A 48,993-nucleotide genomic window follows, 5' to 3' on the forward strand; every position below is an offset into this window, starting at 1 on the left:
AAAGCGTCGTGTTCGGCAAATCGACGACCACCGCGTCGCTCGGCGCCTGCACCTTCCCCTCGGGCCCCGCCAGCTCGATACGATTGCCGCGCACGAGGACCACCCATCCCTCGTGCGGGCGCGCGGTATCGCCATCGAAGACGCGCGCCGGCTTGAGCAGATAGAGGCCTTTTCCCGCGGTCCCCGTGAACGTGGGCACGGGGAGGGGAGCGGGGACGGAGGCCGGCGCCGAGCCTCCCTGCGCGGAAATCGACGCCACCGCAGGGGCAGCGCTCGTGGCCGCCGGGGCGGCGTTCGCCGGGGAGGCGCGCGGCGGCTCGCTGGGTACGGTCCCGGCCGCTCCGCTGCAGCCTGAAAGGAACATCATTGCGGTCAGCAAGGCCCCGACGACACCGACGTTTTTCATGGGCGACGCGGTCCCTACCACACCACGGGTGCGCGCGTCGAGGACGTCTTGCCCGACCTCATTCGAGGTTTTCGTGGAACTCCGACGCGCCCTTCTTCCAGTAGGCGGCGATCCGCGCGGCCTCGCGGGGATGCCCTTTGTCCACCAGCAGGATCTGACGCAGGCGCGACATCTCCGACGCTTCGCCGGCGCACCAGACAAACCCGTCGCCCGGGGGCAGCGGCAGGTCCCCCACGAACGTGACGAGATCTTCCGCGCGGTTCACCCAATGGACGTCGAGCTTCGCGGCGCTCGCGAGCGCGCGGCGGTCCTTTGGGTCCGCGACGTGCGCGATCACGAGGGCCCGCGTGCCCGCTGGCAGTTCTTCGAGGCGCCGGTGGATCGCGGGCAGGGCGGAGGCGTCGCCCACGAGAAGGTGCCACGCGTAATCGAGCGGGATGATCATCGACCCGCGCGGCCCGCCGATCGTCGCCCGCTGGCCGGGGGCGGCCTTTCGTGCCCAGTCGGAGGCAGGGCCCTCGTCGTGCAAGGCGAACTCGAGGGTCAGCTCACGCTTTTCGGGATCAAAACGCCGAGGCGTGTAGTCCCGGCGGATGAGCTCGCCGTCCGCGCCGGGGAACATGAACTTGACGTGGTCGTCGAACGAAAGCGAAACGAAGTCGGCGAGCGCGTCGCCGGAGAACGTGACCGCGACGAAGCTCGGGCCGAGGCGCTCCACCCGGGCGACCTCGACGTCGCGCCGGCGGAGCTCGTGGCGCACGCGCTGCACGCGGCGCGCGGGAAGCGATGGTGTCATTGCAACCTCCGTGGGTTGGTTGATAATGTCACCCATCATGGGCAGAACAGTTGACAATGTCAACCATGATCCGCGGGACGCCGACGTGCTGGAGTCCATCCACGCGATCATGCACCTATTTCGTGCGCGCCGGCACGAAGCGATGCGCGAGGAGCATCACGACCTGAGCCACATGGAAGGGAAGGTGCTGGGCTTTTTCACGCGCCAGCCGGGCTCGACCCTGAGCGACCTGGTGGCGCACACGGGCCGGGACAAGGGGCAGCTCGCGCGCCTGGTCGCCGGTCTCAAGGAGCGTGGCTTGCTGGAGGCACGGACGGACGAGGCCGACCGGCGCAGCGTCAGGCTCGAGCCCACGGCCGAAGCGCAGGCCATCCACCAGACGATGCTGCGCCATGCGCGCCGGCTGTCCGAAGTGGCGGTGTCAGGGCTGAGTGCGGACGAGCGGCGTCAGCTCGTTTCGCTGCTGGAGAAGGTTCGGACGAACCTCGAAGCCCCTGGCTGCTGAGCATGGGTCTCTACTTGGGGCCGCCGCGCCGGGGCGCTGCCCCGGGCCCCGCGGGGGCTGTTCGCCCCTCGACCCGAACCAGGGCAAGCCCTGGACTCGGGGTGGAACAACTGCGCGATGCGCAGTTCTTCCACCAAGCCGGGTGGCAAGACCAGAGACAGCGTTGCCAATCGAAATGGCAGCGCGGTTGTCTCGATTGACAGGGTCGCTGCTGGTCTTGACGCGGCCTGTGCGATGAACTGCGCATCGCGCAATTCATCGTCCCGAGTCCAGCGCTTGCGCTGGTCCGGGTCCCGGGGCGGATAGCCCCGGGTGGGGCCTGGGGCAACGCCCCAGCGAAGCGCCGCCCGAACAGGGACGTCGCGGTGCGCTACGGCGCGATGTTCTTGTTCAACCGAAAGAAATTCGTCGGGTCGTAGGCACGCTTGAGGGCGGCGAGCCGCTTCATCTTGGCCTCGCCGTAGGTCTCTTGCACCCGCGCGGCAGGTTCGCCGGCGTCGATGAAATTCACATAAACGCCTTCGGCGGCAAACGGCTTCATGGCTTGCCAGGCGTCCTGCGTCCAGCGGATGTGGCGCTCGGCGTCGGCCGGGTCCTGAAAGCTCGATTGGAACATCGAGAAGAACGGGGTTTTCCGCCGCGGGAACGCGGTCTCGTCCTCGCCGACACGCGCGATCGCGCCCTCCAGGTGAGCGATCTCGAAGAGGCAAAGCGGTGACGGGGCCGCGCGAAGCTGCGCGGCGATGGCCTCGATGCCGTCGTCCCCGAGCGTGGAGACGTAATGCCCGCGGATGCATTGGCCATAACCGTAGGCGCCCGCCGGCGCTGTATCGAACATGCTCTGGAGGACGGTATAGGGCATCGGGCTCACGAGCTCCGCGGCCGGCGGGCCGAACGCGCGCAGCGGTGCGAAGGCCGCCTCCGCATCCGCGCTCGGGCCGTTGTAACAGGCCGCGAGAATCACCCCGGGCACGCCGTGCATGCGCGCGGGGAGCGTGGGCATGGGCGGGAGCGCGATCTGGATCAGGGTGCTGCTCATGCGCTCCGGCTCGGTCCGGGCGAACGTCTGGTAGAAGCGCAGCACATCCGCGAAGCGCTCGACCGGGTGAAACAGCATCGCTACCATCACCTGCTCGACGGGGTGCAGGCGCAATTCGAGCTCGGTGACGATTCCGAAATTGCCGCCGCCGCCGCGGAGTCCCCAGAAGAGGTCCGCGTTTTCGTCGGCGCTCGCCGTGACGAGCCGGCCGTCGGCGGTCACGAGATCCACCGAGAGGAGGTTGTCGATCGTGAGGCCATGCTGGCGCATGAGCCAACCGATCCCTCCGCCCAGCGTGACCCCGGCGATCCCGGTGGCGGAGCACTGGCCCCCGGTCGTCGCGAGGCCAAACGCCTGCGTCTCGTGATCGAGCTCGCGCCAGGTGAGCCCCGCCTGGGCGCGGACGGTGCGCCGCGCAGGATCGACGCGGACGCCCTTCATGGGAGACAGGTCGATCACGATCCCGCCGTCGCATACGCCGTTGCCCGCAATGTCGTGTCCGCCGCCCCGCACCGCGACGCGGGCGTCGTGCTCCCGCGCGAACCGCACGGCGGCGAGGACGTCCGCGACCCCGGCGCAGCGCGCGATGAGCGCCGGCCTCTTGTCGATGCGGGCATTCCAGACGACGCGGGCCGCGTCGTAACGCCCGTGGTCGGGGTCGATGAGCTCGCCGCGGAAGCTCGTTCGAAGCGAGTCGAGGGCAGCCTGGGGGAAGCGGGCTCGGTCTTGATGCATCGTGAAAGGCCTCCTGATGCCGTATCGGCGTGATGATGAGTCGATGCGCCCCGACGCGCGTCGTCAAGAAGATTGGCGCGGCGGGTTTATCGCGCGCTGGAGGCGGGTACGGGCGCAGCGGCGCGGCCGGGGAGGAGGAAGGCGCAGCCTATCGTCAGGAGCAGCGACGCGCAGAAGATGGTCATGGCCGTGGTGTGTTCGTGCCTCACGACGTCGCCGGCCGGACGATCCGTGAGGACGAGGCCGAGCACGGTGAGGCCGACGATTCCCCCGATGTAACGCATCGTCGAGGTGAGGCCCGCGGCCATTCCGCTTTTTTCCCGAGGGACGTCGCTCATCGCCGCGGACTGCGAAGGCGCGGACGAGAGGCCGAGGCCGGCGCCGAGGATCACGAGCGCCGGGACCGCGTCCGTGATCGCGCCCAGAGGTCGCGCCGCGAGCAAGAACATGCCGGCGATGGCGAGCGAGCAGCCGAAAAGCGAAACCACGCGCGCCCCGAAGCGATCCGAGCTGCGACCCGCGAACGGCGCGACGATCACCATCGTGCCCATCATCGAAAGCAGCGTAGGGCCGACGTCCCGCGGCGCGACGCCGAAGAGCCTTCCCGCCACCTGCGGCAATTCGAAGATCGTCGCGTACATGGCGAAGTTCTGGACGGCGATGATCAGGCTGCCTCCCACGAAGGCGCGCCGCTTGAACAGAGAGAAGTCGATGATGGGGTCCACGGCGCGACGCTCCCAGAGCACGAAGGGCACGAGGCCCAGCGCGCCAAGCACGGCCGCCCATCGGAGTTGAGCGGACTCGAGGCCGAGGACAAGCCCCACGAGCGAGGCCCCGAGCAGCACCGAGCCGAGGAGGTCGAAACGCGCGCGCGGCCCGGCAGGCGTCAGGGCCGCGGGTCGCGCCGGCACACCGAGGTGCGCAAGCGCCGCGGAGAGGAGGAGGACCGGGACGTTCGCGAGGAAGATCGAGGTCCAGCCGAAGCGCCCGACGAGAAGCGCCCCGACCATCGGTCCGGTGCCCGCCGCGATCCCCATCACCGCGCCAAACGCGCCAAACGCACGCCCACGTACCTCGGGCGGCAGCTCCGTGCGGAGGAGGGCCGTCGCGCTCGGGACCACGATCGCGCCGCCCGCGGCCATCACGACGCGCGACACCGCGAGCACCGGGAGCACGGGCCAGACGTACGCGAGCGCGGCGCCGACCGCCAAAAGGAGCTGACCGAGCCCGAGCGCGCGCCGGTGGCCGAGGCGGTCGCCGAGTTTTCCCCCGGGGCTTTGCAGGACGATGTTCGTGAGCAAATAACTCGTCACGAGCGCCTGCCGGAGCGCGCCGGAGTCGGCCGGGAGCGTGCGCGACATCTCCGGCAGCGCCACGGCGACCATCGTGGAATTGAGCGGCGCGAGCGCCGCCGACAGGGCGATGGCGACGAGGAGCCGCACCGGCAGGCGGGACGAGGGCTCAGGCAAAGGCGACCTCGCCCGTGACGCCCAGGCGCAACAGGAGCACGCGGCCTTCCGTGCCGTCCACGAGGATCTCCTGGCCATCCGTGATGCGTGTCGTCGCCCCGGCGGCCCCCAGCACCGCGGGGATGCCGTACTCGCGCGCGACGATGGCCGCGTGCGAGGCCGCGCCGCCGGTGTCCGTCACGACGCCCGCGGCGAGGGTGAAGAGCGGTGTCCACGCGGGGTTCGTGTACCGGCAGACGAGGATCTCGCCGGGCTTCAGGCGCCCGAACTCGCGTTCGTCGCGCACGATGCGCGCCCTGCCGCGGACCACCCCGGACGAGGCTCCGGTGCCGCGGAGCTCGTCGCTGCCCGCGGCGCCTTCCGCGCCCGCTCCGAACGCCCTCTTCTGCCACTTCCCGTTGACCACGCCGTACGTCGCGCGCCTGCGCTGCACGAGCCTCTTCACTTCCGAAAGCGGCGGCACGCCCTCGCCGAGCCATGCCCGGACCTCGGCCTCCGTCAGGTAGAAAATATCGTCGGGGCTCGGCAGGTGGCCACGCTCGTGGAGGCGACGCGCGATTTCGCCCACGATCGCCTGCTGCGCCGAGAACACGCGGGCCAGATCGTAATGCGAGCGCTCCCGGAAGACGATCGCCCTCCGCAACTGCAAAAGGGTGTTGCGGAACGTATCGGACAGCCCCGGCACGAAACGAAGCGCGTGGGTGACCTCGTCGAGCGCCGCTTGATATCGCTTTTGCCCGGCCTCCTCGGACGGGGGCTCGGTGGTGTCGAGCAGGCTGCGCAAGAGCCCCCACATGGGCGCGGGATCTTGCCGCCAGGTCGGCGCAGAGAGGTACAAGCCCGTGCTTTCCCGATGCCCATGCTCGTCGAGGAATGCTTCCACCTCGGCGAGGTAGGCACGGCCCTCGTCCGATCCGCGGAGGTCCTCGGGGCGCCCCTCGCGAATCGAACGAAACACCTCGGGCCCCGCGCTCACGGCTTTGCGCGCGAGGTGGAACAGCGCGAGGTTGACCTCGGAGGTCCGGGTGTGCAGGCCCGAGACGAGGTCGCCCATGACGGCCTCGGCCCGCTTCCTGCCCACGGCGGCGGTGACCGGAATCCGCAAGGCGATCGCGGCCATCTGGCTGAGGATCCCCTCGAACCGCTTGAACAGGATCTCTCGCGTCGTCTCCTCGATCCGATCGGCACGGAGGAGGAGCGCGGCGTCGGGAAGCGCGCGGAGATCGACCGGCGCGCAGACCTCCAGGATCCTCACGAATGCCTCAGTCTCCCACCACGCCATCCAATCGTTGCGAAGGACCGTCGCGACCCTTTGGGGCAAACCCAGCAGCCGGAAGGTGGGGCGCGGCGACGGCAGAACGAAAAACTCCCGCCACACCTCGGCCATCGTCGCGCGCTCGTCGGCCTCGTCGATGTCGAGCCCCACGAGGCGCATCGCGTTGACGAGCGCGGGGATCACCATCCGGAAGCCCCATTGATCGAGCGGCTTGGGGGCGACGGGGAATCGGTCGTTGTCGTTCGCCTCGAGCATCTTCCGCTGCAAGCGGCTGAGCTCCGGGGGCGGAGGGAGAGGCTCGATGTCGGTCCCGCCGAGGGTGGTGATGGGGCGAGACTGGAGGAGGTAGATGGAGCGTCCCTCGAAGGCGAACTCCACGTCCTGCGGGCAGCCGAAATGGGCCTCCAGGTCGAGCGCGAGGCGGCCGAGCTGGAGCACGAGGGTGTCGCTCGGCGCTTCGCGCCCTGCCACGCGGTGATCCCGGTCGTCGATCGCCAGGGGCTCGCGCCGCAGACGGTAGACGTCGCCGGTCGTGTGTCCCGAGACCACGGCTTCGCCGAGCCCCGGCGCGACCTCGAGGAGCATGCGGTCGGCACGCTGGGCCACCGGGTCGACCGTGAAGAGGACCCCGGCAAAATCGGCCGACACCATGCGCTGCACCACGACCGCGATGTCGACCCCCAGATGATCCACGCCGCGCGCCGCCCGGTACTGGAGGGCCCGCGCGCTCCAGAGCGACGCCCAGCACCGCCGCAGCGCGACGAGGAGCTCGTCCTCGCCCGCGACGTTCAGGTAGGTCTCGTGCTGGCCCGCGAACGAGGCGTCTGCGAGGTCTTCGGCCGTCGCCGAGGATCGCACCGCGACGAGCGGCGCGCCGAGCTCACGATGCGCTTCACGAACCGCGCGCTCGAGCGTGGGCAAGAGCGCGCCCCTCTCGAAGAGCTCCGCCGCCTCCGCGGCCGCCGCGTCCCAGCTCTCCGTGGCGAGGTGCGGCGCGAGGCGCTCGGCGAGCCCCCACGCGCGCGCATGCTCTGCGTACGCGCCGGCGCTCACGACGAACCCGGGCGGCACGGCGAGCCCGAGCCGCGTGAGCTCTCCGAGGTTTGCGCCTTTGCCGCCGGCCGTGGGGAGATCGGCGCGAGACAACTCGTTCAAGCGATGGATCGTCATGGTGCGTCTCTTGGGGTGCATCACGCCCTTGCCTTGCTCCGACCCGGTTTACAAGTGGCGAGCAGGAATGCCCGCGCAGGTCGAATCGAGGAAGACGAAGCGATGCGTGGTGGTGTGGTAAGCTCCGCTCCATGGCTCGCAAGGCGGAGAGGCCCGGCCCGAGCGTGCCGTCGTGCGCGCTCTTCGTGGCCACGCTCGTCGGGACGCTGACGGGGTGTGGTCCGCAGGAGTGTCACAGCACGCTGCTCGAGGTAGAGCCCTGGGCAGAGGGTGTTCCGAGCCCGGCGATCGCGCCCGGTGCGACCACCGAGCTGCATCTGCGGGGGCTGCGTCGCCTCGGCTGCGACGGGTCGCTGAGCTCGAGCGAGTACTTCCCGCTGCAGGTGCGGAGTGAGGATCCCGCGACGCTCGAGGTCGTCGAGCAGCGCCCCGGTCGGCTTCTGGTGCACGGCCACGCAGCCGGCACCACGACGCTGGTCGTCCATGGCCACGGCGAGCACGCGCGTATCTCCGTGGTCGTCGCGCCCGCCGTCCGCGCGGAGCTCCTGCCCCCTCTCGCCGGCGCGACCGCGGCGGCGCCCGTCGTGCTTCTGGTCGGCGTCGACGTACGGCTGCCGGTGCGCGTCCGCGATGCCGAGGGGCGGGACGTGGTCGGCGATCGGGCCCTCGAGACGACACGCGCCGAGGGTGCGGTGGCATTGCTTCCGGGCACGGACGGGGAGCTTCACGTCCGCGCCGAACGCGCGGGCGAGGGCAAACTCGCGCTGCTCGGCACGACGATCCAAACGGAGTCGGTCGATCCGAGCGCGGTCGCGGGGATTGACCTCGACCTGCAGGCGGACGATACCAACATCGGATACGGCTGCATTCCACCGGCGCCGCCCTTCGACCAGCCGGTGAGCCACCTGCACAGAGGCGAGCGGCGATTTCTTTTCGTGCGGCTGCGCGCGGGTGACGGTCGCGCGATCGTTGGTCTCCCGGAAGCGCCGCGCTCGGCCACGCCGGAGGTCTGCACGCTAGCGCCCGCGCCGCAGCCGGAGCGCGCGCGGGAGGTGCTCGAATTCCACCTTCCTCGCTCGCGTGATTATCAGCGTTCGGCGTGGGAGCTTCGCGCGGTCGAGCGCGGCACCTGCCGTGTCGAGGCGCGTGTCGGCGAGATCGTCGCGCAGACCGTCGTCGAGATCGACTGAGCTCTGGCGCTCGGCCGTGCCTGGGACGGGCGGATTCTGGGCATGACATTAAAGATCCGCGGCGGAGAGCCCCGGATGCAGCCTGGCGAACTCGTCGCGCATCGTTTTTTGATCGAGGGTCTGGCGGGATCCGGCGGGATGGGCTCGGTCTTCCGGGCGCGTGATCTACAAGAGGGCGCGCCGGCGGCGATCAAGGTCGTCCGTACCCGAGGGCCGCGCGACCTCGCGCGGTTCGACGTGGAGGCCCGCCTCCTCGCCGAGCTCCACCATCCGGGCATCGTCCGGTACATCGCCCACGGATTCACCGCGGCGGGCGATCCCTTCCTCGCCATGGAATGGCTCGACGGCGAGGACCTTTCTGCGCGCCTTGCCCGCGGCAGGCTCGGGGTCGAGGAGAGCGTCGCGCTGCTCCTCGCGGTCGCTGAAGCGCTCGCGATCGCGCACGCGCGCGGCGTGGTGCACCGGGACATCAAGCCGGGCAACGTCTTCCTCGTGGGCCGGTCCCTCGATCGCGTCCGATTGCTCGATTTCGGCATTGCCCGCCCAGGCCTCATGTCGCCGCGACTCACGGAGACGGGCGCCGTGCTCGGGACGCCCGGGTACATGGCGCCGGAGCAGGCGCGCGGCGCGGCGGAGGTGGACGCGCGCGCCGATGTCTTCGCGCTCGGTGCCGTGCTGTTCGAGTGCCTGACAGGAAAGCCCGCGTTCGTGGGCCAGCACGTCATGGCCGTGCTGGCGAAGGTCATGTTCGAGGACCCACCGCTCGTGCGCGAGCTGCGGCGCGAGGTGCCAGCGATGCTCGAGGCGATCGTCGCGTGCATGCTGGCGAAGGAGCCGGCGGATCGGCCCGCCAACGCGGCGGAGGTCGCGGAGGCGCTCGCCTCCCTCGAGCGGAGAGAGGTCGTGCCGCGAGCTCCGGTCCTGACGCGGGGCGAGCAGCGGGTGCTGAGCATCATTGCCGTCGGCGCGGAGGCCGGGAGCGGCGCGCCGCTGGAGGATACCCTCGTCCTGGACGCGCAGCAAAAGGCGCTCGAAACCGCGGTGGCGCCCTTCGGCGCGCGTATCGAGCATCTCGCGGACGGCTCGGCGCTGGCGATTCTCATGAGCACCGGGAGCGCCGCGGATCAGGCGGCGCGGGCCGCGCGGTGTGCGCTGCGGCTCGCGGAGCGAGCGCCCGAGGCGTCCATTGTCATCGTGACGGGGCTCGGCGAGCTCGAAGAGCGAATCCCGGTCGGTCAGGTCATCGATCGGGCTGCCGCGCTCCTGGGGGCGGCGCCTCCGCGCGGAGTGCTGCTCGACGAGGTGACGGCGCAGCTGCTCGATACCCGTTTTCAGGTGACGGCGGGACCGGCCGGGCTCATGTTGTCCGGGGAGAGCGACATCGTCGAGGCCCCGCGCCCTCTGCTCGGCAAGCCGAGTCCCTGCGTCGGCCGCGACAGGGAGCTCCGCGTGCTCCTCGATCTACTCGATGAATCCGTGCGCGAGAGCGTCGCGCGCGTAGTGCTCGTGACGGGGCCACCGGGCATCGGGAAATCGCGCCTGCGTCAGGAGTTTGTCCTCGAGGTCCGCCGGCAGCGCCCCGGGGTCGACATGTGGATCGGTCGCGCGGACGCGATGAGCGCGGGCTCGGCGTTCGCGCTGGTGGGCTCGGCGGTACGGCGCTCGGCTGGTATCAGCGGCGGCGAGCCCATCGACGAGCGACAGCGCAAGCTCGTCGATCGCGTCGCGCGCCACGTGGCGGAAAAGGACGTCCGCCGCGTGGCCGAGTTTCTCGGCGAGATGACGGGCACGCCGTTCTCCGACGCCGAGAGCGTGAAACTCCGGTCAGCGCGCCAGGAGGCGCGCATCATGGCCGATCAGATCGGTCTTGCCTGGGAGACCTTCCTCGCCGCCGCGTGCAGAGCCCAGTCGCTCCTCCTGGTCCTCGAGGATCTGCACTGGGGCGATTTCATCTCGGTCAAGCTCGTCGACTCCGCGCTGCGGGATCTCAAGGGCAGGCCGCTCCTCGTGGCGGCGTTTGGCCGGCCCGAGGTGCACGAGCGTTTCCCGCGGTTATGGACCGAGCGGGGGCTCTCCGAGCTCCGCCTCGGGGAGCTGACCCCGCGGGCCGCCGAGGAGCTCGCCCGGCACGCCCTCGGAGATGCGGCCCTGCCCCAGACGATCGCGCGGGTGGTCGAGCGCTCCGCCGGTCATCCCTTCTTCCTCGAGGAGCTCATCCGGGCCGTGGCCGAGGGCCGCGGCGACGCATTGCCGGAGACCGTGCTGGCGATGGTCGAGGCGCGCCTGTCCGCCCTCCCGCCCGAGGCTCGCTGCGTACTGCGTGCGGCAAGCGTTTTCGGGGAGGTTTTCTGGCGCGGCGGCGTAGTCTCTCTCCTGGATCCTCTGGACGAGGCGCCTCGCATGGACGAGTGGCTCGCCCTGCTGGTCGAGCGCGAGGTCGTGCAACGCAGCACGACGAGCTGGTTCCCCGAGGAGGAGCAGTATTCATTCCGGCATTCCCTGTTGCGGGAGGGAGCTTATGCAACGCTGCGGGGAGCCGATCGCGTCCTCGGGCACAGGCTCGCGGCGGAGTGGCTGGAGCGGTCCAGGGCGAGCGACGCGGTGAGCCTCGCCGAACATTTCGAGCGAGGCGGGGCACCGGAGCGCGCGGTGAAATGGTACCTCGAAGCGGCCAAGCAGATGCTCGCGGGCAATGATCTGCGCGGAGCGATTGCCTACGCCGAGCACGGGCTCCGCAACGGAGCGGCAGGGGAGCCTCGCGGGGAGCTCCTCCTCGTGCTCATGGTGGCCCGCGTGTGGAGCGCAGACTGGGCCGCATTCGACGTTGCCGCCAACCAGGTTCTGCGCGAAGCAATGCCAGGCGATCCGCACTGGTGCGCAGCAATCCTGGGGAAGGTCGTGATGATCTTGTTCCTCGGGAAGCCCGACGAGGTCGTCGACGCCCTCCGGACTGTCTGCAACGTGGAGCCAAGCCCGGAGAGAGTGTGGATGATGGTGGACCTCCTCGGAAACGTCCATGGCCTTCTGCTGCACCTTGGCAGGCTCGATGTCGCCGCGCTCTGTGCTGCGCGGATGAAGCAGCTCGGGAACGACGTCGCGGCGTATGATCCGTTGATCCGGGCGAAGCTGCAAAGAATGCAGAGCATGACGCTCGTGGCCGAAGGTGATTTCTGGGCGAGCCTGAAGGCGGCACAAGAGGCCTACGCGACCTTCGAGGAGGCAGGCTATCGGATCCATGCGCTCGTGGTGCGTATATCGATTGCGCAAGGATACAGGCAGCTCGGGGCGCACGCGCAGGCGGAGCAAGCGCTGCGGAGCGTGCTGCACGCTGAGAGCGACGCGTTTGGCATCGTCCGGATGGGGGCAAGTCAGCTCTTGGCCATCGTGCTCGCGGAACGAGGAGCGCTGGAGGAGGCTCGCAAGCTCTTGGCTTCCCTGGTCAACGCCGAGCAAGTGCGGAGCACCCCATACTATGAAGGCCGCATCCGCTGGACGCTGTCCTACGTCTTCTGGCGCCTCGGAGAACACGGCAAAGCCGAGCGGGAAGCCCGTATCGCCATCGGGTATCTGGCCCCGACCTCTCCGATGCGCGCCGCGGCGCTGGCGACGCTCGCGGAGGCACTCCTCGGGCTGGGGCGTGCGCCCGAAGCGCTCGGCATCGCCAAGGAGGCCATTGCAGTTCGGGGGGGGCTGGGTGCGTTTGGTCTTTACGATGCATTCGTGCACCTCACGTACGCCAAGGCCCTGCGCGCGACCGGGGACCTTGCCCGCGCGCGGACGGTGCTCTTCGAGGCCCGCGCGCGTCTGCTCTCCCAGGCAACGAAAATCGGGGATCCGGAGCTCCGGAAAAGCTTCCTCGAAAACGTCCCGGAAAACGCCGAGATCTTCGCCCTCGCCGACGCAACCTGAGAGGACTCCCACGAACCATCTGCGCGGTCCCCACCGACCGCCCCGAACTCATCCGGCGTCGCGCGCGCGGACCGGATCCCCCATGACCACGAGCCCCCGGCGTTGTCCCGCGTAGGGCGACCACCCGTGCGCGACGAGCATGTTGCGAGGTCCTCTCGCAGACCGTCGTCGAGATCGACTGAGCTCTGGCGCTCGGCGGCGCCTGGGGCGACCGAATCCAGGACACGACATTAAAGATCCACGGGGGTCGCCGATGCAGCAAGGCGAGCTGGTCGGGGGGCGGTTCGTGGTCGAGGCGCTGGTCGGCTCAGGGGGAATGGGCTCGGTCTTCCGGGCACGCGACCTGCAGGAGGGTGGACCGGCCGCGATCAAGGTCGTCCATGCCAGAGAGCCGCGCGCGATCGCACGATTCGACGTGGAGGCCCGGCTCCTCGCCGAGCTCGATCATCCGGGCATCGTCCGTTATCTCACGCACGGGTTCACCGCGGCGGGTGAGCCCTTCCTCGCCATGGAATGGCTCGACGGCGAAGACCTCGCCGCGCGGCTCTCCCGGGGAAGGCTCGGGATCGAGGAGAGCGTCGTGCTGGTCCTCTCGGTCGCCGAGGCGCTTTCGAAGGCGCACGCGCGCGGCGTGGTGCACCGCGATATCAAGCCGAGCAATCTCTTCCTCGTGGACGGCGCCCTCGATCGCGTCAAGGTGCTCGATTTCGGCATTGCGCGCCTTGGACCCATGTCGTCGCGGCTCACGGAGCCGGGCGTCATTCTCGGGACGCCTGGGTACATGGCCCCGGAGCAGGCGCGCGGCGCGGCGGAGGCCTCCGCGCGCGCCGATGTCTTCGCGCTCGGCGCCGTGCTGTTCGAGTGCCTGACCGGGCAGCCAGCATTCATGGGCCAGCACGCCATGGCCGTGCTCGCGAAGGTCCTGCTCGAGGACCCTCCGCCACTGCGTGCTCTGCGACGCGAGGTGCCGGTGATGCTCGAGGCGATCGTCACGTGCATGCTCGCCAAGGATCCGGCCGATCGGCTCGCCGACGCGGCGGAGGTCGCGGAGGCGCTCGCCTCCCTCGAGGCCGAGGAGGCATCGCCGTGGTGGGACGCCGCCGCGTCGCGCCTTCCGGCGTTGACGAGGGGCGAGCTGCGCCTGCTCAGCATCGTCGCCGTCGGCGTGAGCGGCGGAGGCGGAGGCGGCGCGCCGCGGGAAAGTACGCTCACGATGGAGCAGACCGGGTCGCGGCGAAAGGCACTGGAGGCCGTCGCGGCGCCGTTCGGCGTGCGTGTCGAGGGGCTCGCGGATGGCTCGGTGCTGGCGATCCTCATGGGCACCGGTAGCGCCGCGGACCAGGCGGCGCGTGCCGCGCGGTGCGCTCTGCGTTTCGCGGAGCACGAGCCGGAGGCGCCCATTGCGATCGCGACGGGGCTCAGTGAGCTCGAGGAGCGGATCCCGGTCGGTCAGGTGATCGATCGGGCAGCCGCGCTCTCGCGCGCTGCGCCCCCGCGTGTGGTGCTGCTCGACGAGGTGACGGCGGGGCTGCTCGATATCCGCTTCCAGGTGACCGTGGGACCGGCCGGGCTCACACTGCGCGGAGAGAGCGAGCTCGTCGAGGCGTCGCGCCCTCTGCTCGGGAAACCGAGCCCCTGCGTCGGCCGCGACCGGGAGCTCCGCGTGCTCCTCGATCTGCTCGACGAATCCGTGCGCGAGAGCGTCGCGCGCGTGGTGCTCGTGACGGGGCCGCCGGGCATCGGCAAATCGCGCTTGCGCCAGGAGTTTGTCCGCCAGGTACGCCGCCTGCGCCCCGGCGTCGACGTGTGGGTTGGTCGCGGCGACCCGATGAGCGTGGGCTCTGCGTTCGCCCTGGCGGGCTCTGCGATCCGGCACGCGGCGGCCGTGGTTGGGGGCGAGCCTGTCGACGAGCGACGCAGAAAGCTCGTCGATCGCGTCGCGCGTCACGTGGCCGAGGGCGACGTCCGTCGGGTGGCGGAGTTCCTCGGCGAGATGACGGGTACGCCGTTCCCCGACGCCGAGAGCGTGAAGCTACGGGTCGCGCGGCGGGAAGCGCGGATCATGGGCGAGCAGATCCGTGACGCCTGGGAGACATTTCTCGCCGCCGCATGCGGAGCCCAGCCGCTCCTGCTCGTCCTGGAGGATCTGCACTGGGGTGACCTCGCCTCGGTCAAGCTCGTCGACGCCGCGCTGCGGGAGCTCAAGGGCAGGCCGCTCCTCGTGGCGGCGTTTGGCCGGCCCGAGGTGCACGAGCGTTTCCCCCGGGTTTGGGCCGAGCGGGGGCTCTCCGAGCTCCGCCTCGGGGAGCTGACACCGCGGGCGGCCGAGGAGCTCGCCCGGCACGCCCTCGGGGATTCCGCCGGGCCGCAGACGCTCACGCGGGTCGTCGAGCGCTCCGCCGGCCATCCGTTTTTCCTCGAGGAGCTCATCCGTGCCGTGGCCGAGGGCCGCGGCGATGCATTGCCGGAGACCGTGCTCGCGATGGTCGAGGCGCGCCTGTCCGCCCTCCCGCCCGAGGCGCGCCGCGTCTTGCGCGCGGCCAGCGTCTTCGGGGAGGTTTTCTGGCGGGGCGGCGTGGAATCGCTCCTGGATCCTCTGGACGAGGCGTCCGGCGTCGATGAATGGCTCGCCCTGCTGGTCGAGCGCGAGGTCGTGCAGCGCAGCGCGACGAGCCGGTTTGCCGAGGAGGAGCAGTATTCGTTCCGGCATTCCCTGCTACGCGAGGGGGCCTATGCCACGCTGCGGGACGCCGATCGCGCCCTTGGGCACAAGCTCGCGGCGGAATGGTTGGAGCAAACCGGGGCGAGCGACGCGATGAGCCTTGTCGAGCATTTCGAGCGCGGCGGGGCGCCGGAGCGCGCAGTGAAATGGTACCTCGAAGGTTCCAGGCAAATGCTCCTTGGAAATGATTTGCCCGCGGCAATCGCCTTCGCCGAGCGCGGGCTTCGCAGCGGAGTGGCGGGGGAGCTGCGCGAGGAGCTCTTCGTCGTCCTCATGATGGCCCACGGATGGAGCGGGGACGGCGCTTCGCTCGATGCAGTCATCGATGAGCTTTTGCGCGAGATCAAGGTCGGGGGTACGACCTGGGCCTTGGCCATGACGGGCAAGCTGGTGGCTTCCGTGTTTCTCGGGATGCAGGAAGTGCCCCTCGACTTCGTCCAGGCCATCTGCACGGTGGAGCCAAGCCCGGAGAACGTGGGTCGAATCGTCGAGGCCCTCGGATACACCTATTCCGTCCTGATGATGTTCGGCATGCGTGACCTCGCCGAGGTCTGCGCGACGCGGATGGAGCACGTGGGAGGCAGGGCTCGGGAGCGCGATCCCACGGTCCGGGCCAGGCTCCAGAGGACGCAGACCAGTGCGCGCGCATTCGAGGGGAATCTCTGGGCGAGCTTGAAGGCGTCGCAAGAGGCACGGCTTTCCTTCGACGAGGCGGGCGACCGGCTCCAGGTCGACGACATGCGCGTATGGGGCGCGTCGTTGCTCCGCCATCTTGGGGGATACGCGCGTGCAGAAGAAGAGGTGCGCAGCGTGCTGCGCTCCCACGGCAATATGCTGGGCCCAGTCTCCGTCTGGGCAAACAACGTGCTCATCGAGGTGCTCGTGGCCCGCGGCGCGCTGGAAGAAGCGCGCGCAATGGCCTCCTCCTTCGTGGACCGGGAGCACGCGCGGGGCGCCCGGTTTTATGAGGGCTGGGCCCGCAGGGAGCTGTCCCACGTCCTCTGGCGCAGCGGGGCCTATCAAGAAGCCGAACGCGAGGCGCGAGAGGCCATCGAGCAACTGGCCGCGACCCCCAGTGAGCGCTCGGTCGCAATGGCGACGCTCGCATGCATCCTCCTCCAGCAAGGCCGTGCGGCCGAAGCGCGGAGCCTCACCGAAGAAGCGGTCGCGAAGCGCAAAGAGATCGGTACAACCGGCCTTTTTGAGACATTCGTGCAACTCACCCACGCCGAGGCCCTGCGCGCGACCGGGGACCTTGCCCGCGCGCGGACAGTGCTCTCGGAGGCCCGCGCGCGTCTGCTCGCACAGGCCGCGAAGATCGAGGATCCCGAGCTCCGGCGGAGCTTCCTCGAAAACGTCCCCGAAAACGCGCAGATCTTCGCCCTCGCCGACGCAGCGTGAGAAGGCTCCCGCGAGCCGTCCGCGCGGTCCCCCCACATGACCCGCCGCGCCAAAACGCCTGTGCGAGGCCCCCGGGCAGCTCCTGCAAAAGTCGTTCGTCGCGACGAACCGCCGAAGGCCGCGCTCACCGCGCGCGGGCGAGCGCGTTCTGGGCCCGCGCGAGCAGCTCGCGGTTCCCTGCGCGCTTCTCGAGCAGGGTCTCCGCGCGCTCGAGGTGCACGATGGCCTTTTTTCCCTCGTGCAGCAAAAGGAGCGCCTCGCCCATCCCCACGAGCGCGTCCGCGTTGTCGATGAAATCGGGCCCGTTCGCCTTCTCCCACAACTCGAGCGCCCGCGTGAAGCGCCCGAGCGCCTCTTTCGCCTGGCCCCGCTCGAGCAGCACCTGCCCGATGCTCAAAAGCGAGGCCCCCACCTGCTCGTGCTCCGCGCCGAACACCTCCTCTCGGATCGCAAGCGCCTCCCGCTGAAACGCGAGCGCCTCCTCGAGCTTCCCCATCTCCTTGTGCGTGTCCCCCATCCCGGCCGCGCAGTCCGCCACGAACGGCCGGGCCGAGTCGACAGCCTCGAAGATCACGCGCGCCCTCTTGAAGGCCAGGAGCGACTCCGCATATCGCCGGAGCTTTCGCTTCACGTCCCCGAGTGGTATCAGCACCGTCCCCACGTGGGGATGATCCGGCCCGCGCGCGGCCTCGATCACCACGAGCGCCTCTTCCAGCACGGGCAGCGCCTCGGCGTAACGGCCCTGCTGGAGCAGCCCTCTCCCCATCCGGTTCAGGCTCTCGCCATAGGCCGGGTGCCGCGTCCCGAAGAGCTTGCTCGACAGCTCGACCGACCGCCGCGTGAGCCGCGCCGACTCGGCGAAATCCCCCTGCACGGTGGCCGTCATCGCGACGAGGTCGAGCGACTGCACCACCTGCCTGTGCTCCGGCCCGTACACCTTCTCTCGCGTCGCGAGCGACAGCTCGTATTCACGTCTCGCGCCCGCGAAATCGCCCTTGTTGTAGAGCAGGCTCCCGCGGTTCGCCTGGAGCTGCGCGTCGAGCTCGGGATCCCCGCCCGCGCGCCGCAGCGCCGCCTCCGCGTGATACGCCCACTCGCCCGCGTCCTCGAAGCGGAAGAGCTGCGATCCCACCACGAACACGAGCTCGATCGCCGCCCGCGCCGCGATCCGATCGTGCCGCCCCGCCACCGCCGCCGCGAACGCCGTCCGTAGCGACTGCTCGGCCGCCTTGGGATCCACCGCCGAGAGCCGCACCGATCCCAGCATCTCCTGCGCCTCCGCCTCCGTCGGCAGATGCCCCAGCGTGCCCGCGCGCGTTGCCGCCTTCGACGCGATCGCGAGCGCCTCCGGGTACTGCCCGAGCTGCGAGCGCGCGCGTGCTTGCGCGAGCGCCTCCTCGATCTCGCGCGCCGCCGCCGCTTCCTCCTTCCCCTCGGGCGCGCGCACCGGCGTGCGAAGCGCTTCCACGTCCGCGCAGATGGACAAACCCGTCAAACCGGCTGTCGCCTCGACCGCCTTCGTCACCCCCTTCGCGTCGGCGGACGAAAGGACATCCGTCATCGCGCGGAGCTCCGCGAGCCGCCGATCCAGACAGAGCATCCGCAGCGAGAGCACCTCGTCCGATTGCTCTCCTCGCACCCGCGTCGCCTCGCAAGCCTCCGTGTGCATCGCGACCCAGCCGCGCCCGTACGCGTCGAGCGCTCGTGACGCTTCGACCCACGTGTCCTCGGCAAACGCGAGCCCCGTCGCGGCGAACCGATCGCGCAGCGCCTGCTTTTTCTCCTCGCTCCACGCCTCTGCGAGCTTCGCCGGCGCGCCCTGGCAAAGAGGTGCCGGTGGAGGGCGGAGCCGCGTCGCCCCGAAGACCCCGAGTCCCAAGACGAACGCCCCCGCCGCGACGAGCGCCCGCTTCCGCCACGCGCGCTCGGGATCCATCGTGAGCGCCGCGAGAAGCGCTTCCATCGAGGAAAACCGGTCCTCCGGCGACAGCCGGAGACCACGCTCGAGCGCCCGCAGCAGGAACGCCGGCGCATGAGGCGCGCGCGGCGGCAGCACGAGCTTCCCTTTCGGAGCCTCTTCGAGCACCGTCTCGCGCGTGTTCGCGGTAAAGGGACGCTGCCCGTAAAGCGCCTCGAACAGCGCGGCGCAGAAGCTCCACTGATCCGCGCGCGCGTCCACCGTCTCGCGCTCGAACTGCTCCGGCGCCATGTACGCGGGCGTCCCGAGTACCGCCCCCGTCTGCGTCAACGCCGCGCCGGCCCTGCGATTCACGCTTTCGCCTTCCGCTGCGAGCGCTCCCGGATCGCTTTCCTTCTCCGACGAACCCGCGCGCACGAGGCCGAAGTCCACGACGCGCACCCGCCCGTCTTCACTCACGAGCACGTTCGCGGGCTTGAAATCCCGGTGAACGAAGCCGGCCGCGTGCGCCGCCGCGAGCCCTCGCCCTGCCTTCGCGAATGTCTCCACCACCTCGCGCCACGGCCGCGCCCGCTGCGACAACCACGCCCCCAGCGTCACCCCGTCGATGAGCTCCATCGCGAGGAACACGCTCTCGCGAAACGTCCCCGCGTCGTGCACGGCGACCACGTTCGGGTGCGAGAGCCGCGCGAGCGCCTGCGCCTCCCGCATCATCCGCGACCGCAGATCCTGCGATCGCCCGGTGAGCTCGGGTCGCAAGAGCTTCAGCGCCACCTTCCGATCGAGCTCCGGATCGTACGCTGCGTACACCACCCCCATCCCGCCCGAGCCCAGCGTCCCGAGCACGATGTAGCGCCCCACGAGCGCCCCGCGCGTGAGCTCCTCCTGCGCCTCGCCGCCGTCGCCGAACGCCTCGTGATCGGCCGACGGTGTGTCTCCAAAAAGCTCTGGATCGACCCGCGAGATGCCTTTCGCAAGCTCGGAGAGGAGCCTCCTGCACGCGGGGCACGACGCGGCGTGCGCCTCCAAGCGACGGGCGGCCTCCGGCTCGAGGAGCCCTTCCACGAACGCGATCACCGTGTTTTCGTTGAGGCAGGACATCGGCGCGTGGAGCTCCGCGCGCGAAACTAGAGCACCGCGCGGACGCGATTGTCCAGTGCATGGCCCCTCGTCCTGCCCGCCGCCGTGCTACCCACGACCGCCCGTCTTGAGGCAGAGTGGCTCCGTGAACGACGCGCGCCGTCCCGCCGATCTCCTCTGGCATCACCTCGCGCCGCCCGCCCGCGAAAAACTCGGCTCCCCCGCGGCGATCGGGCCCCTCCTCGAAGAGCGCCTCCGCGCCGCGAAGGACGCGTGGCCCGCGGTCGATCTCCCCGACGCCGTCTTCGTCCCGCAGATCGCCGCCCGCCTGCAAACCGCGCCCGCTCCCGCCGACGCGCTCGCCTCCCTCCACATCTCCGATCTCTACCTCGCGTGCGCCTGCGCCGAGGGCCACCGCGCCGCCCTCGCCGCATTCGACGCCCGCTACATTGCCACCCTCGATCGCGCGCTCCAGCGCATCACCAGGGGAGGCGTCTCGCCCGACGACATCAAACAGATCTTGCGCCAAAAACTCCTGGTCGCCGAGCCCGGCCGCCCTCCGAAGATCGCCGATTACGCCGGCCGAGGTGACCTTCGCCGATGGGTGCACGCCGTCGCCGTCCGTTCCGGCATCGACGCCCTCCGCGCCGAGAAAGAGACCCCCACCGAGGAAGCCCTCCTCGACGCCATCGAGCTCGGCGGCGATCACCCCGAGCTCGCGCACCTCAAGGACACCTCGCGCGCCGAATTCAAGGCCGCTTTCCGCGACGCCTTGAATGCCCTGCCGGATCGCGAGCGCAGCTTGCTCCTCCAGTACCATATCGATGGAAACAGCCTGGAAGAGCTCGGCGCCCTCTACCACGTCGTCCCGTCCACCATCAGCCGCAGCCTCGCCAAGGCGCGCGCCACGCTCTTCGGTCGCGTCCGCGTCACCCTCATGCTGCGCATGCGCCTCACCGGCGAGGAGGTCGACAGCCTCGTACGCCTGCTCCAGAGCCAATTCGAGCTCTCCACCAACCTGCTCGAAAGCCGCCGGCAGAAACCGGGGGGATAAACCTTCCTCACCGATGTTTTCGACCCCACGATGTCACCTTGCAAACGGCCGCGATTCGTGAGATACGGCTCGCCATGGGTGTGACGGGAGCTCCGGCTGATCACGCAACCACGACCGCATATCGCATACCGCCGGAGGGCTCTCCCCGACCCGAGCCCGTGGGCACGTTCGTCGAACCTGCACCCGAGGATCGACGTTCCCTTGCTCGCCTGCAATCTCGCGAGCGCAGCCGTGTCGCGGGCATGGTCATCACGGCTGTGATTCTGCTGCGCTGGGGCATACCTCTCGCTTCGCGCATCTTCGAGGGGTATGGGGACCTGGCGAGCATTGTCTTCGGCGCCGGCAGCATTGCCCTGCTCGTCTACGCATTCTGGTCCTGGGCGAATCCACGCGTCGTGGTGCCATCGGTCGTCCGCATCGACAACCACGACGACGAGGGGCTTTCGGTGACGCTCGATCATGCCTTTTCCCTTCGGGTCGTGCTGAATCCAAGAAACACGCTCGCCCTCGACCCGCTCCTCGTGCGGTTCGTCGCGGAAGAAGCTGGCCGAAGGAAAGAACCGCTCTTCTCCGCCGAATACGTTCTCGATCACGGACGGTCCGTGGGGGCAGGGGAAACCGTCCGGTACGACGCCTCGATCGAGCTGCCCGGCGAAGCCCCGTGCACGTCCCATAAACGCGGCATCGCGTGGCGCCTCGAGGTCTCGGTCGGCGCGCCTCCAGGCTTCACCCGCGCGTATCCTCTCCACGTCCGCCCCGCGGTACGCAGCGCTCGTGCTCCGGGAAAGAAAGTCCGGCAGCGACGCCCCAAGGTTGCCACCTCGAACGAGAGGTGTATCGTGGCTCCGTGACTGCCGCCTCCACGACCCTCTACCGCCCCGTCGGCCAGGCCGAGCTCGACCTGATTGCGGCCACCGGCTATCGCCGCTTCCCGCCGCGCCTGCCGGATCAGCCCATCTTCTACCCCGTCTGCAACGAGACGTATGCCGCGCAGATCGCGAGCCGATGGAATACGGCGCAGGGCGCGGTCGGATACGTGACCCGGTTCGAGGTCCGGTCGGATTTCCTCGCGAAGTATGACGTCCAGGTGGTCGGATCGAAGATCCACGCCGAATACTGGATTCCCGCCGAGGAGCTCGAGGCCTTCAACGACGCCATCGTCGGGACGATCGAGGTCATCAGCGAGCACCGCGCCGAAGGGCAGGGGAAGGGAGAACCTTGAGTCTCGAACGGCTCGCGGACACGGGGCTACCGTTCAATCGCAAGGAGCGGTATTTCACGGGCACCGTCTTGCCCATGCTCGTCTGCGCGCACGATTTCGCGCACTTCGGGCGGCTCACCACGCTCGCGGGGCTGGGCCCCGTGGAGGTCGACGCGAGCCCCGGCGGGGCGAACGTGCAGTTTTTCACGGAGTATGGCTTTGCGGAGTCGCTGTTCGGCGAAGAGGCCGAACGCCGATTCCCCGAGGCACCAACGAGCCGCGATACCCCCGACGTCCTGGTCTACGTGGACGGACCTCGCCGCGTGCTGCTCGCCATCGAGGCGAAGATGTACGACAAACCAACGGCTGCGGAGCTCGAAGAACAGCTCCGAGCACAGGCGGGGATCGTGGCGTATCTCCGGGACAAACTCGGGGTCGCGCAGGAGAACGTCGCCCACGTGGCGCTGCTCCCCGCGGGGCTCGCGCGGAGGGTGGGGGACCTGTCGGTCCGTACCATCACGTGGGAGGACGTGCTCTCTGCTTACGCCGACGTGGGGCCGCCCTATTTCGTCGAAATGCTCCGCGTGGGGCTCGCGCGGTACGACGCGCTTCTGGCCAGGCGCGACGTGGCGTTCGGCGCGAATGCCGAGACGAAGCTTTCGGGGGAGGAGATCGTCCGGCAATTCCAGGCAGGGATGCTGACGTTCACGCGGATGGGGCGACGGGGCGGTCTTGCAGGTCCGGAGCTCCGGGAGGACATCACGTCGGGCGCGTGGCGGACGTTCCGGTACGAATGTAGCTCGAAGGTCGTCGACAATCGAAATTGGTTTGGCGTGGCCGATTTCGTGACCAGGGTCCGCGCGGCGTCGACGGGCGAAGAGGGGTGATGGCTCCCTCCCTCAGCCGCCGCTGGGAGCAGGGCTAGGTGGCTCCGTAAGAGCCTCGGCGATCCGCTGGTAAGAAGCATCACCGCAGCGTTACGAACGCTTACAAGGTTACGACAAAGTCGCGACGGACATGCTGAGGCTGACGCGGCACGGTGGTCCCCGGGGGGCCATCGAGGAGTGGAGCCATAATGAAACGCATGTCTTGGACGACCTTGGGAATCGCCGGCGCTGCAATCGCTATCCTTGCCGGCTGCGGGAGCGACGACGGAGCGGCGAGCGACACGGGAGGTGCTGCGGGAGGCGGCGGGAGCGGCACGCCGACGGCCATTGCCTGGAGCCCGTGCCCCATCCTCACCGATGGGGCAGGGAAGGAGGCCGAGTGCGCCACGGTCGACGTCCCGCTCGACTGGGATCACCCCGAGGGCACGCAAATACAAGTCTTCGTGAAGCGCATTCCCGGGACCGGGACCGAACGCCGGCAGGTCTGGCTTTTGACGGGCGGGCCGGGTGGCTCCGGCGCCGGGCTCGAGGAGGCGCTCGCGGTGCCGCTCCAGGCGCTCTCGCCGTCGAGCGACATCTATCTCGTCGATCATCGGGGCGTGGGGCGCTCGTCTCGGCTCGGATGCCCCGACCAGGAAGTGCCCGGCATGGACGGCATTGATCCGAACGAGTGGGCCGCGTGCCTCGCGCACCTCGACGCGACCCTCGGGCCGGACCTCGGCCATTTCAACACGACGAACGCCGCGCGCGACGTCGGCGCCCTCATCGAGCGGACCCGCGCTCCCGGACAGGAGGCGCACGTCTACGGCGTCTCGTACGGCACGTACTGGGCGCAGCGGTACCTCCAGCTCTTCCCGGACCAACCGACCTCCGTGACGCTCGACGGCCTTTGCCAGGCGGGTCTCTGCTCGCTCACGACATTCGATCGCTGGGTCGATCACGTCGGCCGGAAGTTCATGGGGGCGTGCGGCGCAGACGCGTTCTGCGGCGACAAACTCGGGGCGGATCCGCTCGCCGCCATGGGCGCGTTCCTCGACGGCATCGACGAAAAGAAGTGCGAGGGAATCACGAACCTCGGCGTCACGCGGGGCCTCGCGAAGCAACTCTTCGCGGCCCTCGTCGCGACGCTGGAAACGCGCGCGCTCGTCCCCGCGCTCGTCTACCGAGGCAATCGGTGCGCGCCGTCGGACGTCGCTGCGTTCGAGCACCTCATCGGCTTCTTGACGGCGCCGCCTGCCTCGTCCGCGGCAAACCCGGACGCGTACCTGTACTCGCAGGTGCTCTCGTTCAACGTCGCCATTTCGGAGATGATGGAGCTCGATCCGCTCCCGCTCGCCGAAGCCCAGTCGATCCAGGATCAGGCGTTCTTCTGGACGGGCGACGTCGCCACCGAATACGCCCTCTTCGACGCGTGGCCGCGTTATGCCCGCGACGCGTACGTCGGCAAATACGCGCCGACCACCGTCCCGATGCTCATGATGAACGGTACGCTCGATCCGCAGACGCCCATCGAATTCGCGGACGAGATCGCGCCGAACTACACCCAGCCCCATCAAACCTTCGTCGCGTTCCCCGACGCACCCCACGCGCTCGTCATGCGGACGCCGACGATGGATCCGCCGCATACGCCGTGCGCGCTCTCGATGTTCGCAAGCTTCGTGGCGGATCCAGAGGCGCCCGTGGATGCGGCCTGCATCGCGGAGCTCATGCCTCTCGACTTCCACGGCGATCCGGCGATGGCCGGGGCCCTGCTCGGCGCGGCGGATCTGTGGGAGGACGGCGGCAAGGCGCAAGCGCCGGAGACCGGGGCGCGCGCGGACCGCGCATTCGACGAGGTCCGGCGCGCATTCCAGCGGGCCCGCCAGGGAGCCCCGTTCCCGCGCTGACGGCGAATTCAACGTTCGACGGGCGTCTCGGCGGGCCCCGGCCACGAGAGGATCAGCCGCGCGCCGCCGAGATCGCTGCTCTCGGCGCTCGCGCATCCGGCGTGGGCTTGCATCACGCGGTGCACGATCGCGAGCCCGAGGCCGTGCCCGCCCGTCGATCGACTGCGGCTCGCGTCGAGCCGCTCGAACGGCAAGAAGATACGCGCGCGCTGCTCGGGGGGAATGCCCGGGCCGTCGTCGTCCACCATGACCACCGATCGCGCTCCGGCTGAAATTCGAACGACAATCCGGGCGCGCGCGTGGCGCTGGGCATTCCGCACGAGGTTGCTCACCGCCCGCCGGAGGTGCCGGGGATCTCCGATACCCACGGCGGGCGCGGGCGCGTCGATTTCGATGGAAAGGTCCGGGGAGAGCGGCGCGAGCTCCTGCACGACGCCTTCCACCAGGTCGACGAGGTCGAGCGTGACCGCCTCGAGAGGCGGCGCCCCGGGCTGGAGGCGCGCGTAGGCGAGTAGCTCTTCGACGAGCGCCTCCATCTCACCCACGTCCTTCACCATCGCGTCGAGGTGGGCGCGCGCGTCCGGCGCCTCGATGGCGGCCGTGCTCGCTTCGAGGGCGAAATGCAAACGCGCGATGGGCGTGCGCAGCTCGTGCGAAATCGCCTGCAGCGTCGCCTGTTGCTCGTCGGCTGAACGCTGGAGCCGCTCGGCCATGGCATTGAAGCAGCGCGCGAGGTGCGCGACCGGCTCGGGCGCGGAAGTATTTACGCGCGCGTCGAGCCGACCTTCGCCGAAGGTGCTCGCCGCGTCCGCGAGCCGTGTCACGTGCCGCGCGATCGGGCGCGTGAGCGCGAGAATGGCCACGCCGAGCAGCAAAAGCAGCACCACGAGGTCGCGCCCGAAGAGCTCGATCAGCACCTCGACGGGGGGGCCGAGATCGAGATCCTGCACGAGGACGCGACCCGACCCTTCAAGGGGCAGATAAAGCAGGAGATGCTCGCTCGCGGGTCCTCGGGCCCGGACCCAGGCCGCTGGCTCGCCGGCCTCGAGGCGGCGGCGCGTGAAAGCGGGCATCTCGGAGTCGAGCACCTCCGGCGCGGGCCTGAGCTTGATGGGGTAGTGGAAATGGGGCTGCCAGCGCGCGACGACGGAATCCCACTGCTCGACCGGGTGGGCGCGGAGCGCCTCCTGCATGAGCCAGTGGTTGCCGTCCGTGAGCTCGACGTAATGCTCGGCGATCCGCGCCGCCTGGGCCTCGAGCTCCGCAGGCGAGGCGGTGCTCGGGTGGGTGCGCCTCGCGGCCGAGCCTGCGACGAGCACCGCGGCCAGCGCGAGGGCCACGACGATACCGGCGTAAAACCGCAGAAAAAGGTTGTTCATCGCTCCCTCGCGAAGAGGTAGCCGCGGCCACGCACGGTGCGGATGAGCCGATGCGGCGGCTCGTCGTCGCCGAGCTTTTTGCGGAGCTTGCAGATGCGCATGTCGATGGATCGGTCGAGCCCATCGAACGTGATGCCCCGGAGCTCGGCGACGAGCTCGTCACGCGACAGCACCGCCGGGGCGCGCGAGGCGAGCAGCCAGAGGAGCTCGAACTCCGCGTCGGTGAGCAAGATGGGCGCGCCGCTCCGCGTGACGGCCCGGCGCTCGGCATCGATCTCGAGGTCACCCGAGGTGATCCGCGCGCGAGGCTCGTCCGAGGGCGCCGAGGGGGCTCGCGCTCCGCGGCGCAGGAGGGCGCGCAGCCGCGCGAGCAGCACCTGCGGACGCACGGGCTTCGCGAGGTAGTCGTCGGCCCCGGTATCGAGCGCGACGACCTCGTGAATGTCCTCGTCCTGCGCGGTGAGCACGAGGATGAACCCGGGATAACCGGCGCGCACCGCACGACAAACCTCGAGCCCGCCCGTGCCGGGGAGCAACATGTCGAGAATCACGCAATCGGGCGGATCGCCGAGGATGCTCGATATCGCCTCAAGGCCGTCGGCGACGCTCCCGACACGAAAGCCCTGACCCACGAGGAATGTCTGGATCAGCCCGGCGAGCCGCTCGTCATCCTCGACCAAGAGGATACGCGGCTGCCACTCGACGTCTCGATCTCGTTTCATGCGCAGAGCTTCCAGCCATACGGGCCTCGCTGCGCGCTCGGCGCACGAAACCGCCGCGCCGGAACGGCGGTTCGTGGAGATCGCCGGGGAATTTCAGCGGACCAAGAGCGGCAGCTTGCGCACGCCGGTCATGTTCGGGCTGGGGATGAACGCCGGCGGCGCCTCGGGATCCATGCGCAGGCGTGGGAAACGATCGAACAGGATGTTGAGCGCGACCCGCCCTTCCAGCCGAGCCAGGGGCGCGCCGAGGCAGAAATGGATGCCTCGTCCGAAGGCCACGTGCGGGTTCGGGTCACGGGACGCGTCGAACACGTTCGGATTCGTGAACTGCCTTGGATCTCGGTTGGCCGCCGCGATCCACACCATGAGGAGCTTGTCCGCGGGGATCGTCTTTCCGCCGAGCTCGACCGCGCTCGTCGTGGACCGGGCGACGGCCGCGAACGGGCTGAAGAAGCGCAGCGATTCCTCGATGGCACCGGGCACCAACGACCGGTCCGCGCGCACCTTCGCCCCTTCCTCCGGGTGCGCGTCCAGACACAGCACCGTGTTGCCGAGCAACATGGTCGTGGTGATGTGCCCCGCGACCAAAAGGATGTTCGCGAAATTGGCGACCTCGGTCTCGGTGAGGCGGTCGCCGTCCACTTCGGCCTCGACGAGCTTGGTGAGCAGGTCCTCGCGTGGCTTCTGCCTGCGTTCGGCGGCGTGTTTCCCGAGGTAGTCGAGCAGGAGCTGGCTCTGCTCGAGCGCCACCTTTACCTGGCGCTCCTGCTCCTCGGAGCGATTGACGAGGGAGAACTGCGTGGAGCTCTCCAGCATCTTGTCGACCCATTGCTTGAACATGTCACGGTCGCTGCTGGGCACCCCCAAAAGCTCGGCGATGACGATGACCGGAAGCGGGTACGCGAGATCGGCTACGAGCTCCAGCCGATCCTGCCCGTCCACCGCGTCGAGTAGCTCGTGGGTCAGACGCGCGATTCGCGGCTCGAGATCCGCGACGACCTTCGGCGTGAAGGCGTGACTGACGAGACTCCGGAGCTTCTTGTGCTCCGGTGGGTCCATCTGCACCAGGTTCCCCTCGACGGATCGCCTGATCTCCGGGACCAGACGCATGGTGTTGGACGAGAACACGCCGGGATCGCCGAGGATCCGCAGCGTCTCCGCATATCCGTAGACGTTCCACATCCCGAGCTCGGGAGCGAATCGGACGGGTTCGTCCGGGACTTGTCCGCGTAGCCAGAACTGCGCTTTGTGAATGCCCCAGGTGTCGGCCAGGTTCGTCATTGCGGTTCCCCTTTCCGCGCGCTTCCGGGTCCGGGATCAGCCGGGCTCGGCGGCGTAGATCCATTTGCGATAGCAGGCGATGAGATCTTCGAAAACTGCGCAGAGCTCGGCGGCGGCTGCCGCCATCGCCTCCTTCCGTGGCTCGCCGGCAGGCTCGAAGGCATGCCGGATGGTGTGGGCCAGGGCGTCGGCCCTGGCTGAGAGGTCGAGGCTTTCAAGCCCGAGGTCGACGGTGCCGAGCAGGTAGAACCCGGCCGACGCGGCCCGCATCGCATAGACGATGTTCGGGATATCCGCGCGGAGCAGGCCGTGGCGGGTCATCATCTCGAGGGACCGGTCGGCCGCGAGCAGCTCCTTTTGCCCGACCGGGCCCTCCCTCAGCTTGCCGAGCAATTCGACGTTTCCGATCGCCAGCGCCATCGTGAGCGGCCTCTGATGGACGGCCAGAAACTTGCTCCGCGCGAAGCGGTGGGGCCTGATTTCGGCAGGATCCTTGCGCAATCCGTCCAGCAGCTCCTCGACGAGAAGGATGGATTCACGCCGGAGCAGCGCCTGGAAGAGCTGCTCCTTGGAGCGCCAGTGCAGGTACACCGTGCCCTTGCCGATGTCCGCCTGCTTGGAGATGTCCTCGATGGTCACCTTCCGGTAGCCCATGCGCAAGAGCAGCGTGCCCGCGGCGTCGAGGATCCGGTCGGCGCGGCTTTGGGCCTGTTGCGGGCGTTGGGACACGGGCGGGCGCTCCTTGCTGACCTGTTGACCAGATTTGAGAAGCTGGTCAACAGGTCACGCGAAGGTAGCAGCCTACGCATCGGTGGCAAGGGGGAAACGGATGGGGGTCGCGCCGGGAGCGGTGGCCGTCAGCGCAAGAGGCGCACCGTCGCTTCTGCGACGCCAGCCGCCGACGCCGGGTTCTGCCCCGTGACGAGTCGCTCGCTCACGACCACCTGCTTTTGCCAGTTCGGCGCCGGCACGAATCGCGCCCCGCGCTCCACGAGTTTGTCCTCCAGCAGGAACGGCACCACCTTCTCGAGCTTGACCGCGCGCTCCTCCTCGTTCGTGAATGCGCTGATCTGCTTGCCTGCCACGAGGTATTCGCCCGTCGAGAGCCGGACGTTCACCAGCGCGGCCGGGCCGTGACAAACCGCGGCCACGACGCCGCCTCGCTCGTAGATCTTCGCCGCGACACTCGCGAAGGCGACGTTGTCCGGGAAATCCCACATCGTACCGTGACCACCCGCAAAAAGAATCGCGTCGTATGCCGCGGGATCGACCTTCTCCGCAGGCGTGCTCGCGTGGAGCCGTGCGACGATCTCCGCGTCGTCGAGGAACGCCGCCTGCACCGGATCCTTGCGGTCCACGCCGTCGAGCGGCACCTGGCCTCCCTTGACCGAGGCGAAATCAATCGCGAACCCCGCCTCTTTGAAGACGGCATACGGGTGCGCGACCTCGGGCAGGTAAGCGCCGGTGCTCTCGCCCGTATCGCCTTTCTTGTCGTGGCTGGTCGTCGCAATGAGGACACGCTTGGTCATGGATTTTTCCTCCCTCTTGGATGTCGAGACGTCTGAAGGATGGGGCGACGGGGCGCCGCCACAAGCGACGAGCCCCGCCGCGGCGAGCAGCGTGAGCAGCACGACGCGACGCCCACCCGCCGTGTCGGAGCCGGAAGTTCGGTTCGTCATGGCCTGGAGGTTAGCGGCGGATGCGGCTGCCCGGTAGAGGACGGCTTGTGAAAGCATTTGTGCTACCGTGTTTCAAATGATCGCCCCCGCGCTCGCCGGCAGCTTGCCCAGCATCGAGGCGTTTTGTCGTACGTACGAGGCCGGGAGCTTCACCGCCGCGGCCCGCGCCCTCTCCGTCACCCCGCAAGCCACGAGCCGCAGCGTCGCCCGCCTCGAACACGCCCTCGGCGTCACTCTCTTTCGCCGCACCACGCGGAGCCTCGCCCCGACCGAGCACGGCCGCCGTTATTATGCGTTGTGCGTGCAAGCCCTCTCCCTGCTCGCGGCCGGCGAGCGGGACCTCGCGAGCGGACGCGCGCTCGTCGAGGGGCGCGTGCGTATCAGCGCACCCACGACGTACGGGCATCATCGCCTCCTGCCGATCCTCGGGGTCTTTCGCGACCGATATCCCGGCGTCCGCGTCGAGGTCAACGTCACGAACCGCAACGTCGACTTCGTGCGCGACGGCCACGACCTCGCCATTCGAATGGGCACCATCCAGGACAAGACGCTCGTCGCGCGCAAGCTCGGCGATTTTCCGCTCGGCGTTTATGCGAGCCCGTCGTACCTCTCGCGGCACGGCGCGCCGCGCTCGCCCGAAGACTTGTCCGAACACGCCTGCGTCGCATTCTTGATGCCGAGCTCGGGCCGGGTCTTACCGTGGACCTTCCACCCTGCGCCGCGCAACTTCGTCCCGGATGCGCCGTACACGTGCTCGGACGACGCGCTCGGCGTGATCGGGCTCTCGCGTGCGGGCGTTGGCCTCGTGCAGATGTACGATTTCCTGGTGGAAGAAGACGTGGCGCGCGGGAGCCTGGTCGAGGTCCTCACGCCTTTCCGCGGGGCGAGTCGGCCCTTTTCGTTGATTCATCCGAGAGGGACCGTTCTACCCCCAGCCGCGCGCGTGCTGAAAGAGTTCGTCCTGTCCGACGCGCGGGAGCGGCAAGCGCCACACGTGGCTCGTTAGCGCTGGACCCGGGGTCGATGAACTGCGCAACGCGCAGTTCATCGAACAGGCCGAGTTAAGACCGGCGACGACCCTGCCTGCCAAGACCGCGGCGCTGACGGTTCAACGGGCCACGCGCCCGTCGCCAGAGTGCAATGCTCCTTCGCGGTCTTGCCACCGACCTGTGGGAAGAACTGCGCATCGCGCAGTTCTTCCCCAAATGGTCCAGGGCTGGCCCTGGTTCGGGTCGAGGGGCGAACAGCCCCCGCGGGGCCCGGGGCAGCGCCCCGGCGCGGCGGTTTGCGATGAGACCAATGCTCAGATGGCTGCGGGGGCGGGGGCGATGCGGCGCCCCGGTGCCAGAGCTGCGGTCGAGAGACCTCCGCTACTCTGCACATCCACGCACTCGGCTCGGGCACGACGCGCACGAGCTGCGCCACGTGGAGCCGCCCCGCAACTGGCCCGTGCGCTATGCTTGCTCGGTGGGTGGCGTCCTGCTACGCCGATCCCTGCGCCAGCGCGAAGCACACGATCCGCGCGCGTCGACGCCCAATACCAGCGAACAACGGACCCGCATGCGAAAGCTGATCTACTACATCGCCACCACCCTCGACGGCTTCATCGCTGGCCCGGACGGGCAGTCCGACTTCTTCCCCATCGATCCGGATCTGATGGCGGCAATGAACGCCGAACAGCCGGAGACCGTACCGACGCGGCTCCGCGCGGCGGCCGGTCTGACCGACGCGGAAAACCTGCGTTTCGACACGACCCTGATGGGGCGCGGCACCTACGAGCTCGCTCTCAAGGAGGGTATCACCAGTCCGTACGCGCATCTGCAACAGTACGTCTTCTCGCGTACCCTGACAACCACGGATCCGCACGTGGAGATCGTCTCCGGCGACCCGGTCGCCTTCATCCGCCAACTTAAACAGCAGCCGGGAATGGACATTTGGCTGTGCGGCGGTGGTCAGCTGGCCGGCCACCTACGGCGTGAAATCGACGAGCTGATGATCAAGCGCTACCCAGTCGTCATCGGCGCCGGAATTCCGGTATTCGCCGGGCAGTTCGACCCCGTGGGTTTCACCCTGATAGGCACCCGGACGTTCCCGTCGGGCGCTACCGTCACGACCTACATGAGGACGTGAACGACCTCGGGTGCCGCGTCGGGAACGCTCCCCCTCGGCATAACGCCGCGCCAACTCCGGATCGCAGCTCTTCCCCGAGGCCGGCGGCGCCAGATCGCCTGGAGCCGGAGCGCAGGCCTGATCGAGGCCGCGGGGAGCTCCCAAGGCCATCTCCCACATTTTCCAAGCAGCGGCGTGAGGCGACATTTCAGGGGGCCGGCAGCAGGTCCCCGAACCGCGCGTCTCCCTCGAGCGACCAAGGGATCGATTTGCGGGTCGCCTCGGCCACGGGGCCATGATAACGATGTCCCACGTCGGCGGTTTTTACGATACGCGTCGGAATCTTTGCCTCTCGCAGCCGCGCTGCCGCCCAGCGGGCGTCCCTCTCGCAGAAGCTTTGAGAGCAAATGAAGAGCACACGATTGCCGCCGCCCTTGGCGAAAGCCTGCGCAACCTCGGGCTTCCACGCGTCATGGCCGCCTTCGATGAGCACGAGCCGCGGAAAATCCGCAGGGCGGCGAGGGTGCTCTGGACGCCGCGCGCGAACGCCCACGTCATGCTCCTGGCTATGGTGAGGGGACGTGTCTCGCGTGGGGATCGCTTGGACGGTGGCGGCTCATGAAGTTCCTTGGGCCGGAATCACGACGATCATGCTGCGATGGGAAGCTTCGAGCGAAGGTGGCTCGTGCAGTCGGACATCGAGCTCCTTCAGCGCACGCGCAGAGGCCGTCGGGAGATCGACGCGTCCGAAGTGACGAACCCACCAGCTCGCGTCTGCGAGCTCCTTCGCGCATTGCTGCGAAAGCTCGCGGATTGTCGCGTCGTCGGTTCGGGTCGTCGCTGTGGTCAACGACGCCAGGCGAGTACGCACGGAGAGGTCGGTCGCGAGCGCGCCCAGCATCAGGTGACAGAGCGCGCCGTGGAACGTCGCGAGCCTGTTCGCCGGCGCCAGCGCATGGCTCTCATCGAAGTCCCGCGAAGCGCGGAGTCGATCCTTCGAGACCGACCTCCCGATCAGGGGTTCGGCTGGCAAGACCGCGGCATCGAGGAGCGCGTCGAGGGCACCGATGCCCGCGACGACATCGCCGGCGCTCGAGAAGAGCTGCACGACCGGTGAGCGGGGCATCTGCACGTCGACCTCAGCGCCGGGATGGATCGCGGGGGGACCGCGGAGCGTGCTGAGCAAGAGGGCGAGCCCGCGGTGGTACAAGATGCCGGCGCGCCGCTCGGCGGATGCGGTGCACGTCAGCGCGACATCGAAGTGAGGGATGGCCTCCCTGGCCGCGCCAGCGGCACACAGCACGATGCCGTCGAACTGAAAGAGCGCCGCGACTTGCTCTGCGGCTGTCGCCGAGAACGCACCGAGGTCGATCTCGGCGTCGGATCGCGTCACCGCCCGTAGCGCGCGGCCGGGCTCGCGGCCCGCGGCGATCCGCTCGCGAACGCGCTCGAACGCGGCGCGGATGTTGGCTTCGTGGAGCATCCGACTCATCGAGTGCCTTTGTACCTTGCCATGAATGCTCCTTGCCCCGCGCGCGGCGAGAGATCGGGCACGGCGCGGTCGGCGTCAAGCACCTCCTCGCGTGCTCTTGCGGCGAGCATCGAGCGCCAGGAGCTCCCCGCCGACGAGCACGTCGATCCGCTCATCGTCCGCCTCGCGCTCGATGGGTTTGCCCTGACACACGGCAGGAGCCCACGGCGCGGGGGTCGACCTCGCCGCAGCTCTTCCCCGAGGCCGGCGGCGCCAGATCGCCTGAAGCCGGAGCGCCGGCCGCGTGAGGCGACATTTCAGGGGGCCGGCAGCAGGTCCCCGAACCGCGCGTCTCCCTCGAGCGACCAAGGGATCGATTTGCGGGTCGCCTCGGCCACCGGGCCATTATAACGATGTCCCACGTCGGCGGTTTTTACGATACGCGTCGAAATCTTTGCCTCTCGCAGCCGCGCTGCCGCCCAGCGGGCGTCCCTCTCGCAGAAGCTTTGAGAGCAAATGAAGAGCACACGATTGCCGCCGCCCTTGGCGAAAGCCTGCGCAACCTCGGGCTTCCACGCGTCATGGCCGCCTTCGATGAGCACGAGCCGCGGAAAATCCGCAGGGCGGCGGCTGGCGATCGCCACGCCTTGAATCGCGCCGAGGGAAAACCCCATATAAAGTGGAGGGCCGGGATCCACGTAATCGGGATAGGCCGCCGCGAGCGCTCGAAGGCCGGCGTCGATCTCCAGCTCGAGCACAGCGTTACTCTCGTAGGTGAAGCGAATATCGTCCGGACCGGGAGAGTCGTCGCGCGGGATGCCGCGAGGGCACAAGATGAACGCGTGGTCCTCGAACAAATCGCGCACGGCCTTGCATTGCCATTCGGGCCGACCGTAATTGCCGTGCGCGGCGATGACGACGGGCCGGCGCGACGTCGCGCCGTTCGGCAGAGATACGACAGCCGCGGGATGACCGGGCACCGTGAGATCGACGATGGGCGACGCGACTCGGAGCGGACTCGGCTCCTTCGGCGCGACGACGGCCGAGGGCAGAGCCGGCGGCGCGCTCGGACTCGGGCTCGCGGTGGGCGCCGCGGCGCTGGGCTCGGCGCGGCGCCCGTCGCAGGAGGACGCGAAAGCCAAGAGGAGCGTGAGGATCGGCAGCGATCGAAACACAGGCTTTCGTGTTTAAACGAGACTTGTTCTTTGCGCCAGCGATCAGCTCGTCGGCGGGGAGCTCCTCGCGCTCGCCGCCCCGTCACGGGCGATCTTGTCGGCGCTGACGGCCCAGCGTGCGCAATGCGGGCAGCGCGATGCGTAGCGGGCGTGCATCGCACCGCCGCAATGCGGGCAGGGCCGGCGTGGGGCGTCGCGGAGGCGGTCGGCGTTCTCGTCGGTCGGCGCGTCGCGGGTGGCGTCGAGCCGACAATGCGGGCACTTCGCCGTCGCGAGATCGAGGGCCTCGTAGCAATAGGGACAGGCGAGCACGCGGCCGTCCGCCACCGGGGGCGCGACGATCGCCCGCGTGCGCGCGCGGATCTCCGCGAGCAGCGCGGGCGGGACGTCGTCGAGGTGCAGGGTCGCCTTCGGCAGGCCCGGGTGGGTCGCGAGCACGCGCAGGCCGGCCTCGCCGAGCGGGTTGCCGCGCAGGCCGAGGTGGGAGATTCCCCGTGAAAACACGCCGCTCGCCAGCAGCCGCTCGAGGCCGTGGGCGGTCAGCCCGGTCCAGCCGAGGTCGACGCTGCTGAAGCCGTCGGTCTGGCCGGCGAGGCGCGCGAATATGGCGGCGCCTTCGTCGCCGAGTGGGTCGCCGATCAGCGACGGCCCGGACGTCCGCGCGAGTGCGCCGCCGTCGACGAGCGCCGCCAGGCCGGCGGGGCCGATATCGGTGAACGCGAGCCCCAGCTCCTCGCCGCGAAAGCCGGCGTCGGCCAGGGCGCGCGCCCCGGCGTCGCCGATCCGGTTGTCGCCGAGGTCGAGGATTTGGAGGCGCGGCAGCAGCGGGGCGAGGACCGCGATCGCGTCGGGGCCGAGGGTGTTGCCGGCGAGGTCGAGCTCGCCGAGCTCCGCGAGCGCCGGCGCCTCCGCGAGCGCGCGCAGGCCCGCGGACGTCAGCTTGTTCTCGGCGAGCCGCAGCTCCGTCACGCGCCCGAGGTGCGGCGAGGCGAGCAGCGCTGCGAGGCCGTCGTCGCCGATCTCGTTGCCCGTCAGGTCGAGCGCGCGGACGGTCGCCAGCGCGGGCTCGTCGGCGAGGCGGCGCGCGCCGGTCGGCGTTAGCCGCCAGCCGCGAAGTTCGAGCCGGTCGCGGTTCAGGACGGCGGAGAAGCGCGGGATCAGCATGCGTCGCGGTTATCGATCCCGCGCGGCCGCGTCAACCGCCGAACGCGGGCGTACCGCTCGCCTGGGACGCAGAACCTTCGCCCAAATGTCGAGGGGAACTTGCTGGCACGCCGGGACGCCTGCTAGGCGTCGAGGAGGAGGTCGCGGCTCATGGGGCCCTGGTATCGCAACGGATCTCGTATGGAGAGGGCTCCAGGGATCGCACGCCTGATGCAATTGGGTCATTGTTGGCTCATTTGCCTCGTCGTGGGGGGATGCACGCGTGGCCAGCCGGACGGGGCGGCTGTTGCCCCTCCGAGTGCCATCGCTCCCGCGCCGAGCGCCATCGCTCCCGCGCCGAGCGCCATCGCTCCCGCGCCGAACGCCACCTCGTCCGCAGCGCCGCCGGAGACACCGCCGGATACGAAGGCTCCGGACGTCCAGGAGGCGCCTCGGTCGGCGCCGGCTTCGTGCAAAAGCACCGTCCGCGTCGAGCAAGGGGATTCATTCGAGTCCATCACCCAGCGCTGCTATGGGAGCCGCACGTATCAAGACTTTCTCGTGTCGCACAACCACCATGAGCGGAAAGGGCTTCGCGCCGGCGAGACATTGAAGATTCCGCCTTTCGAGACCCTGGCTCGCGAGCACGTCGCGGCGAAATGGGCGAGCGAAATGAGCGCGGTCGCCGCAGCGTACGCCCACTTCCGCCGCGTCGAGCCCGAGATCGAGCAGCAACTTCGTGGTCAGAAGCCGGGGATGGGGCCCTATCGGCCGAGCGCCGCGGCGAAGCTCGAGCTCGACGCCGCCGCCAGCGCACTCCGCCCTGTCGTGGAGCACCTTCGTGCAGCCGGCGTTCGAACGAAAAAGTTCGCCCAGGCCGTGGAGGCGTTCGAGCGACTTGCCAGCGGCGAGGGCAGCTTCTCCACCGACTATGCGACCGAGGACATCCACCAGTGCTTCTCCTACGGCATTTCGGCGCTCAAGTAGGCCCTTCCGCTCTCGCTCCATGAATAGCTTTCCTTGAAAAGCGCACAAGAAGCCCCCGGGATCGATTGAGCTCAGCGGCACCGGGTGGCGAGCTCGGCGAGCGCAAGGGGCCCGGGCGCCCTCGTCGAGTCGAGCACGAGGGCAGGGGAGGGGGCCTCGCCTGTGCACGGCAGACACAGCGAGTGGTGCGATTTCATCCGCTTTCCTTGCTCGGAAGTGCGCCCGCTATGGCCAGCCGATTGCATCCGACGGTTGCATGCGGTGTGAGGGTCCTTCGCAGCGGCGGGGCCGTGCGCGAGGAGCAGTGCCATGAGGCGTTCCATCCAGAATGTTCTTTTCGCTGCCGCGTCGGCAGCCGCGCTGCTGATCACGGGGGAGACCCGGGCCGACATCAACAGCGTGGTCGTCACCGAGACCGGAGATCTCGAAATTACCTTCGACGCGATTGCCATTCCTCTTCGCTCCTCCCCATTCGCCGCACAAGCGGAGGTGATGGCCATCTACGCCTGTGGCAGCGGAGCCAGCGAGACCGTCCACATCAACCTCTACACGGGGCGTGCCTTCGAGTCCAATTCCACAGGGCGTGTGCTCGGGATGGTGACGGTCCATCAACCGATCAGCCAGGTGCAATGCGCGGCCCCCAGGCTCGTGTACGTGAGGTACACGAATGTGCGCATCCTCAGCGAGATGGGCCAGCCGATGATCGGTCGCGACGTCGAGAGAGCATTCTGAAAGCTCCTCGAGCCACGCCTCGGTCCTCCTGCAAAGGGACACACGGCCGGGGGCGAGGAGGGCAGCGCTCGCCCATGGATCGATCTGCCCGGTTGAACCGCGAGCCGATCTGGGATACGTTCGCCACGAGTGTTCGTGATCCCGGGAGTGACCCCGGTCTGCCGGCGCTGGCAGCGGCAAGGACCGAGGTTACGCACAAGGCGCTCGTCCAAGGGCATAAGGAGGTCATCGAGGAAGGACGGAGCGGTTCAAGGAGGTCAAGGTCGGAGGACACAGCAAGAGGGGCGCACAGGGCACGCTGCAATAAAATGCACGCGTTCTGCGCGACTCGCGAACGCTGTACGCACCGCCATGCAAGTAGGGGCTCAGACGGGTCCCGAAAGACCGAAGGACGAACGAAGGTAGAGCGTGCCCGCATTGTCATGGTGCTGCGGCGACAAACCGCAGCCGCAAGGTAGCCCTTGTGTCGTGAGGGTCGTAAAGCTCCGTCGGGTACTTCTGTTACCCTATTGCGGGCCTTGGCCCGGTGAGCGATGAAAGCCTTGTCCGGTGGGGCGGTCCAAGTGACCCTTGTCGCACCGGAGACAAACATGAACGCGCGAGGGTTGCACCATGCGGGCCCGTCATCGAACGAAACGTTCACTTCTCTCATCACGCTGGCCTGGCGGGGCACCTCCATGGAAAAGCCTCCTTCTGCTGGCAGGCGAGCGACAGCCGGTCCGGCTCCGGCCGGACGAACGGTCGCGCGTGCGGGAGTGAAGCCCTACGGTCCGCCGAGTGGTGACACGCGGAGGATCCGTGAGTTCTGCCGTGGCCCCGACCGGCGGGTCAGCCGCCGCCCCCTGGGCCACGGGGAGCGCCTAGTAGCCAGGGCGCGGCACATCGATCCGGTCGACGCCCGCGGCGTGTTTCCCGCGGGAGCGCCGTCACCGGGCGAATCCAGAGACGGCGGCAGGCGAAAGCCATAAGGCCTCCCGAGGATCCGCTCGAAATGGCGGCGCGCCACAGCGGGTGGAGCGTCGAGTGGTGCCGCACTCCCGGACGAAAGTCCCTCAGGCCCCCGGGAAGCCACGCCGGTGACGGCGCGGCGGCGCCAAGCGCGCCAGGAGCCTTCACAAACACTCACCTTTTTGGTGGATCCATCCGACGAGAGGCTCGACATGGTACAGGCAACATTTACCCGCCAGAAACGCGAGCTGGCCAAGGCGGCTAGCTGGATCGAGCGGCTCCGCGCCCACGAGATCCGCAAGATCTCCTTCGACGCGGAGGGCAAAAAGCTCACCGAGACCCGGGAGACCTACGTCGACTATCCGCCCGAGGAGGTCGCCCGTCAGGTGCTCGGAATCGTGGTGGAGGTCGTGCGCCAGCACGGCGCCCGGCAACGCGCCAATGGCAAGAACACCGGGCGCTTCGTGTGGAGGGGGATCGAGGCCGATTTGACGGTGCCGCAGCTACGGGCGCTCAAGGAGGCCCACGCCACGCTCGCCACGCTGGTCCAGAAGCTCCCGCGGCGAAACCCGAAGGTCGTGCACAACACGACCGTCGACGGTCGGCCTGCATTCGCGGGCAAAATGGAGGAGACCTTCGAGCAGCGCGTGCGTTACAAGCCCTACGAGGAGGACGCCACCACGCGGGTGCGTACCTACGAGGAGCATTACCGCGAGAAGGTCGGCGCATCCCAGCAGGTCGAGATCGATTATGGGCTGGAGGTCCGGCGTATCCAGAAGCTCGAGGAGATGGTCACGGATCTCGGCACGGCCATTCAGGTGGCCATCGACGAAGCCAACGGGCGCGGTCACGAGGACGATCCCGTTCTCTCGAAGGTCATCGACTCCATCAGCAAAGTATTCGACGACGTGCTGCCGCCGAGGGCTCCTTCGTCCGAGGGAGGAGCGGGCGCGGGGCCGAGCGGGCTCTGAGCGTGATCGAGCCCATCGGCCTCGGGTTCGCGGGGGACGGCCGGCTGGTTCACCTGACGGCACTCTCGGCGCGTGACCTGCTCTGGCGGCTCAGGCAGGTCAACGGCCTGAGACGGCACGAGCTGTCGCTCTTCGAATGGCGCGACACCATGGAGCCCGAGCTGCGGCCGGGGAGCGAGCGGCCGGGCGATCTTCAAAACCCTGCAATCGCCACGCGGGTCCGACTGGTGAGGCGCCTGCGCTGGAACCGGACGCTCGCGCCGATGGAGCGTCCCGGTGATCGCCCGGACGAACCGCGTGGCCCGCGCCATCCAGCGCTGCCGTTCATCTCCTCGAGAGAGCTCCGGCGGGTCGAGGGGGTCGTCGCGGCGCGCGTGCTCGATGGGGTATGGAAGCTGTCGAGCGAAGAGGGCCACATGTCGCGAGGCATGGTGCCAGGCAGAGGGCGCCCCGATCGCAACCGCTGCGATTACGTGCTGCTCTTCGGGGCGATTTTCGTGGTCGAACGGCTGCGCTTCGCGTCCGTGTGTGATGCCGGGGTCTCGGATGTGCTGGTGGAGCGCGCGGACCGCTCCTTCCGACTGTTGCGGTTCGAGGGGGTGGCGACCGCGCGTGACGGTCGCGGGCTCGTGCTGCGGCTCCGCGACAGAATGCGCCTCGACCGTGCGTGGACGGCGCCCATGGAGGATCGGTCCGAGGAAGCGGTGCTGCGCTGGTACAAGGTACGGGCCGTGGTGCCGCAGGAAGGTTTTACGTTCGTCGAGGGCCCCTCCTTGCTCGGATGAGCAGAACGGGGTTGTTGTTGAGGTCGTACGATTCGATGACGCCCGTCGAGCGGCAATCGTAGTTGAATGGCTCGGTCTTGCGCTGCTCGCCGGCGACCATCACCTTGTCGCCCTCGCGCTGGACGGAGGTGAGCTGGACGAGACGGAGGGCAGGCCCCCCACCTTGATGAAGCCGCATCCGGCGACGAAGGTGGCGAGCAGCGAGGCAACGAGCGTACGTGTCATGGTCGATGGTCTTCCGGGTGTGAAGGGGCGGGCGCATCCGCATGCGTCTTCTGCTGCCCGAGGGAGCCCCCGGCAGCAGGCGCTCGCTCTAGAGGACGGAGAACCAGCGCGCGTTTGCGGCTTTTGCCCCGTTTTCCCACGGCCGCTCCCTCGACCCTCCTTCGAGTCTCCTCGGCCGATGCACGCGTCGCCACTAGGCTCCGAACCATGAATTCTTGCAAAAGCGTGCCCGACGTCGGGATCGATGCGATTGCCTTGAGTGTGCCTCGCGGCTATGTCGAGCTGTCCGAGCTCGCCGAAGCGCGTGGGGTCCCGCCGTCGAAGTATTTGAGTGGGCTCGGGATGCGCCGGATGGCGATCGCCGCGCCGGACGAGGACCCGGTGACCCTGGCCGTGAACGCGGCGCGGCGCCTCTTCGAGCGTTCCGGCGCGAGCCCTGCGGAGATTGGCCTCTGCATCGTCGGCACCGAGACGGCGGTCGACCACTCGAAGCCGGTGACTGCGTTCGTCCACGGCCTGCTCGATCTGCCGAGCACGTGCCGCATCTTCGAGGCCAAACACGCCTGCTTCGGCGGCACGGCAGGACTTCTCTCCGCCGTCGATTGGATCGCCTCCGGCTCGGCGCGCGGCCGCGCGGCGCTCGTCGTCTGCACCGACATTGCACGATATCCCCTCCGTTCGGCAGGCGAGCCAACACAGGGAGCGGGCGCCGTCGCGCTGCTCGTCCGAGAAAAACCGCGGCTGCTCTCGCTCGACGTGGGCCAGACCGGCACGTTCGCGCGCGACGTGCACGATTTCTGGCGCCCGCTCCACCACAAGGAGGCCCTCGTCGATGGGCATTACTCGGTGCAATGTTATCTCGACGCCCTCGAAGGCGCTTACGATGCATGGCGCCGCCTCGACGGCGCCACGGACGAGCCGCTCGTGCGGACTTGTTATCACGTGCCTTATGGCAAGATGGCCCGCAAGGCCCACCGGCATCGCCGGATGATCGATGGTCTGACCGAGGAGGTCGCCGACGCGTCGTTCGTGGTGGAAGTGGAGCCATCACTCGATCTGCCATCCCGGATCGGCAATGTCTACACGGGCTCGCTTTACCTCGCGCTCGCCTCCCTGCTGAACACGCAAGCGAGGGAGCTCGCAGGCCGTCGTATCGGTCTCTTCAGTTATGGATCAGGCTGCTGCGCGGAGTTTTTCGCCGGCAGGACGAACCCGGAGGCCGCCGAGCTCGTGACGCGCCTCCAGATCGACGGGCCCCTGCGCGACTGCCAGCGATTGACGGTCGCCGAATACGAGCGGCTCCGCGCCGAAGACGCCGTCGCCGACAGCCGACCGGCGCCGACACGCGCCGCTGAAGGAACGGTGAACGAAGGCGGACGTGCCGTTTATCTCGGGGTCGATTCGAACGAGCGGCGGGTGTACGCCTACGCGTGACCCGGCGCGCGCCTTGCTCAATCTGGTGCTCGCGGGTGCATTCGCGGGCACCATCGATCCAGGAAGCGGGCCGCTCACGAGTGCGGGCGGCACCGACGCCTGGCTCATGAAGCTCGGGCAAACAGGAGAGGTGCGCTGGGCGGAGAGGATGGGCGGAGCGCAATCGGAGACCGTGCACGCACTCGCGGTGAACTGCCAGGGGAGGAGCGCGATCGTCGGCTCGCGGGTGAATCCGAACGGGCCGGATTTATTTGCTCTGGATGGCCCGATCGAGGTATTCGTGTCCGGCTTGGCGCCCTGAGATAGGCGACCGATTTCCAGAGGGCGCTGCGACGATTCCGTGTAACATCGTCGGCATGAAGACCTTGGCATTGGTTCTGATCACTAGCATTGTCGCGGTGGGGTGCGGTTCGAGCGGAGGAGATCCGAGCGGAGCCTCGAGCTCGAGCTCGAGCGGGCGGCAGCGCGGGTTCGGGCGGCGGCGGGGGCTCAGGCGGCGGCGGGGGCTCAGGCGGCGGCGCTTGCAATGTGACGCTCGTCGAGGGGCTCGACACGTCGGTGCCGACCGAGGGGAAAATGCGCCCCGCGCTGAACGTCCCCTTCGAGGATGAGCACTACCACCTGAAGGTCGCCCGCGTGACCGACGCCTCGCAAGTCACCGACCACGACATCCCGAGCTGGGTCCGCCACGAATACTCGCGCCGCCCCGCCTTCAATGCCGACTCGACCCGCGCGCTCATGCTCAGCTCGAACGGGTGGATGCGCCTTTACGAGGTGAAGCCAGACGGCACCCAGGCTTTCTTGAAGACGCTCGCGCTGGGTGAGCCCCAGGAGCCGAACTGGCACCCGACGGATCCGAACAAGCTCTACTTCTTCGAATCGTACGGCCAGGGTCTCACAATCTCGACCTACGACATCACGAGCGACGAAAAATCCACGTCAAGAGATCTCGGGACACGTGTGAAGGCGCTCTTCCCGGGCGCGACCGGAATGTGGACGAAGCAGGAGGGACGCCCCTCCGACGACGGCAAGATCTGGTGCCTGGAAGCCGGCCACACGACAGCCGGCAATTTCGTTCCCGATGGTCTGTTCGCCTATGACTTCGACGCCGACAAGATCCTCGGGCACATGCCCGTGACCGAGGCGCCCGACCACATCTCGACGAGCCCAAAGGGGAACTACTGCGTGCCCTCCTGGGGAGTCCCCATGGGGACACGCGCCTACAAGACCGATTTTTCGAGCTACACGCAGCTGCACGACCGCAGCGAGCACAGCGATCTCGCAATTACGAAGGACGGCGACGAGGTGCTCGTCTACACCGCCTACGACGGGGCGAATGCGGGCAACGTGGTCATGGTCGAGCTCGCGGGCGGGACGGCGACGCCGCTCGTTCCCCTCTATGGCGAGAACAACGGGAGCGCCGCCATGCACATCAGCGGAACCTCCAAGAACAAGCCAGGCTACGCCGTCATCGGGTTCTACGCCTGCTCCGAGGAATACGGCGCCAAAGCGTGCGATCCATCTGCGCAGTGGTTCTACAACAAGGTCATCGCCGTCGAGCTCCAGGCAAACCCGAAAGTCTACAATCTCGCCCATACCCACTACGGCAACGCCGGCTACTTCACCTCGGCGCAGGCAATCGCCAACCCGGACCTCACGAAGGTGCTGTTCGCCTCGACCTGGGAGAGCACGATGGAGAACGACGTCGCGAGCTACCTGATCCAGGTGCCCGCCTGCGCCCTGCCATAGTCCCCGCGGTCGGCTCGAGGTTGGTCTCATCTGGGGGGCGCTGCGCTGGGGCGTTGCCCCAGGCCCCACCAGGGGCTATCCGCCCCTGGACCCGGACCAGCGCAAGCGCTGGACCCGGGGTCGATGAACTGCGCAATGCGCAGTTCATCGAACAGGCCGAGGCAAGACCGGCGAGCGCCCCCGCCCACCGCGTCCTCACCCTCTCCAGGCACGAGCACGTGCGCCTCCCAGGGCGTCCTCACCCTCGCCGGGCACGAGCACGTGCACCTCCCTGGGCGTCCTCACCCTCGCCGGGCACGAGCACGTCCGCCTCCCAGGGCGTCCTCACCCTCGCCGGGCACGAGCACGTCCGCCTCCCAGGGCGTCCTCACCCTCGCCGGGCACGAGCACGTGCGCCTCCCTGGACGTCCTCACCCTCTCCGGGCACGAGCACGTCGGCCTCCCAGGGCGTCCTCACCCTCTCCGGGCACGAGCACGTCCGCCTCCCAGGGCGTCCTCACGCGCATCGCGCGGCCGCCCACAGCGCGAGATTCCGCCGATGACAGCATTCGGCCCTCCAACGGGCCTGATGGAAGAACTGCGCACCGCGCAGTTCTTCCACCACGAGTCCAGCGCTTGCGCTGGTTCGGGTCGAGGGGCGAACAGCCCCCGCGGGGCCCGGGGCAGAGCCCCGGCGCGGCGGCCTCCAGAAGAGACGAATGCTCCCAGTGGGGAGGAGCTCAGCAGCGCTCTTTCGCGCGCGGTCCGCGTCCGCGGCCGCTCGAGCGGCGGCGAGCGAACAGGAGTGCTGCGAGGAGCGCGCTGAGCCCCGTGCCGCTGGCGGTGGAGGCTGCGGATTCGATGCGGCAGCCGCAGCTCCCGGACGCGCCGCTTCCGGGCGGCGCGCCGCCTGCGGACGACGTGCCGCCGCCGGTCATGGCGCCGCCCATGCCGCCTGCGCCGCCGTCGCCGCCCGCGCCGCCGGATCCGACGAAGTTGCCGGTCGACGAGCTCGTCGCGGAGGGCACGACCGCGGCGCATTGACCGCCCTCGCAAGCCTCGCCTGGCGGGCACGTGACGCCATCGCAGAGGTCGACGCAGTTCCCCGCTTTGCAATGGGTGCCGGCTTGGCACGACACGCCGAGGCACGCGGTCTCGACGCATTGGCCGCTGTCTACATGGCAGCTCTCGCCCGAGGGACAGATCCGGCAGGCGCACCCGGCGATACAGACGCCGCTCACGCACACCTGGCCCTCTCCGCACGTGACGCCCGCGCACGGGTCCACGCAGTGATCACCGCTGCAGACCTGGCCCGCGGGACAAACGACACCCGCGCAGGGAGCGCGGCACTCGCCGCCGTGACACACCTCGCCTTCCGGACAAACCACGTTCGCGCAGGCCTCCTCGATGCAGAAGCTCCCTTTGCACACGAACGAGGGGAGGCAGGGAAACTCGCCCGATTCGCAGGACGCGACGCAGGTGCCGTTGCTGCACACCATATCGGGCGGGCACGTCGCGTCATCGTCGATCAGGCCGTCGCAGTCGTTGTCGATGGCGTCGCATGCCTCGCCCTGGATGCCGGGCTGAAGGACGGCCTTGCAGATGAGCGCTCCCTGCGCATTGCAGTCGGAGATGCCCTTGGCGCACGCGCCTTGCGCGTCGGGCACGTCGCAGGGTTGCCCGGCGCCGGGACAGGCGACACCGGTGAAGCGAAAGAGGAAGTCCTCGTAGTCGAGGTCGTTCCCGTTGACGCCCTCGGCGCCCGCCGCGTCCTTGAAGTCGAGATCCTCGAAGCCAAGGTAGAACGTGTTGGCGAGCATGTTCGATTTGTAGAGGAGATCCGAGTACCAGGGTCCCGGGGTCGAGCACAGCGTGCACGTGACGTTGAACCGGTGCTCGGTGTAGTGATACTGCGTCGCGTTCCCGGTGCCGGTGCCGTTCGGGTTGGGGATCAGCACGAAGCCGATGTAGCCCCCCTTGTAGGCCGGGTGCTCCCGGATCGAGACGGCGGTCAGGTTGACCTGGTCGGGAGGCGGCAGGGCGCCCGAGAACGGGAACAGGATCTGGATGTCGCTGTTCGGCGCCGCCATGTTGAGGTTCGCCCCGAGGTCCACGGGGACGTACTTCGGCGGGTTGTTGCTCGGGATGTTGTCGTCGACGTTGTACCAGCCGACGGCGAAATTGGCGCCGCCGCCCTTGGCGATGTACTTGCCGCTGAAGTCGCAGAGCGGCGAGAAAACCTGGGGCTCCACGGCGGCGCTCTGCACGACGTCGATCCCCTCGTTGATGTTGTCGTTGTTGGCCGATCCGTTGAGGTAGCCGCTGAGCGCCGCGCCCCCTCCCACGGGGATGACGGTGCCGTTCGGCTGCGTGACGACCGCGAACGCCGCGCCGCTCGCGCAGAGGATCGAGGCGCCAATCAAGGAGGAGACGACGGGAAACCTGGGAGAGCTCGATCCGAGCATGGAGATCCTTTCCGGCGCGGCCACCCGAGCCAAGGTGAAGAATGTTTCCCCATGCTACCACGGGAGCTGTCCCGGATGAACCTCATCCGACACCTGATCTCGCGGCGCGGATCAGGGATAGAGCGGGCGCGGCAACACATCGACGGCCGGGTGCCAAAGGAAACGCAAGACCGCATCAAGGTACATCATCCTGGCAGGCTCCCTTTCGCCCCGGAAGCGAGCGCCTCGAACAACGTCCGCATCGCCTTCGCCTGCGCAGCCGGATCCCTCATGGATGGCTTCCGACCGTGGTGGGTTTCATCGCGGCATTGACACGCTGTCCCTCCACGGCATGCTGCCGAGGTGTCCGCCGCGCCCATCCCCACCATCTACACGATCGGCCACGGCACGCGCAGCCTGGAGGAGCTCGTCGAGACGCTCGGCGGCGCCTCGGTCGCCCGCCTGTTCGATGTCCGTCGATACCCCGGCTCCCGCCGCAACCCGCAGTTTGGCCGGGACGCCCTCGCGGCGTCGCTGCCCGGCCTCGGCGTCGAATACGTTTTCCGGGGCGAGGAGCTCGGCGGCAGGCGGCGGCCGAAGCGGCCCTCGCGACACCCGGCCCTCGAGGACGAGGGGTTCCGGGCGTACGCCGATTACATGGACGAACCCGCGTTCGAGGACGCGCTCGAGCACCTCGTCGGCGACGCGCAGCAGGGTGGGCCGCTCGCCGTGATGTGCGCAGAGACGGCCTGGCAACGTTGCCACCGGCGCCTCATCGCGGATGCGCTCGTCCTCTGCGGCGTTCCCGTCGAGCATCTGCTCTCACCCACGCGCCGCGAGCCTCACCGCCTCACGCATGGGGTGCGCGCGGACGAGCACGGGAGGCCGGTGTACGACATGGGCCAAACGACGGAGCTGTTTTCCCGGTGAGCCCCGTGGAACGCCTACGGATTGACGGAAGGATGCGAATCTGATCGAATGCGCGGCGGAGGAACCTGCACGTGGCAGACGCAGATCGGCAGAAATGGGACGCGCGGTACGCAGCCGAGGGGGCGCCGGACGAGCCCTCCGCCTGGCTCACGTCGCTCGACGAGCATTTGCCCCGGGAGGGGCGCGCGCTCGACGTCGGGGGTGGGGCGGGGCGAAACGCGATTTGGCTGGCCAGGCGGGGCCTTCGGGTGACGCTCGTGGACATCTCGCCCGTGGGCCTTTCCGTCGCGGAGAAGCGCGGGCGGGAGGCGGGCGTCACGATCGAGACGCTGCGGCGCGACCTCGAAGAGGAGCCCCTGCCCGAGGGCCCGTGGGACGTGATCCTGCAAAGCCACTACCTCGAACGCCCGCTCTTCCGGCAATACCCGCGCCTGCTCGCGCCGAATGGGCTCCTCGTGGTGGAGCATCCGACGCGGTCGAATCTGCTACGCCATGCCAGACCGGGGGCTGCGTTCTTGCTCGAGGACGGCGAGCTGCCGTCTCTCTGCGCGGGGCTCTCGATGGTCCGCTACGAGGAAGGGTGGACCGAACAAGGCAGGCACGACGCGAGGTGTTTGGCGACCATGTAAACCTCGTCCCCGGAGCGTCAGCCTGCCCCGGCGACCCGTCTCCCGGCGACCCAGATTTCGGCGAGATTGGCGCGGGAGGCCGTGTAGACAATCTTCGCGAGGATATCCTCCGGCTCGTCGAGCTCTTCGAAGAGGCGAATCGTGCCGTTCGGGGCAGTGGTGTCGACGAGGACGGCGTCGAAATGGCAGCCGGGCGCGAAGCGACCGACCGGGAGCTCGAGCGCGTCGCCACCCGCGGCGGTCGCGAGATGGAAGGCGTCGCGGATGTCGATGCGGGACGAGGGCCGGCCGCGCGTCTCCGGCGGCAGCGCCGGGTCGACACCACTCTCCAGCATGCGCGAGGTCACGACGGCCATGCGGCAGGCGTCGAGCATGGAGGCGCTCGGGCCGCCCGAAATGTCCGTACCCAGGCCGACGCGGACGCCCTTTGCAAGCGCCGCACGGAGCGGGAAGGCTGCATTCGAAAAATAGGCGTTCGACAGGGGACAGTGCGCGACCCCCGAGCCGCGGGTGACGATACGGGCCATGTCGTCTGCGTTGATCAGATTCGCATGCGCGAGAATCGATTGTCGCGTGAGGAGGCCGAAGCCATCGAGGCATTCGGCGTCCGTCACCCCGTGGCGGGCGAGGACGTAGCCGTGCTCCCAGTCGCTTTCGGAGCAATGGGTCTGGACGTGACAGCCGCATTCCCTGGCGATGACGCCGAGGCCCTCGAGCATCGCGTCGGTGCAGGAGGGTACGAATCGCGGCGTCACGACGGGGTGGACGAGCCCACCCTCATTCGCCGGATGGGTACGAACATACTCGATGAGTGATCGCGTGCCTTGGAGGCCGGCCTCGGTCGAGGCGTCGCGGTAGAAGTCCGGGCATTCCTGCGGGTTGTCCATCGCGACCTTGCCCACGAGGGCGCGCTGGCCCTTTTCCAGGCAGATGTCGACGAGGAGGCGGGTCGCCTCCTGATGGATCGTGGCAAAGTAGAGAGCCGTCGTGGTGCCATTCGCGAGGAGGTCGGCGACGAGCATTTCGTAGGCCTTCCGCGCGAAGGCAGCGTCGGCGTAGCGGGCTTCCAGCGGGAAGGTGTGGCGCAGCCAGATTTCCAGCGGCACGTGGAGCGCCTTGCCGAGCTGCGGGTATTGCGGGGCGTGGATGTGGAGGTCGACGAAGCCGGGGATCACGTAGCAGCCAGCGGGAAGCGTCACCAGCGTGCCGGCCATGGACGCAGCGATCCGGGCGCCTTCGTGGCGGGGGTCGCCCGACCTGATCACGGTGGCAATCCGTCCAGCCTTGTCGATCTCGACGAGGGCGTCCTCCAGCACCTCGAGGGTGCCGAGCACAGGCGCGTGGAAGAAGGTGCCGGCGAGGGTCTTGCCGCGGAGGTCGGTCATTCGGCTTTGCTCTTCGTAGCACGCCCCGCCCAAGCGCTGAGCATCGGTCTCATCACGAGGCGTCGCGCCGGGGCGCTGCCCCGGGCCCCGCGGGGGCTGTTCGCCCCTCGACCCGAACCAGGGCAAGCCCTGGACCGTTCGTGGAAGAACTGCGCGATGCGCAGTTCTTCCAACAGGCCGGTGGCAAGACCA

General features: G+C 68.8%; 38 protein-coding genes (1 of these 38 cut by a window edge). 20 read left to right on the forward strand and 18 right to left on the reverse strand.

Annotated elements, in window-relative coordinates; all coding sequences use genetic code 11:
• Positions 1 to 406, reverse strand: the beginning of a protein-coding gene (locus KEG57_RS38335; RefSeq protein WP_272424472.1) for an amidohydrolase family protein. 1,040 nt of this gene lie to the left of the window's left edge; 406 of the gene's 1,446 nt are visible here — the first part of the coding sequence; it begins with the start codon at positions 404 to 406; its stop codon lies beyond the left edge, outside the window.
• A gap of 58 nt (positions 407 to 464) precedes the next feature.
• Positions 465 to 1,202 carry a siderophore-interacting protein gene (locus KEG57_RS38340; protein WP_272424470.1) on the reverse strand — a complete coding sequence of 246 codons (738 nt, stop codon included), beginning with the start codon at positions 1,200 to 1,202 and terminating at the stop codon, positions 465 to 467.
• Positions 1,203 to 1,239: 37 nt separating this feature from the next.
• Between KEG57_RS38340 and KEG57_RS38345 the strand changes: the two genes are divergently transcribed.
• Positions 1,240 to 1,707, forward strand: coding sequence for a MarR family winged helix-turn-helix transcriptional regulator (locus KEG57_RS38345; RefSeq protein WP_272424469.1), 468 nt, complete (start codon positions 1,240 to 1,242; stop codon positions 1,705 to 1,707).
• Positions 1,708 to 2,077: 370 nt separating this feature from the next.
• On the opposite strand, the gene KEG57_RS38350 is transcribed toward KEG57_RS38345, so the two are convergent.
• The 3 genes from KEG57_RS38350 to KEG57_RS38360 form a co-directional block, all read right to left on the reverse strand.
• Positions 2,078 to 3,481, reverse strand: coding sequence for an FAD-binding oxidoreductase (locus tag KEG57_RS38350; RefSeq protein ID WP_272424468.1), 1,404 nt, complete (start codon positions 3,479 to 3,481; stop codon positions 2,078 to 2,080).
• Between the two features lie 86 nt (positions 3,482 to 3,567).
• A complete protein-coding gene (locus KEG57_RS38355) occupies positions 3,568 to 4,950 on the reverse strand; it encodes an MFS transporter (RefSeq protein ID WP_272459417.1) in 1,383 nt (460 codons plus the stop codon).
• Positions 4,943 to 7,396 (reverse strand): PEP/pyruvate-binding domain-containing protein, encoded by a 2,454-nt coding sequence (locus KEG57_RS38360; RefSeq protein ID WP_272459418.1) that lies wholly within the window; start codon positions 7,394 to 7,396, stop codon positions 4,943 to 4,945. The genes KEG57_RS38355 and KEG57_RS38360 overlap by 8 nt, the downstream gene beginning before the upstream one ends.
• Before the next feature lie 131 nt (positions 7,397 to 7,527).
• On the opposite strand from KEG57_RS38360, the gene KEG57_RS38365 reads away from it, so the two are divergent.
• The 3 genes from KEG57_RS38365 (at position 7,528) to KEG57_RS38375 (ending at position 16,618) form a co-directional block, all read left to right on the forward strand.
• Positions 7,528 to 8,586 carry a hypothetical protein gene (locus KEG57_RS38365; RefSeq protein ID WP_272424463.1) on the forward strand — a complete coding sequence of 353 codons (1,059 nt, stop codon included), beginning with the start codon at positions 7,528 to 7,530 and terminating at the stop codon, positions 8,584 to 8,586.
• A gap of 75 nt (positions 8,587 to 8,661) precedes the next feature.
• Positions 8,662 to 12,495 carry a serine/threonine-protein kinase gene (locus KEG57_RS38370; RefSeq protein ID WP_272424462.1) on the forward strand — a complete coding sequence of 1,278 codons (3,834 nt, stop codon included), beginning with the start codon at positions 8,662 to 8,664 and terminating at the stop codon, positions 12,493 to 12,495.
• 253 nt (positions 12,496 to 12,748) lie between these two features.
• On the forward strand, positions 12,749 to 16,618 hold the full coding sequence (locus KEG57_RS38375) for a protein kinase domain-containing protein (protein ID WP_272424460.1): 3,870 nt from the start codon (positions 12,749 to 12,751) through the stop codon (positions 16,616 to 16,618).
• Between the two features lie 124 nt (positions 16,619 to 16,742).
• Here KEG57_RS38375 and KEG57_RS38380 read toward each other — a convergent pair whose 3' ends face one another.
• Positions 16,743 to 19,637, reverse strand: a complete 2,895-nt coding sequence (locus tag KEG57_RS38380) for a tetratricopeptide repeat protein (protein ID WP_272424458.1) — start codon at positions 19,635 to 19,637, stop codon at positions 16,743 to 16,745.
• A gap of 124 nt (positions 19,638 to 19,761) precedes the next feature.
• Between KEG57_RS38380 and KEG57_RS38385 the strand changes: the two genes are divergently transcribed.
• From KEG57_RS38385 to KEG57_RS38405, 5 genes are all read left to right on the forward strand, one after another.
• Positions 19,762 to 20,670, forward strand: coding sequence for a sigma-70 family RNA polymerase sigma factor (locus KEG57_RS38385; RefSeq protein ID WP_272424456.1), 909 nt, complete (start codon positions 19,762 to 19,764; stop codon positions 20,668 to 20,670).
• Between the two features lie 242 nt (positions 20,671 to 20,912).
• On the forward strand, positions 20,913 to 21,521 hold the full coding sequence (locus KEG57_RS38390) for a hypothetical protein (RefSeq protein WP_272424454.1): 609 nt from the start codon (positions 20,913 to 20,915) through the stop codon (positions 21,519 to 21,521).
• Positions 21,518 to 21,892 carry an ADP-ribosylation/crystallin J1 gene (locus KEG57_RS38395; RefSeq protein ID WP_272424453.1) on the forward strand — a complete coding sequence of 125 codons (375 nt, stop codon included), beginning with the start codon at positions 21,518 to 21,520 and terminating at the stop codon, positions 21,890 to 21,892. Before KEG57_RS38390 ends, KEG57_RS38395 begins: the two co-directional genes overlap by 4 nt.
• Positions 21,889 to 22,758, forward strand: a complete 870-nt coding sequence (locus KEG57_RS38400) for a hypothetical protein (protein ID WP_272424451.1) — start codon at positions 21,889 to 21,891, stop codon at positions 22,756 to 22,758. The genes KEG57_RS38395 and KEG57_RS38400 overlap by 4 nt, the downstream gene beginning before the upstream one ends.
• Positions 22,759 to 22,946: 188 nt before the next feature.
• Positions 22,947 to 24,644: an alpha/beta fold hydrolase gene (locus tag KEG57_RS38405; protein ID WP_272424450.1), complete on the forward strand. Its 1,698-nt coding sequence runs from the start codon at positions 22,947 to 22,949 to the stop codon at positions 24,642 to 24,644.
• A gap of 8 nt (positions 24,645 to 24,652) precedes the next feature.
• Here KEG57_RS38405 and KEG57_RS38410 read toward each other — a convergent pair whose 3' ends face one another.
• The 5 genes from KEG57_RS38410 to KEG57_RS38430 form a co-directional block, all read right to left on the reverse strand.
• Positions 24,653 to 26,023 carry an ATP-binding protein gene (locus KEG57_RS38410; protein WP_272424448.1) on the reverse strand — a complete coding sequence of 457 codons (1,371 nt, stop codon included), beginning with the start codon at positions 26,021 to 26,023 and terminating at the stop codon, positions 24,653 to 24,655.
• On the reverse strand, positions 26,020 to 26,745 hold the full coding sequence (locus KEG57_RS38415) for a response regulator (RefSeq protein ID WP_272424447.1): 726 nt from the start codon (positions 26,743 to 26,745) through the stop codon (positions 26,020 to 26,022). The genes KEG57_RS38410 and KEG57_RS38415 overlap by 4 nt, the downstream gene beginning before the upstream one ends.
• 93 nt (positions 26,746 to 26,838) lie before the next feature.
• A complete protein-coding gene (locus tag KEG57_RS38420; RefSeq protein ID WP_272424446.1) occupies positions 26,839 to 28,026 on the reverse strand; it encodes a cytochrome P450 in 1,188 nt (395 codons plus the stop codon).
• 36 nt (positions 28,027 to 28,062) lie between these two features.
• Positions 28,063 to 28,755 (reverse strand): TetR/AcrR family transcriptional regulator, encoded by a 693-nt coding sequence (locus KEG57_RS38425; RefSeq protein WP_272424444.1) that lies wholly within the window; start codon positions 28,753 to 28,755, stop codon positions 28,063 to 28,065.
• Positions 28,756 to 28,883: 128 nt separating this feature from the next.
• On the reverse strand, positions 28,884 to 29,705 hold the full coding sequence (locus tag KEG57_RS38430) for a type 1 glutamine amidotransferase domain-containing protein (protein ID WP_272424442.1): 822 nt from the start codon (positions 29,703 to 29,705) through the stop codon (positions 28,884 to 28,886).
• A gap of 76 nt (positions 29,706 to 29,781) precedes the next feature.
• Here KEG57_RS38430 and KEG57_RS38435 point away from each other — a divergent pair, with 76 nt between their 5' ends.
• Positions 29,782 to 30,711, forward strand: a complete 930-nt coding sequence (locus KEG57_RS38435; protein WP_272424441.1) for a LysR family transcriptional regulator — start codon at positions 29,782 to 29,784, stop codon at positions 30,709 to 30,711.
• 461 nt (positions 30,712 to 31,172) lie between these two features.
• Positions 31,173 to 31,835: a dihydrofolate reductase family protein gene (locus KEG57_RS38440; RefSeq protein ID WP_272459419.1), complete on the forward strand. Its 663-nt coding sequence runs from the start codon at positions 31,173 to 31,175 to the stop codon at positions 31,833 to 31,835.
• Between the two features lie 187 nt (positions 31,836 to 32,022).
• On the opposite strand, the gene KEG57_RS38445 is transcribed toward KEG57_RS38440, so the two are convergent.
• From KEG57_RS38445 to KEG57_RS38460, 4 genes are all read right to left on the reverse strand, one after another.
• Positions 32,023 to 32,307, reverse strand: coding sequence for a hypothetical protein (locus KEG57_RS38445; protein WP_272459420.1), 285 nt, complete (start codon positions 32,305 to 32,307; stop codon positions 32,023 to 32,025).
• A gap of 123 nt (positions 32,308 to 32,430) precedes the next feature.
• On the reverse strand, positions 32,431 to 33,306 hold the full coding sequence (locus KEG57_RS38450; RefSeq protein ID WP_272424437.1) for a hypothetical protein: 876 nt from the start codon (positions 33,304 to 33,306) through the stop codon (positions 32,431 to 32,433).
• 296 nt (positions 33,307 to 33,602) lie between these two features.
• On the reverse strand, positions 33,603 to 34,460 hold the full coding sequence (locus KEG57_RS38455; protein WP_272424436.1) for an alpha/beta hydrolase: 858 nt from the start codon (positions 34,458 to 34,460) through the stop codon (positions 33,603 to 33,605).
• Positions 34,461 to 34,502: 42 nt separating this feature from the next.
• Entirely contained in the window at positions 34,503 to 35,624 is a 1,122-nt protein-coding gene (locus KEG57_RS38460) for a hypothetical protein (RefSeq protein ID WP_272459421.1), read from the reverse strand.
• A 540-nt stretch (positions 35,625 to 36,164) separates the two neighbouring features.
• On the opposite strand from KEG57_RS38460, the gene KEG57_RS38465 reads away from it, so the two are divergent.
• The 4 genes from KEG57_RS38465 (at position 36,165) to KEG57_RS38480 (ending at position 40,026) form a co-directional block, all read left to right on the forward strand.
• Positions 36,165 to 36,590: a hypothetical protein gene (locus KEG57_RS38465; RefSeq protein ID WP_272424431.1), complete on the forward strand. Its 426-nt coding sequence runs from the start codon at positions 36,165 to 36,167 to the stop codon at positions 36,588 to 36,590.
• Between the two features lie 309 nt (positions 36,591 to 36,899).
• The gene (locus KEG57_RS38470) at positions 36,900 to 37,322 is read left to right on the forward strand and encodes a hypothetical protein (RefSeq protein WP_272459422.1); all 423 of its coding nucleotides are present in this window, start codon (positions 36,900 to 36,902) and stop codon (positions 37,320 to 37,322) included.
• 1,160 nt (positions 37,323 to 38,482) lie between these two features.
• The gene (locus tag KEG57_RS38475) at positions 38,483 to 39,241 is read left to right on the forward strand and encodes a DUF7873 family protein (protein WP_272424427.1); all 759 of its coding nucleotides are present in this window, start codon (positions 38,483 to 38,485) and stop codon (positions 39,239 to 39,241) included.
• 2 nt (positions 39,242 to 39,243) lie between these two features.
• Positions 39,244 to 40,026: a hypothetical protein gene (locus KEG57_RS38480; protein WP_272424426.1), complete on the forward strand. Its 783-nt coding sequence runs from the start codon at positions 39,244 to 39,246 to the stop codon at positions 40,024 to 40,026.
• On the opposite strand, the gene KEG57_RS38485 is transcribed toward KEG57_RS38480, so the two are convergent.
• Positions 39,992 to 40,204, reverse strand: a complete 213-nt coding sequence (locus KEG57_RS38485) for a hypothetical protein (RefSeq protein ID WP_272424424.1) — start codon at positions 40,202 to 40,204, stop codon at positions 39,992 to 39,994. The two genes, KEG57_RS38480 and KEG57_RS38485, sit on opposite strands and share 35 nt — an antisense overlap.
• A gap of 254 nt (positions 40,205 to 40,458) precedes the next feature.
• On the opposite strand from KEG57_RS38485, the gene KEG57_RS38490 reads away from it, so the two are divergent.
• From KEG57_RS38490 to KEG57_RS38500, 3 genes are all read left to right on the forward strand, one after another.
• Positions 40,459 to 41,685, forward strand: a complete 1,227-nt coding sequence (locus KEG57_RS38490) for a hydroxymethylglutaryl-CoA synthase family protein (RefSeq protein WP_272424422.1) — start codon at positions 40,459 to 40,461, stop codon at positions 41,683 to 41,685.
• 13 nt (positions 41,686 to 41,698) lie between these two features.
• On the forward strand, positions 41,699 to 41,986 hold the full coding sequence (locus tag KEG57_RS38495; RefSeq protein WP_272424421.1) for a hypothetical protein: 288 nt from the start codon (positions 41,699 to 41,701) through the stop codon (positions 41,984 to 41,986).
• A 227-nt stretch (positions 41,987 to 42,213) separates the two neighbouring features.
• Positions 42,214 to 43,434, forward strand: a complete 1,221-nt coding sequence (locus tag KEG57_RS38500; protein WP_272424419.1) for a hypothetical protein — start codon at positions 42,214 to 42,216, stop codon at positions 43,432 to 43,434.
• A 719-nt stretch (positions 43,435 to 44,153) separates the two neighbouring features.
• On the opposite strand, the gene KEG57_RS38505 is transcribed toward KEG57_RS38500, so the two are convergent.
• Entirely contained in the window at positions 44,154 to 45,878 is a 1,725-nt protein-coding gene (locus tag KEG57_RS38505; RefSeq protein ID WP_272424416.1) for a hypothetical protein, read from the reverse strand.
• 342 nt (positions 45,879 to 46,220) lie between these two features.
• Between KEG57_RS38505 and KEG57_RS38510 the strand changes: the two genes are divergently transcribed.
• Together KEG57_RS38510 and KEG57_RS38515 are read left to right on the forward strand one after the other, a co-directional pair.
• Entirely contained in the window at positions 46,221 to 46,787 is a 567-nt protein-coding gene (locus tag KEG57_RS38510) for a DUF488 domain-containing protein (RefSeq protein ID WP_272424415.1), read from the forward strand.
• A gap of 71 nt (positions 46,788 to 46,858) precedes the next feature.
• Positions 46,859 to 47,416, forward strand: coding sequence for a class I SAM-dependent methyltransferase (locus KEG57_RS38515; protein ID WP_272424413.1), 558 nt, complete (start codon positions 46,859 to 46,861; stop codon positions 47,414 to 47,416).
• A 17-nt stretch (positions 47,417 to 47,433) separates the two neighbouring features.
• On the opposite strand, the gene guaD is transcribed toward KEG57_RS38515, so the two are convergent.
• Positions 47,434 to 48,801 carry a guanine deaminase gene (gene guaD / locus KEG57_RS38520; protein ID WP_272424411.1) on the reverse strand — a complete coding sequence of 456 codons (1,368 nt, stop codon included), beginning with the start codon at positions 48,799 to 48,801 and terminating at the stop codon, positions 47,434 to 47,436.
• Positions 48,802 to 48,993: the final 192 nt, after the last annotated feature.

Source organism: Polyangium jinanense (assembly GCF_028435365.1).

What these genes read in the sequence shown, in the direction of transcription:
- KEG57_RS38430 (WP_272424442.1), bottom strand. Translation starts at nt 29,705, where the DNA reads ATGACGAACCGAACTTCCGGCTCCGACACGGCGGGTGGGCGTCGCGTC.
- KEG57_RS38490 (WP_272424422.1), top strand. Translation starts at nt 40,459, where the DNA reads ATGAATTCTTGCAAAAGCGTGCCCGACGTCGGGATCGATGCGATTGCC.
- KEG57_RS38450 (WP_272424437.1), bottom strand. Translation starts at nt 33,306, where the DNA reads ATGAGTCGGATGCTCCACGAAGCCAACATCCGCGCCGCGTTCGAGCGC.
- KEG57_RS38345 (WP_272424469.1), top strand. Translation starts at nt 1,240, where the DNA reads ATGGGCAGAACAGTTGACAATGTCAACCATGATCCGCGGGACGCCGAC.
- KEG57_RS38370 (WP_272424462.1), top strand. Translation starts at nt 8,662, where the DNA reads ATGCAGCCTGGCGAACTCGTCGCGCATCGTTTTTTGATCGAGGGTCTG.
- KEG57_RS38435 (WP_272424441.1), top strand. Translation starts at nt 29,782, where the DNA reads ATGATCGCCCCCGCGCTCGCCGGCAGCTTGCCCAGCATCGAGGCGTTT.
- KEG57_RS38505 (WP_272424416.1), bottom strand. Translation starts at nt 45,878, where the DNA reads ATGCTCGGATCGAGCTCTCCCAGGTTTCCCGTCGTCTCCTCCTTGATT.
- KEG57_RS38365 (WP_272424463.1), top strand. Translation starts at nt 7,528, where the DNA reads ATGGCTCGCAAGGCGGAGAGGCCCGGCCCGAGCGTGCCGTCGTGCGCG.
- KEG57_RS38415 (WP_272424447.1), bottom strand. Translation starts at nt 26,745, where the DNA reads ATGAAACGAGATCGAGACGTCGAGTGGCAGCCGCGTATCCTCTTGGTC.
- KEG57_RS38380 (WP_272424458.1), bottom strand. Translation starts at nt 19,637, where the DNA reads ATGTCCTGCCTCAACGAAAACACGGTGATCGCGTTCGTGGAAGGGCTC.
- KEG57_RS38340 (WP_272424470.1), bottom strand. Translation starts at nt 1,202, where the DNA reads ATGACACCATCGCTTCCCGCGCGCCGCGTGCAGCGCGTGCGCCACGAG.
- KEG57_RS38350 (WP_272424468.1), bottom strand. Translation starts at nt 3,481, where the DNA reads ATGCATCAAGACCGAGCCCGCTTCCCCCAGGCTGCCCTCGACTCGCTT.
- KEG57_RS38410 (WP_272424448.1), bottom strand. Translation starts at nt 26,023, where the DNA reads ATGAACAACCTTTTTCTGCGGTTTTACGCCGGTATCGTCGTGGCCCTC.
- guaD (WP_272424411.1), bottom strand. Translation starts at nt 48,801, where the DNA reads ATGACCGACCTCCGCGGCAAGACCCTCGCCGGCACCTTCTTCCACGCG.
- KEG57_RS38460 (WP_272459421.1), bottom strand. Translation starts at nt 35,624, where the DNA reads ATGCTGATCCCGCGCTTCTCCGCCGTCCTGAACCGCGACCGGCTCGAA.
- KEG57_RS38485 (WP_272424424.1), bottom strand. Translation starts at nt 40,204, where the DNA reads ATGCGGCTTCATCAAGGTGGGGGGCCTGCCCTCCGTCTCGTCCAGCTC.
- KEG57_RS38405 (WP_272424450.1), top strand. Translation starts at nt 22,947, where the DNA reads ATGAAACGCATGTCTTGGACGACCTTGGGAATCGCCGGCGCTGCAATC.
- KEG57_RS38470 (WP_272459422.1), top strand. Translation starts at nt 36,900, where the DNA reads ATGAGGCGTTCCATCCAGAATGTTCTTTTCGCTGCCGCGTCGGCAGCC.
- KEG57_RS38420 (WP_272424446.1), bottom strand. Translation starts at nt 28,026, where the DNA reads ATGACGAACCTGGCCGACACCTGGGGCATTCACAAAGCGCAGTTCTGG.
- KEG57_RS38390 (WP_272424454.1), top strand. Translation starts at nt 20,913, where the DNA reads ATGGTCATCACGGCTGTGATTCTGCTGCGCTGGGGCATACCTCTCGCT.
- KEG57_RS38360 (WP_272459418.1), bottom strand. Translation starts at nt 7,396, where the DNA reads ATGACGATCCATCGCTTGAACGAGTTGTCTCGCGCCGATCTCCCCACG.
- KEG57_RS38475 (WP_272424427.1), top strand. Translation starts at nt 38,483, where the DNA reads ATGGTACAGGCAACATTTACCCGCCAGAAACGCGAGCTGGCCAAGGCG.
- KEG57_RS38375 (WP_272424460.1), top strand. Translation starts at nt 12,749, where the DNA reads ATGCAGCAAGGCGAGCTGGTCGGGGGGCGGTTCGTGGTCGAGGCGCTG.